The organism is Tumidithrix elongata BACA0141, from assembly GCF_036349135.1.
In the GTDB taxonomy this organism is placed as follows: Bacteria; Cyanobacteriota; Cyanobacteriia; order Pseudanabaenales; family Pseudanabaenaceae; genus Tumidithrix; species Tumidithrix elongata.
In genome coordinates, this window is sequence record NZ_JAZBJZ010000028.1 from 1 (window position 1) to 49,131 (window position 49,131).

The following is a 49,131-nucleotide window of genomic DNA, read 5'->3' on the forward strand; positions in this document are numbered from 1 at the left end:
CTTCTCTCTTTTTATTTTCGTTTTTCGTCTCTGACTGATTTTTAGAGGTGCCCTCTAGTCGAGATATCGCAGAAATATCGATCTTAGAAAATTTTGAGGTTGTAAAATTTAAGGATATCGAATTTGCAGGTGAAAACTGTACTATTAAAGAATTTATAGAAAAAAGAATGAAAATCGTTCTAGGCAAAGAAAGCTTAAGAATTCAATCAACTGTAGAGGAAATTTTAAAAGATTTGAAAAATGAGGAAAACCAGTTAAACGCACTTGCTACTAACCCACTGATGCTTGCGATGATTTGTATCGAATACGCTGCGTATTCGGAAAATCAGAGTAGAAAATCAAAGGGGTTATCATCTACTTGGCATATCGTTCAAAGGGCTGTAAAAATCTGGATAGAAGAATGGAATCGAGAATTTTGGAAAAGTCAGAAGGAAAATGATAATAATCCTATTTCCATAATTTTTATATATGAATTATTGGAATATATTGCATGTCAAACCATAGAGGAAGAAGTCTTGAATATATCAAGAAGTAGATTAATTAAGTATATCCGCAATTTCGTAAAAAAATATTACGAGTGGAGTGACAACATGAGAATTGATAGACTTGCACAACTGATTTTTCAATTCTTAAAGGATACTTACGGATTTACTCTAATTAGTGAAGATGATATTTACTCTTTCCCACACACCATCTTCAGAGATTTTTTTGCTATTCGATACATTTACAATAATTCCCAAGATTTAGATGAATTCAAAAAAGATGTTGCTAAAAATATTTCTAAATGGCAAACTATTATCAATAAAGCAGATAACTTCCCAAAAGAATTTTGTTAATGAAGATAAACGATAGCGTTTTGAGTTTGTGAAGGTTGAGAGTGTGATCGGGTGTTGAGTTTGTGTGAGGTGATCGCTGTTTTGGTGTTGAGGGAATAAGCGATTGGGGTTATGAGTGAAGAGGGAGCGCTCGCTGTTTGATGTTGAGATTTAGGTGATCGCGCTTTAGGTTTGGCGACTAACAACTTTATTGCTGCAATCCTAAAATTTGTCTCAATCCCTCAATAATTGGCATATATTCAACAGAAGATAAACTACCTAAATAGCCTATAACCCTCTGCATATCTACAGCACGTATTTGATCGCATAAAGCTACTGACGTTTGAGTTAATCCCGCCGTTCCAGCCTGAATATTCGGATATAGCGTAGGATTTTTTCTTGCCCAAACTCCAAACTGTGTAGTTAATGGAACTACGATCGCAACTAGATAGCGCACATCACCTGATGGCACACCAATAATAACAGCAGGTCTTTTTCCCTCCTGTTCGTGACCTCTAGGATTATGAGATGGAAGATTAATCAGAATAACATCACCACATTTGAGAGGTTGATTAGCCAAAATCCTCTATCCTTCCTTTATCACTAAACCAACACCAGACAAATATTCCACAGGTTTTACGCTCGGAATTCCTCCTTCTCCCCAATCATACTCAGGTAGATCGCTTACCAAATCAGTTTCTAACCAAGATTGAGATTCCAAATCACTAACAGGAAAATTTTGTCCCTTTGATAATTCTGTCGCCAAAAACTGAATAGCTTTAAGCTTATCGTAGGGGTGGAGTTTTTGAAGTGCAGGCAGTAACTCAGTTAATGACATAGCCATAAATTTTGAATAACTACTTTTTCTTTATTTTACCTGCGATCGCGCTTTAGGTGTGGTGCGAGGCGATCAGGTTGAGGTAGGGCGAGAGGCGATCGCATTGATCGAGAACATCGTCTAGTTTAACCTAAGTTCGGATTAAGGATTTCGGAACAAAGCAAGCCAACTTACTGGAACCGAAGGGTTTGATCCCCCTGCCCTATCGGGCATCCCCCTTGAAAAAGGGGGACAAGTGAATTCTCCCCCCTTTTTTTAAGGGGGGCTGGGGGGGATCCTTGGGATATATAGCGTTTCAGGTTTTCTTATCCCGAACTGACGTTAGTTTATGAAGTTCTAGAGGATAAAATTAGGATTTTTGCTTGTCGTTATCACTACTAAAAAATGACAGCTATTTTTTTAGTAGTGATTTGGCATAAATATCATTCTCGGTATTCATTCCAAACAGAATGGAGCCAATGCTAACAGCAATGACTAGCTGGGTTTAATTCCTTCCATTTCTTCCATTACCTGAAGGTATTGACCTGTAATCAAACGAGCGCCGCTCTTACGGGTGAAATAGTTGTATCCCCATTGCAAGAGCACGATCAGTTGATTATCAAACTCGACAAGATAGAGAACGTGTAGGAACGTCCAGATTAACCAAGCAAAGATGCCTGTAACGCGAATAAATCCCCAATTGACAACGGCTTTATTGCGACCGATTACCGCTAAACTACCGAGATCGCGGTAGCGAAACTTGGGTGCGGGTTTTCCTTTGACCCGCGATTCGATCAAACGGGCGACAAATTCACCTTGCTGCATGGCAACAGGCGCGACACCGGGTAAGGGCTTATCGCCTTGGTGGGCGTAGTTCGCCAAATCCCCAATCACAAAGATATTAGGATATCCTGCGATCGCCATATCTGCCTCTACGGTAACGCGACCGACGCGATCTAAAGTTACCCCCGTGCGATCGGCAAGGGTTTTGCCCATTGCTGAGGCTTTGACACCCGCTGCCCAGAGAATTGTTTTAGCTTCCACATGCTCGACGCGATCGCCGCAACGATAAGTCACTACATGGTTTTCAATATTCGTTACAAGGGTGCGGGTCTTTACCTCTACGCCTAGGGCAGTTAGGGATTTCTCGGCAGCAGCGGACAACTCAGGCGGGTAGGACGGAAGAATGCGATCAAAGCCTTCAAGCAACAGAATCTTTGCTTCTGTCGTGTCAATACCTGTGAATTCGTCCTTTAAGGTGTGGTTTGCAAGATCGGCCATTGCCCCTGCCAGTTCTACCCCTGTAGGCCCACCACCAATCACCACAAAGGTTAGTAACGCCTTCCGCTTTTCGGGATCGGGTTCTTTTTCGGCAACTTCAAATGCTCCCAGAATGCGGCGGCGCATATTGATCGCATCTTCTACAGTTTTGAGTCCGGGGGCTAAATCTGCCCATTGTTCGTTGCCAAAATAGTGATGGCTGACGCCCGTTGCCACAATTAAAGAGTCGTAACTTAACTCTTCTTTGCTGGCGAGGATGACTTTTTGAGCTTGGGGATCGATGTCTGCGACTTCAGCCATCAAAACCGTTGTGTTTTTTTTGTTAGCCAAAACTGCCCGCAGTGGTGAGGCAATGTCGGCAGGCGAGAGCGTACCCGTTGCGACTTGATAGAGGAGGGGCTGAAACAAATGGAAGTTACGCTTATCGATCAGGGTAACTTTGATCGGTAGTTTTGCTAGCTCTTTGGCGGCATAGAGTCCCCCAAACCCGCCACCCACGACGATCGTATGATGTTTGCGATCTACTGAGGTTTCATGGATAGTTGCTTTTGTGCTTTCTTTCTGGATTGTGAGCATCATTTACCTGCTAAATACGAGTCTTGTAAGCACGAATTCCCTGCTGCCGTTTGTACCTGAGACCAATGCCTGTGAAAAATTACAAACAGATATTACAAATTATGATCAATTCCTTTGAAAACATTGGTATTCAGGGAAACTTTTTTTGATTTGGTGCTGTTTGGGATCGAAAGCTTTACCTGCTCAATAGCTGCTCTTAACCTCGTCTTAAGTCAAGGCAATTAGTATGGGTATGTGTACTAGGATACCTATGACCTACCTTTTAAACTCCGAAGCAGCTTTCCGATTTGACTGGCGGCGATCGCTAGAAGAAATCTACCGAGGCAGAAATTTATCTTTCTTTGAGAGCAGCCAATCGATTCCCATGCATAGCCATGAGGTCTGGGTTGTCTGTCGGGGAGTGGTTCAACTGAGTACATTACATCCCAGTGGGGATGAGGTTTTAGTGGGTCTGGCTTTTCAGTCGATGCCTTTTGGTTTGCCCCTCACGATGCTAGAGCCTTATCAAGCGATCGCCTTATCAGATGTCGATTTAATGCGCTTCACCATGACTGAAATTGAGGAATCACCCGAACTCTCCCTCAGTATTTTTCGCCACCTCAATCGTCGCCTGCAACAGGCTGAGTCAATGCTAGCTTTGGTTAGCAACAAACGGGTAGAAGATCGATTGCGAGAAATCTTGCTATTTCTAAAGAAAGAAGTCGGGCAACCTACTGATGGCGGTATGAGGCTCAGCATTCGATTAACCCATCAACACCTCGCCAATGCGATTAGTAGCACTCGCGTCACCGTAACTAGAGCGCTAGGTCAACTACAGGCAGACGGCTGGTTATGGATCGATCGCGATCGCCATATCGTCATTGCTGAAGAGGCTGTCTAGCGATCGCTTGGAAAAATTCCACTATAGAAAAGACGGCTACCAATCTTAAGATTAGTAGCCGTCTTTTTATTACTTATATTCCCGAAACTTTTTGGGTAATCAAATCTACCCAAAAGCCGAACTTGGTTCCCCTCTCCTAACAGGAGAGGGGTTAGGGGAGAGGTGATTTCTATTTCTTGAGGATAGTCACAACCAAAGGAGTGGTATCGGTAATGGGCACAACGCCCTCTGGGAAAACGAGGTCGCTAATGTGAATCCCTTCGCCTACATTGAGGTTTGTGATGTCTACTTCAATGGTTTCAGGTACGCTGTTGGGGGGGCAAGAAACGCGAACGGCTTTCATCGTCACATCCACAGAGCCACCACCGACTTTTACGCCCACGGGAACACCCACAAAGTGTAGGGGAATTTCTACTTCTACGCTGGTTTGGGCAGCGATCGAAAAGAAGCTAAGGTGATAGACCTCATTTTTGTAAGGGTGGTGCTGTACTTCTCTTAATAGGGTATTGCCCTTAAAGTCACCATCCGCAATGTTGAGTTCGACTAAGGTGTTGTTAATTACTGCGGTACGTAGCAAGGTAAACACATCTTTAGCATCTAGGGAAATGGCTGTAGATTCAGAGCCTTTATGACCGTAGACGGTTCCGGGGATTTTGCCCGAACGACGCAGGGCACGAGGGGTATCTTTGGGAGAACGGGTTTGGGATTCGATAGTAAGTTGCATATCAGTAGTCAGGTATCAGGTATCAGTTATGGGCAAGTCAGTTAGCAGTTTCTTGGTGACTGTTGGCTGATTTTTTAGACATTTGTCGTTTAGACATTTAGTGTCTGTTTAGACATTTAGCAGCCCACGTTTGGGCCCATGAATGGGGTCTTCTACGATAATCGTCTGTCCTCGACTTGCACCAAGGGAAACGATCGCGATCGGAATCTCCATTAATTCTGCTAAAAACTTCAGGTAAGCTCTTGCTTCTGTGGGTAATTCGGCAAGGGTTTTGCACGCATTGGTTGGTTTGCGCCAACCAGGGAGCGTTTCGTAGATGGGTAAAGCACGGGCAAAAGCACGAGAGTTACTAGGAAAATCGCGTACGACTTGACCATCAAGCTCGTAGGCAATACATACTTTGATTTCGTCTAGTTCATCTAGTACATCCATCTTGGTGATTGCCAAACAGTCCAAACCGTTGATTCTGACTGCATACCGCCCAATTACGCCATCAAACCAGCCGCAACGACGTTGCCGACCGGTCGTCGTGCCAAACTCTGCACCGCGATCGCAGAGCAAAGCCCCAGTCTCATCATTTAACTCAGTTGGGAAAGGTCCCTCACCCACTCTGGTTGTGTAAGCTTTCGCTACGCCAATGATGCGATCGATCATCGTAGGCCCAACCCCAGCGCCGATGCAAGCACCCCCTGCTACGGGATTAGAGGATGTGACATAGGGATAGGTTCCGTGATCTAGGTCTAGGAGCGTACCCTGTGCGCCCTCAAACAGAATATTGCGCCGTTTTTTGATCGCCTCGTCAATTTTAAGCGAAGCATCCACCACATGGGGACGTAATTGCTCGGCGTATCCTTGATATTGCTCGATCACTTCCTTGGGATCGAGTGGTGGCAGGTCATACAGCCTGTCTAGAATAATATTTTTTTGCTCTACTGCCCAGCGCAGTCGTTTTGGCAAAACTTCAGGATCCATCAGATCGAGTACGCGGATACCAATGCGATCGGCTTTGTCTGCATAGGTTGGGCCAATGCCTCGTCCTGTTGTGCCGATCTTATGCTCTGCTCGTTGCTTTTCGGATGCTTGATCGATGAGGCGATGGTAGGGCATCGTCACATGAGCAGTTTCAGCAATAAACAGGTTGTCTGTCGTCACCCCAAGCTGCTTAAGCTGTGCCAGCTCCTCTAAAAGGATCTTGGGATCGATTACCGTACCGCTAGCAATGATGCAGTCGGTCTCAGGATATAAAATCCCAGATGGGATCAGATGCAATTTAAAGGTTTGGTCGTTAACAACTACGGTATGCCCGGCATTAATACCACCTTGATAGCGCACTACAACATTTGCAGAACGACTCAGCAAGTCTGTGATTTTGCCCTTACCTTCGTCGCCCCACTGCGCCCCAATAACAATTACGTTAGCCAAGAGTTTAAATTAAGTTCTTAATAAAGAAAGATCTCACAAATATCTAGTATTGCCAGATAAGGGATCTCTTGTCAATCACGATTTTAAGTACTCTTAACTTAGATCGCCGATCGCTTTCAGCCACTTCATAATATCTTCACCATCTCCATCTGGTTCGGGTGTACAGATTCGGCGCGACTCCAATAAGCCCAGTTCTTGGCCTTCTTTTCCTACGGTCAAATAATGCGGTGCCAGATCGTCAACGTACCACCAGTCTTCAGAGAAGTCGATGCGATCGCATCGATGTTCTGGGTCTTGCACTAAGGTGGTGACTGACCGAAACCATTCTAGATCGGCAAAAGCACCTCGGCAAAGCTTAAATAGTGCAGCGATCGCTTCGTAGGGAATACCTGCCTCTTTGAGCGTACGAGCGTTCTGCGCGAAGTTGCCGACGCATACCAACTTCTCAAATCCTAAGCTACGAATCGCTACTTCCAATTGTCCGTTAGCAAGACGTTCTTTCACTGCTTCGCCTGACTGAAGTAGCACAGTTCCATCAATTATCGAAGTAAAGCGATCGCATACAATCCTGTACTGGTTTCGCTCGATTGTAATATTCTTTTAGGTGAGCTGCCGATCTTGATGAGGAGTTTCAGACTGCGATCGAGCAGGGAAATGTGATTATTTTAGGGAAGTCAAAGCAGGCGATCGCTGACATTCCTAGCGAAGCTTCAACCATGCCTCCAAGTCGGAAGTATGCTCAAAATCTAGTAAGGCTTCAGCCAGTTTCTCTAATCGCGCCGAGGTGAGCTTCTCAATCTTTGCAGCGATCGATGGTGACACTACTCCAAACTTTTTGGTCAATAATCTTAAGATAATCGTTACTTGACCGCGTTTTTCACCAAGCTTTTCGCCCTCTTGTCTGCCTTCTTGCCTGCCTTCTTGCCTGCCTTCTTGCCGACCTTCTTCTAGAGCCTCCTGATAAACTCTTGTTTTCTTTAAGTCGCTTAGCGTAAACATTGCTTGCACCTCATCTCGACTCATTTGCGGAAACTTATACACCAGAACAGTGTCATGATGTTTTAGGGAAGTAAATCCTCTGGTTTTATCTGTTCGTAACGTCCAAAGGGTTGATGAATCCAAGGACTATCAGAGAGATAATCGACATAAAAATCTGGCGCAATTACCGAACATGCCTTATACCAAAGCACAGCGGTTTTGACATCCGCGATCGCATATTCAGGATGTTGCTTTAGCCACACCAAAGTTTCCTTTAACGTCACGCCCGAATCCACCAGATCGTCCACGAGCAGGACGCGATCGCCCAATTGCTTGGTTGACATCGTAATACTTCGGGCAAAATGTAATTCCCCCCTAACGTTCCCCTCTTCTCCACTGTAAGAAGACACCGAGAGAATCGCTAACGGACGGTTGTAAATGCGAGAGAGAATATCCCCGATTCTGAGTCCTCCCCTTGCCAGACAGAGAATTTGGTTAAATTCCCATTGCGATTGATAAACTTTGACAGCGAGTTGTTCGATTTTGGCGTGATAGTCGTCCCAAGAAATATGCAGTTCGGTCATGGTTCTATTCTGGTAAAGCAACTGCTTGCAGGGCAGTTAGATAAGGGGTGTGAAGATTGTGACATAATACGATCGCATGTTTAGTGAGTATTAATACTCATCTAAGGATAGATTCTATTCTATGCAAATTAAGATAATAATAGATTTCTGTAATGTGTACGATCGCAATTACTGATTAGACTCAGTTTGCCAGAAGCATTACACTGGAAGCATATTCATACGATATCCAAACTATTCATTCGTCCCGATTCAAACACAGGTTTAAAAATTACAGGAGGCAAAATCATGGTAGCTGCTGTGGCAAATCCAGCCAATTCTGAAGCAAAGGCACGCAGATTGACGATACAGGTCAGTGAAATTGCTCCTGATACGACCACACTGCGATCGCTTGACTGGGACAGAGATCGGTTTGATATTGAGTTTGGCTTGCAAAATGGCACGACCTACAACTCCTATATCATTCGCGGCGAAAAGATTGCGCTGGTCGATACATCCCATGCCAAGTTTCGATCGCTCTACCTCGACACGCTCAAAGCCAATATTGACCCTGCCACGATTGACTATTTGGTGATCAGCCATACCGAACCCGATCATAGCGGTCTAGTCAGCGATATCTTAGCGCTTGCGCCCAACGTCACCGTTGTCGGCACAAAAGTCGCCTTGCAATTTCTCAGCGACCTAATTCACCAACCCTTTAAGCAACAGATTCTGAAAAATGGCGACCAAATAGACCTAGGGAAGGGGCATATTTTGCAATCTGTGAGTGCGCCCAACCTGCACTGGCCCGACACGATGCTCACCTATGACTATGGTACGGGGGTGCTATTTACCTGTGACGTGTTCGGGATGCACTATTGCAACGAGCCTACCTTTGACGAAGATCTCAAGGCGATCGCCCCCGATTATCGGTTTTACTACGACTGTTTGATGGGCCCAAATGCGCGATCGGTCTTGGCTGCAATGAAACGCATGGATGAGTTGCCCAAGATCGACATCATTGCCAACGGTCACGGGCCTCTGCTGCGCTATAACGTGGTTGAGTTGACTGGCAATTATCGCAAATGGAGCCAAGACCAGACTAAGGGAGAAACCACCGCAGTGGTCTGTTACGTTTCAGATTACGGTTACAGCGATCGCCTATCACAAGCGATCGCCAAGGGCATTATCAAAACAGGCGTAGCTGTAGAAATGGTCGATCTCAAAGCCACCGATCTGCAAGAAGTGCGCGAACTGGTCAGTCAAGCTTCGGGTGTCGTCCTATGTACCTCTCCAGAATCCCATGAGACCGCGCAGACTGCCTTAAGTACGATTATGGGTGTCGCTAAAGAGAAACAAGCCTTTGGGATTTACGAAGCATTCGGCGGTGAAGATCAGTCCATCGATCTGCTCAATAATAAATTTAAAGATCTGGGCTTAACGCCTGCGTTTCCGATGATTCGCGTCCGAGAGCAGCCCCATGAGTCCACCTATCAGCTTTGCGATGAAGCGGGTACGGACTTAGGTCAGTTGCTCAAACGCAAAGAAACGATTAAGCAAATGAAAGCGATCGATGCCGAGCTCGATAAGGCATTGGGACGGATTGCAGGTGGGTTGTATATCATCACTGCCGCTAAGGGCGAGGTCAAGAGCGCCATGCTTGCCTCATGGGTTGCCCAAACCAGTTTTAAACCCCTAGGCCTATCGATCGCCGTGGCAAAGGATCGGGCGATCGAGTCTCTGATGCATGTCGGCGATCGCTTTGTGCTGAATGTTCTAGAAGAAGGCAACTATACAAAACTGATGCAGCATTTTCTCAAGCGGTTTGCCCCCGGTGCCGATCGGTTTGAAGGTGTGAAAACCCAAGCCTCCACCTCTGGTTCGCCGATTTTGACCGATGCGCTGGCGTTTATGGAATGTACGGTGGTCAGTCGTATGGAGTGCAGCGATCACTGGATCGTCTATGCCACCGCCGATGCTGGGCGCGTTTCTAAGGCAGATGCACTTTCGGCAACACACCACCGTAAGGTTGGCAATCACTACTAAGGAATGCAATCATAGGGACTGAATGTTTAGATCGATGCTTTGCTCGATCCTAAATCTAGGATTGTCAGTCACAAGTTCAGTCAAAAGGAGGATCTGATGTCAGCCGTAAATCAACAAGAAGTCTTAGCCAGCTTTAAATTACTTGTGTGTATGGCAAATGCAGACGGTAAATTACTGGATGAAGAACGCAATAGTATTACCGAAGCCTTTTCGGAAATCCAACTGCCAGAGGGTGTGACGGTCGAAAGTCTACTGTCAGAACAAGTGGAAGTCGATGAACTTCTGACCCATATCACCAGCGATACAGCTCAAGAGTTGGCTTATCAGTCGGCCTTTGCGATGGCAAATATTGACGGTGACTGTAGTCCAGAGGAACAAGAGCTGCTCGAAAAAATTGGTGCTACCTTTACGACCTCGCGTCTCTGGGGTAAGGAAGAGTGGCTCAAAAACCTTCAGCGCAAATCGAGAAAGTCGTCAATTTCGCAGCAAGTACAGCAAATCACCGATCCTGTAAAGCGAGAAATCGAAGTTGAAAATGAGATCACGGATGCCTGCTTTTTTAATGCCGTCCTCGGTGCTTTCCCATTGCCCGGAATCTCGATCGCCTTTGACGTTTATATCTATTGGAATCAATTAGATTTGGTGCAATCGATTGGCGAACGTTGGGGCTACGATCGCGCCCACCAGAGTGCAGATTTAAAAAAGGCTCTATTTGGCAGTCTGGGCATGACGGGCACGCGCATTGCCGTCAGCAACTTAGCGAAGTTGGTTCCCGTCTTCGGTATTGTCGTAGGCGCAACTACAGCCTTTGCTAGCACTTGGGCCATAGGGAAAGTCGCCAATCAATACTTTGCTAGTGGTTGCGAAATGGATGCCTTTCGCTTAAAGGAAGCCTTTAAAAACGCCAAGAAAGAAGGAGAATCTGTCTATAAAGATAAAGCCGACGCGATCGCTGCCAAGCAAAAGGAAATCGAACCCCAGGTAAAAGCCCTCAACGAAGACCTCGCCGCAGGTCGCATCACCCAAGAGGAACATCAAGCAAAACTCCGCGAGTTGGTTTGACTTCTAATCCAGTTCCCTCCCCTTGGTAAGGGGAGGGCTAGGGTGGGGTAATCCCCCTCATCAGAATTCAGTCAGTGAAAAATCATGGTCAGTACAGCCCCATCTCCAGTCGTCACAGCAACCCCACCGCTTCCTAACGCCCAAAGAGTTTATGTCCATAATCTCAGTTGGGATAGCTACCAACAGATTTTAGAAGCGATGGGCGACCACCGTTATGCTCGCTTAACCTATGACGAAGGTACATTGGAGATTAGAATGCCCTTAGAAGGACATGAGAATTCTGGAAGACTAATAGAACGCCTGATTATTATTCTAATTGTCGAACTCGGGCTAAAGGTCAAGACTATGGGATCGACTACACTCGATCGCCCAGATTTATTGAAAGGTACTGAACCCGATAACGGCTACTACATTCAGAATCAACCCAAAGTTGCTGGAAAAATCGTCGATCTGCAACAAGATCCCGCCCCTGACTTGGTTGTGGAAGTCGATATTACCCATACAGATATTAACAAACCTGCACTCTACGCCCAGTTAGGTGTTTCGGAGTTTTGGCGATACAACGGACGCTCACTTTACATCTATCAGCTTCAGGATGGCAAATATCAAGAGGTAGAAACAAGCCCCACTTTCCCATTGATTGAGAAGTCCACACTGTATGATTTTTTGTCACAATGCCAAATTGATGAAGTGGAAGCGGAAATTGCTTTCCGAGCTTGGGTTCGCGCCCAAATTCAACAACGTAAACCAAATTCTATGGAGTCTATAGAGAATGCAAACTAAACCCCGCGACGTTCAGGTGTTTTCGGTTGGTGCAGAAACCTTAGCTATTCGCTCTAGAAGCTGGAATCGCCTCCGTTTTGAGATTGAATATGCCTTAGAGCGCGGCACTACCGCCAATTCTTTTTTGATTCAAGCGGACAAAAATGCTTTAATCGATCCTCCCGGTGGCACGTTTACAGAAATCTATTTGGACGAACTCAAACGACGCATCCATTTGAAGTCGATTGATTACGTCGTGTTAGGACATGTCAACCCCAATCGGATCGAGACCATCAAGGCTCTGCTGGAGTCTAACGATCGCATTCAGTTTGTCTGTACAAATCCGGGCGCGATCGCTTTACGTAATGCCCTCACGGACTGCGAACCACAAATTAAAGTGGTGCGAGGGGAGGAAGTCTTAGATCTAGGCAAAGGTCACACGCTGCAATTTATCCCGACCTCAACACCGCGATACCCCGATAGCCTCTGTACCTACGACACCAAGACCCAGATTCTCTATACAGATAAATTGTTTGGCGCCCATATCTGTGGCGATCAGGTATTTGACGAAGGTTGGTCTTCTTTCTTAGAAGATCGGCGCTATTATTTCGATTGCTTGATGGCAAATCAGACCCGTCAAGTTGAAGCCGCACTGGATAAAATCGCAGATTTCCCAGCTAGTTTTTATGCGCCTGGCCACGGCCCAATGTTGCGCTATGGATTGCACGAACTCGTTAATCTCTATCGGCAATGGAGCGAAGTTCAAACTAAGCAAAATATCTCTGTGACGCTGCTCTATGCTTCTGCCTATGGCAATACGGCAACCCTAGCCAATGCCTTAGCAGCAGGAATTATCAAAGCAGGTGTGGCGGTTGAGTCGATCAACTGCGAACATGCCACTCCCTCTGAAATTAAAGTAGCAGTAGAGAAGTCGGCAGGTTTTCTGATTGGTTCTCCCACACTGGGCGGCCACGTTCCTACACAGGTACAGACAGCTTTAGGAATTGTCCTTGCTACAGCGACCAAGAGTTACTTAGCTGGAGTATTTGGTTCCTATGGCTGGAGTGGCGAAGCCGTAGACATTATTGCCAATAAGCTACAGGATGCTGGCTATACCTTAGCTTTCGATCCGATCCGAATTAAGTTCACGCCCACGCAGGAGACCCTTCGCTTTTGTGAAGAGACGGGAACGGATTTTGCCCAGGCATTAAAGGACTCCAAAAAAGTTCGCACGACGCTCAATCCCGGAAGTACGGTGGAACAAGCGATCGGTCGTATCGTCGGGCCTTTAAGTGTGGTTACCGTTGCCAAAGGCGATCTCTCCACAGCAATGCTGGCTTCTTGGATTTCGCAAGCCACATTCAATCCACCCGGACTGACCGTAGCAGTTGCTAAAGAACGCGCGATCGAATCTTTTATGCATGAGGGCGATCGCTTTGTGGTCAATATTTTGGAGCAGGGCAAACAGGTTCGCAAGCAGTTTATGAAAAAGTATGCCCCCGGCGAAGATCGGTTTGTGGATGTTGCCCATGAGACAGCCAGTAATGGCGCTCCCATCCTTAAAGATGCACTTGCCTATTTAGAATGTCGCGTCGATCAACGCATGGAATGCGGCGATCACTGGCTTGTGTATGGCGTGATTGAAAATGGTAAGGTCATGCAACCGAATGGGCTTGCTGCCGTTCATTATCGTAAATCTGGAAGCCACTATTAGGGATTGGCTTCGGCTCAGTTCGGCAACGCTCACCGAGCTTCTCTCAACTAATAGCTAAGGTTATTTAGAATATATGGATTTGAAAATTGCTATGTTTTGCCTAGTCACGAACTGCTTTCATGGTTAAGAATTCCACTCCCGATCTAATTGTCTCTGCGGAATGGCTGCGATCGCACCTTGACGATCCTCAAGTTGTGATTGTCGATTGTCGTTTTTCCCTTGCCGATCCTGAGTTGGGGCGGCAGCAATACCTTGCTGGGCATATTCCCAACGCCCATTATCTCGACCTCAATCGAGATTTATCCAGTCCCGTACAAAAGCATGGTGGGCGGCATCCATTACCCAATCTAGAGCAGTTGGCAGCAAAATTTTCTAAAATGGGTATTCGCTCTGGGGAGAATCCTACGTTGGTAATTGCCTATGATGATTCGCGTTTTGCTTTTGCCTCGCGCCTTTGGTGGTTGCTATCCTATCTGGGGCACGATCGCGTTGCACTTCTAGATGGTGGCTTTACGGGGTGGAGCAACGCAGCCTATCCCATTTCGACAGAATTGCCAGTTCCATTAAAAACACCCGTGGACTTCATTCCGAACCTACAAAGCGATCGCGTTGTCGATATTGAGGTTGTAAAAGCGAAAAAAGATTTGCCGAATGTGGCGTTGGTAGATTCTCGCGAAGGCGATCGCTACCGAGGTGAAAGGGAACCGATCGATCCGATCACGGGACATATTCCTGGGGCTGTAAACTATCCTTGGCAAGAGGTAACGGATAGTCAGGGCTATGTTTTGGCGGATCGGCGATCTCGTTGGCAAGCGGTAGAGGATAGGGATGAGATTATTGTCTATTGCGGTTCTGGGGTAACTGCTTGCGTGAACCTACTCTCGCTGAAATTAGCTGGACTTGAGACAGGCAAACTCTATGCGGGCAGTTGGAGCGATTGGTGTTCTTATCAAGCGTAACGATTAGCTTCAAACACTGAAGGGGCGATTTATAATCGCCCCTTAAAATATGCAAAATAGAACTTAACCGATAGCTTTAGCCTAGTGCTGCAAAGTACTCTTTGGAACCCTTAGGATCGGGCTTCATGGTTGCCTTTCCTTCTTCCCAACCAGCGGGGCATACTTCATCGGGGTGAGATTGTGTATACTGAATTGCTTTTAAAGTACGCAAGGTTTCGTCAACGCTACGACCAAAGGAGAGGTTATTGATGGTTGCATGCTGAACAATGCCTTCTTTATCAATAATGAAAAGACCGCGTAATGCGATACCTGCTTCTGGAACGAGCACGTTATAAGATGAAGCGATTGATTTTGTTAAGTCAGCTACAAGAGGGTAATTAAGGTCACCTAATCCGCCTGCGGTGCGATCGGTTTGAATCCATGCTAGGTGTGAGAATTCACTATCCACTGAAACACCAAGAACTTCTGTATTTAGCTTTTCAAAGTCGCTGTAGCGATCGCTAAAGGCAATAATTTCTGTGGGGCATACAAACGTAAAATCTAGAGGGTAGAAAAAGAGAACGACATATTTACCCTTGTAATCAGACAGCTTGATTTTTTTAAATTCTAGATCGACGACAGCTGTTGACTCAAAGTCAGGCGCAGCCTGTCCCACACGCAAAGATTCAGTCATGGTTCAAATCCTTAAAAAATTACAAAATGAAATGCTTACGTAGGTTAACACTATTTAACAATAACATAAGCTCACTCGTAATCATAATGACTTTGTTTAATACCACAATCCTTCTCGCGGTATATTCTCCAGCTTAAAAGCTACTGAAAATACCAAAACTTAAACTCAAAAATTAGTCGTCAGGAAACTGCCAACACAGAATATATTCGACTTTAGAACTGCCGCAACGACAGGTAGTTTTACTCGAGGCAACCCACTCATAACCACAACTATGACAGTGAGAAAAAACATTGTGTTGATTGGCAATTTCGATTTTGGTGCGCCACTCGTTTAGCTCTGCTTGAGAGATATGTTCTGAGCCTCCAGATTCTAGATTTTGGGCTTCAGGGTTTTGAGAAAATGAAAATGATTCTGTCATAGACTAATCAATGAATGTAAGAGAGGTTTGCTCGAATGCTTGGTGGGTTGAGTAAAGCTGAAGCCTAATGCTACGGAAAATTTGCAATTAAAACTTTTGACTAAACTAAGGTCATCAAGGCTTTTCAGGTGTTTTATCTGGACAAGTAGATGACTGATTTGCCGACCTTAATATCGTATCAAGCAGATCTGGGAAAAGCGCATCTAGTTCCGATCGCCGTAAAGAGTTGATATGTTGCGTTCCTTCTTTACGGTAATAAAGCACGCCTGACTCGCGCAGGACGCGAAAGTGATGAGACATAGTTGACTTAGCGATTTGGCAATCTAAAGCAGCACAAGGTTGCTCTCCTTTTTCGGCAAGTCGTTTGACAATTTCTAGCCGTATCGGATCGCCTAGGGCATAGAGAACCCCTGCCAAGGAAATATCTTTTCTGTCTGGATGATATACCAATCTCATACTTGACATTATTGCATAAAATCTTCTATAGTTTAATAGTTCGATAAAATCGAATAACTAGGCAGTCAAAATAACATCCTTAAATCAGGAGACTAACAATGTCATCCGTCATACAGGTTACAGATTCTACATTCAAACAAGAAGTTTTGGATAACGAACTTCCAGTATTGGTAGATTTTTGGGCGCAATGGTGTGGACCTTGCAAGATGGTTGCTCCCATTGTTGACGAACTTGCTACCCAATATGAAGGTCAGGTAAAAGTGGTCAAACTGGATACAGACCAAAACTCAGCGATCGCGAAGGAATATGGTATTCGCAGTATTCCCACTTTGATGATTTTCAAACAAGGTCAGAAGGTAGATACCGTTGTGGGTGCTGTACCAAAAACAACGCTGATCAATGCGATCGATAAACATCTATAAATCGATCCCTATCTTCCGTGAGAGTAGAGCATTCGTGTAGATGTGTCTTGATGAAAGAGTAACTCTTGACACGAATGCTTCGCATATTCCTCTTGCAATCACACTTCGCTTTTCGCTTTCGTTTTTAGTGTAAGCCTGTATCGTCATGGAGCCTGCTTATGGTTCAACCAATTAGGGAATCAATTCTGGCAAATGTTTGATAGTTTCTCAATGGAGCAGGTATACCAGTTTTGCAAATGTTGTAATTCGCGATCTAAAGGATAAGTGGAAGGAAAATCGGGGCAAGGATAGCCCAGTTGTCGTAGGGCTGACACAATGGTGCAGGGAGCCACCCACCACTGCTGCGCCAGATCTAATAAGTTGAGCCGGCAGTATGCATCCCGTAGGGAATCGCTTCCCACGACCAAAGCAGCTCGCTCTAAGATTGACTCGGATGTAGGGATTTGAGGAATTTGCGAGCCGACATAAATGGCTTCGGGTTTTGCCAACGCAATCAGCCAACGTAAATGGGTGGCTGAAGGGGGTAAGCTCCACAGCACAAGGGAAGTGTACCGACGACGCGGGCGATCGCAATCGACATCCCCTTGAAATAGATGGGCAGGGCGATCGTAGCCATAGAGCAAGATCGGTCGAGCGAGGGGTTTACTTGCCTCCGCCAAGGTTTGCCATTTGGGAACTACTTCCAAATTTGGTGCAGGTTTATAGTCTAGAATCGGTTGCCAATCCTTGCGAGCGAATTCCATCCGCGTGGAATTCACAGCATAGTCATTATCTTGACTGGTATCTTGACTGGCAGTACGAATTCCAATGACTTCCAATTCCACAGAAGTCGTATCTTGCCACTGATTAGCCCGTAGTTTGTAAGCCAGATCGACGCGATCGGGAATTGGACAGTATTCTCCCCAACGCCAAGCGATCGCTTTAATTTTCTCCCCATTTCCTTTATCGAGTTCGAGGGCGAGGTGTTTGGTTTTGTCTTTGCCGCGACGTTGCTGAGCCAGCACCCGCACATCACGACTGTAGAATACGGGATCGGAGTTGCCAATACCGCAGGGTTGAAGGCGATCGATTTCTTGTAACAGGGTTATGGAAATATGACCGAGATCGGCAAGCACATCCACTTCGATCAGTGGTTGAATATGTTCGGCTGTGACCGCTTCGCGATCGGCAAATTCTCTTAACGCTTGACGCAACAGATCTAGATTGGCAGTGGAAATCGAGAAACCGCCCGCTGCTTTATGTCCACCCCCCTTGTCGCGAATGGATTTGATGAATTCCAAAGATTTGAATACGTGAAATTCGGGAATGCCGCGTACAGAGAAGCGAGTTTTGCTGTGGTTCTCCTCTTGGTTCAATTCCGAATCTTCACCAAATTCCAACGCCTCATCTTCCACACTGCCGATAAATACAGGTGCGCCATATCTTTCCACCAAACGCGAGGCAACAATACCAATTACCCCATGATGCCAACCTGCTTCAGCGGAAAGAGATTCCGTTTTGGTATTCTTTTTGGTTCCCTTAGGCTTGGCTCGATCTGCCAAGAATTTTTTGACTTCGCGATCGACGACAACTAAAACCTTTTCTTGTTTTAAATCGAGTTCTTTACTTTGAATTTTGGCAGTGATGTAAGCGATCGCTTCCTGTTCGATTTCAGCGCACTTAATTTGTCGTTCCCGATTGGTGGCTTCGCATTCTTGCGCCAAGACGATCGCCTGCCCCATTTCTTCGGCAGTTAGCAGATCGATCACGGTTCTAGGATCGCCAATCCGCCCCACTGCATTGATGCGCGGGCCTAAGCCGAATCCGATCGCTTCGGGTTTTAACCCCGTTTGTTTCTCTTTGACAATACCAGACTCATTAATTAAAGCCGTAACGCCCAGCAATTTCGACTGTGCCAAGAGGCGCAACCCTTTTTGGACGAGGCGGCGATTAATTCCTGTCAGCGAGGCAAGATCGGCGATCGTGCCCAGTGTAAAAAGTTCTAGTAAGGGATCGGCGAGTTCGGCTCGCTTGCCGAAGCGATCTGCCAATTCTAACGCCAAGACATAGGCAACCCCTACCCCTGCGATTGTGGCGTAGGGCGAACTGGGATTGACTTTATATTTCGGATTTAAAATTGCTGTGGCGGGGGGTAATTCAATCGGAATATCGTGGTGATCGGTGACGATTACCGATGTACCCAGACTTTCTGCCAAAGCGATCGCATCGTAGGCGGCGATGCCGTTATCGACCGTAATCAGTAAAGTCACCCCTTTGCTATTTAGCTCTCTGACAATGCGATCGTTAATCCCGTAGCCCTCGGTCATACGGCTCGGAATGGCGTAGTCAGCCTGTGCCCCCAATGCCCTGAATGTCCGAATTAACAAGGCTGTGCTGGTCATGCCATCGACATCATAATCCCCACAGATGGCGATGCTTTCTTGGCTGCGAATAGCTTTCTCAATGCGATCGAGGCTGGGAATTAAGTCCTGAAATTCGTCTTTGGGGTCGGGTAAAAGCTCGCTGTCTGGCTCTAAAAAACGCTGGGCTAATTCGACCGTATCCATGCCCCGATTGATCAATACCTGTGCCAGCATTGGCGATAAGCCCGTTGAAGTGGCGATGAACTCGGCTAAATAAGGCTGAGGTGAGAAAATCTGCCAACGCTGATTAGGTAAAGTCATGCAAGCAACTATATAATTGTTAAACTAAGCTTAAGTTCTTTAGGTCGGGAATTCAGTGCGTGCAACTCCATCTAAGTCAACTCTTCAGCTACTGCTCTTTATTGATGAGCGCCCCAGTGCTAATGAGTTAGTCAGGGAGATGGAGCAATTTTTGCAAAGAGATGAAAGCTGCATCTCCGATCTGCAAGTTATTAATGTAACAGGACAGCCTCAACTTGCTGAACTGTTTAAAGTAGTCATGACACCTGCTCTTGTCAAGATTACGCCACCACCACGTCAAACCATTGCTGGCAAAAATCTAATTAGCCAGTTAGAAACCTGTTGGCTCACTTGGCAAACACAAGCGCAAAGCCTCGATCTGTCAAATCAAACCAAGGATCTAAGTAATAGTCTTGCTTACTCAACTGAGGTGATTCGGTTAGCCGATGAAGTATTTTTGCTAGCCCAAGACAAGTCCGATCTAGAGGAACAACTCCGCTTTAAAGATCGGGTGATTGCCATGCTGGCACACGATCTGCGCAATCCTCTCACTGCCGTATCGCTTGCCTTAGAAACGATCGAAATCAGTGGGGACAAGCTCGATCCCAAGATGACTAAGCATCTATTTAAACATGCACGCAGTCAGATCAAGGTCGCCGATGCCATGATCACCGATATTTTAGAGGCAGGACGCAGCTCAAGTTCTGAGTTTCAGATTCAAAGACAAAAACTCCGTCTCGACCAGCTATGCACCAGCGTATCGAATGATTTTTACTTGATCAATAGCCTTGAGGCAAAGCAGCAAACCTTTATTACAGATATTCCCAACGATCTACCGCTTGTTTACGCCGATGAGGAGAGAATTCGCCAAGTTTTAATGAACTTACTGGGGAATGCAATCAAATACACGCCCTCTGGTGGGAAAATCGAGTTAAACGTGCTGCACCGCACTGCTCAAAAAATCGAAGTTTCAGTTGTAGACAATGGTCCTGGCATTCCGACCGAGAAACGCGATCGCGTGTTTGACGATCGCTATCGGTTAGAGCGTGACGATCAAGCCGATGGATATGGCATTGGTCTGTCGCTATGTCGCCGCATTATTCGCGCCCATTACGGTCAGATTTGGGTAGATGATGCAGGCATTCAAGGCAGCAGTTTTCACTTCACCTTGCCTGTGTATTAACGGTAGTTTGACTTTGGTGCCTGCGCGGAGTCGAGCCACCAAAGCCAAAGCCTAACCTTTATCTGAACGAATGGCAGCAAAATCTGCCAAGATGCGGCTGTAGTTGCGAATTACGCCAAGTAGATTCAAGCGATCGCTTTGCACCTGCGGATCTTCAACCATGACCATGACATCATCAAAAAACTTCGCCAAAATCGGGGAGATCGCTTTAATCGATGCGATCAACTGCTCGTAGCTGGGATTGCTGGGTAGGGCTGCGATCGCTTCATACAAAGCTTTTTCTGAGGGTTCAGTCAGGCGTTTGGGATCGACGACAGCGCGAATGTCCACGACATCGGATGCTAATTTCCCTTGTGTTGCTAGACGGGTAGCGCGATTGACGACCTCGTAGATTTCTCCCAGTACGGTATCTTGTCTGGTTTTCTGAAGAAATAAGGCGCGATCGCGGAGTTTGGCAAGATTATCTAAGGCAGCGATCGCATAGTCAGGATCATCTACACCAAATACGGCATCGACCAGATCGTAATCAATGCCATCTAAAGTGCGATCGAGCAACAGGGTCTCGCAGCGCTGTTTAAACCACTTATAGAGATTGTCCAAAACGGTCTCGGGGGGATGCGATAGTAGTTTATGCTCGCTATATATATAGATAACTGCCTTTAACAATTGTGGCAAATTTAAAGCGTAACCGTTATCCCAAGCAATTTGGACGATCGCAGCGGCAGAGCGACGCAATGCAAAGGGATCGGACGATCCTGTGGGAATGACGCCTAAACCAAAAATGCCAACTAGGGTATCGAGGCGATCGGCGATCGCGATGATTTTGCCCGTAAGAGACTGCGGTAAGCGATCGCCTGCCCCACGCGGTTGATAGTGTTCTAAAATCCCTTGCGCCACGGTTGCAGGTTCCCCACTGGACTGGGCATAATACTGCCCCATAATTCCCTGCAACTCTGGGAATTCCTTCACCATTTGCGTGACCAAATCGGCTTTGCAAAGTTGCGCTGTGCGATCGATCTCTGCCCGTTCTGTTTCGCTAGTTTCTAGGTTGGGGATGGCATGGATGACTGCTGAGGCAATTTCTCGAATTCTTGCGACTTTATTTGCCACCGAACCCAACTGCTCTTGAAAAGTGACTTTCTCTAAAAGCGGCAAAAAGGTCTCTAGTGCCACAGCGCGATCGGCATCGTAAAAGAACTTGCCATCTGCCAGTCTTGCCCGAATGACGCGACCGTTACCCGCCGCAATTAGCCTTGATTTTTCAGGATCGCCGTTAGAAATTGTGATGAAATAGGGCAGCAGGCGATCGGGTTCGCTATTTGAGTAGAGCGGAAAATAACGTTGATGGCTCACCATCTCTGTTTTGATCACTGGGGTGGGAAGTTGCAAAAACTCGCGATCGAATTCCCCTACAACGGCGGTAGGATACTCAACTAAATAGGTAACTTCTTCGAGTAGGGCATCTGAAATTTCGGCCTTTGCCCCAATCAGTTCTCCTAAGCCAGCAATTTGATCGAGGATTCGGCGTTGCCGTTCTTGCCCATCTACCGTGATAAAGGCTTCTCTTAGCGTGGCAACGTAATCACCAGCCGTATCGATCACGACGGCGCGAGGATGTAACACCCGATGTCCTCGACTGAGCCGATCTGCTTCAATGTTTTCGAGTTTGAGCGGTAAAACTTCTTGATCTAGGAGTGCTACCAACCAGCGAATGGGGCGGGGAAACTTCAATTCTCCAGTTCCCCATCGCATCAGGCGTTTGCCTTCCAGACCTGTAATCCATTCACTGGCGAGTTCGGTCAAAATTTCGGCACTGGGGCGACCAAAAATCTTTTGGGTGGCAAATACAAATGTGCCTTTGTCGGTTTCTTTTACGGTTAGATCGGTGACATCAACCCCTTTGGAACGGGCAAATCCGATCGCAGCTTTTGTAGGTTCGCCTTTGGGATCGCCCTTGGCAAAAGCGGCAGCGATCGCGGGCCCTTTAACTTCTAAAACTTGGTCGGGCTGATGCAGGGGTAACCCTGCGATCGTGACTGCAAGGCGGCGCGGCGTGCCATAGACTTGAATTTTACTCGTTGTCAGTTGGCGATCGCTTAGGCTTTTAGGAATTCGCTCTTGCCATTGTGTTAATGCATCAACCACAAAACTGGCAGGCAGTTCCTCTGTGCCAACTTCTAACAAAAAAATTGCCATAACTCGAAATAATTGAACTAACTGATTGTATCGCTCTCAGTTTAACGCTTAGAGGTGTATGTCGGGAGGCTGGCAAGATCGTTCGATAACATCTACATCTGCTAATCTGATCTGATTGAGTGTCATTTACTTGCAAGAGTGTCGATTTTGCCGACTGCCGATCAAGGTATTACCTGTATAACACTATGCCAATCCCTAACGAATACTTTTATGCCTATCTTCATGGTTCGGCTTGATGAGCGAACAGGCAATGTTTTCATTCTGGCTGGCGATAACATAGAGATAGAGATCTACCCCAATGGTCGTTGGAGGTTTTTGTGATGAAGCCTGATTTTAATAACATGACTAAAGCTGAATTGCGAGCCTATGTCATTGCTCATCCTGGCGATAAAGTTGCATTCCGTATCTTTGTCGATCGCTTTACAGCCAATGCATCTCCAGAAACTTTTGGTGTACCCCAATCAAAATCTGAGATTGTAGAGGTTGAAAATTTAATTCAACAAAGAGTTCAGCAATTAAAATTTTAAGCACAAATGCAGCGCCCAATCTATCTTGATTGCCACGCGACAACACCAGTGGATGAGAGGGTGTTAGAGGTGATGCTGCCTTACTTTCGGGAGTCATTTGGGAATCCTGCTAGTAGCGGACACTTTTATGGCTGGGAAGCCGAGGCAGCCGTCAAGCAGTCTAGAGCAGTTTTAGCGGAGGCAATTCATGCTGCCCCTGAAGAAATTATCTTTACGAGTGGTGCGACAGAGGCAAACAATCTCGCTATTAAGGGAGTTGCTGAAGCTTATTTTCAAAAAGGGCGGCATTTGATTACGGTGCGAACGGAGCATAATGCCATCCTCGATCCTTGTGCATATCTGGAATCTCTTGGGTTTGAGGTGACTTATCTCCCCGTGCAACCTGATGGATTGCTCGATCTGGGGCTTTTAGAGCAGGCAATCCGCCCTGATACGGTATTGGTGTCGGTGATGGCAGCCAATAATGAAATTGGTGTACTTCAGCCCCTAGCAGAGATTGGCAAGATTTGCCGATCGCATCAAGTTCTATTTCATACTGATGCTGCCCAAGCGATCGCGAAAATTCCGCTAGATGTGGAAGCAATGCAGATTGACTTGATGTCGATCACTGCACATAAGGTGTATGGGCCCAAGGGGATTGGGGCTTTATACGTGCGACGACGTAACCCGAGGGTGCAACTTGCACCGCAATTACATGGAGGGGGGCACGAGCGCGGTATGCGTTCTGGAACGCTGTATACGCCGCAGATTGTTGGTTTTGCCCAAGCCGTCGCGATCGCGTTAGAATCGCAAGTCGCAGGAGAAATGCAACTCACCCAATTACGCCAACGTTTGTGGCAACAGCTTTCTCAACTAGAGCGGATTTATCTAAACGGTCACCCCACCCTACGATTGGCGGGAAATCTCAATGTTAGTTTTGAGGGCGTAGATGGTCAAGCCTTACTTTTGGGTTTGCAGCCTGTCATGGCAGTTTCGTCTGGCTCTGCTTGTACTTCGTTTAAGAATTCGCCATCCCATGTTTTGATGGCATTAGGACATTCTGAAGCGCTTGCCTATGCGTCGATTCGGTTTGGCATCGGTCGCTTTAACACCGAGGCAGAGATCGATCGCGCTGCGGACTGTGTAATTCAGACCGTAAAATCCTTGCGAATGGCTAAGGGTGCGATCGCGTACTAAATCAAAACTAAATCTAATCGTCTAAGCGAGTACGGTTAAATTTTGAAGATAGTCTTTAAGCTGCTGTTCGTGATCGTGGGCTAGATTACCAAACGGTATTGCTGAAAGCTCAAAAGCCTTAATATCACTAAGCTCGTACCGATCGTTGATGTGGAGATCGCCACGCACCTCGGCTTCTAAAGCAATACATATTGAGTGAATTCTGGGATCTCGTTCTGGGGAAGAATAAACCCCTACCAATCGTAATACTTTGATTAGCTCTAACCCAGTTTCTTCGGCAAGCTCTCGTTTCGCAGTTGTGTGAACATCCTCGCCCCACTGCACCATGCCACCAGGTAATCCCCACTTTCCACAGTCGCGCCTGCGCACAAGCACAATGCGTCCGTCAGCCAGCACAGGAATTACACTTGTGCCAAGAACTGGGTGACGGAACAGAATTCCCAAAACTGCCTGGGCGAAATACCATAGTCTTCCCATAGAAGAAACCGTTCCCCGTTATCACTATTGATGGAGGTAGTTTACCGAATCTTTGCTTAGAACGTGCGATCGCTTCCTGACTTGCAACGAAATTTTAAGAAATGCCGATCGCTTCCTAATCAATGGGAATGATTGCACATTCAGTTAAAATCAACACAAAGATTAATTTAAAGGCACTCACCAAAGGCAGCTCAATCAATGCGTCTATCTCAAATGCTATGGGTAACTCTGCGCGAAGATCCTTCTGAGGCAGAAATACCCAGTCACAAACTATTACTCAGGGCAGGCTATATTCGCCGCATTGCGGGTGGGGTATATGCTTACCTTCCCTTGATGTGGCGCGTTTTGCAAAAGATATCGCAAATTGTGCGAACTGAGATGAATGCAACTGGGGCACAAGAGTGTCTATTGCCTCAATTGCAGCCAGCCGAACTTTGGCAAGAGTCTGGTCGTTGGGATACCTACACCAAAGCTGAAGGGATCATGTTTTCCCTTAACGATCGCAGCGATCGGCAATTAGGGCTAGGTCCGACTCACGAGGAAGTGATTACAGCGATCGCGCGGGAGATGATTCGTTCTTACCGTCAGCTTCCTTTGCATCTTTACCAAATGCAAACCAAGTTTCGCGATGAAATTCGTCCCAGATTCGGTCTGATGCGGGGGCGCGAATTCATTATGAAAGATGGCTATTCCTTTCACACAAACACTGATAGCCTCAAAGAAACCTATAACGACATGCACACTGCCTACAGCAATATCTTTCGGCGCTGTGGCTTAAAATTTCGAGCAGTAGAAGCAGATTCTGGGGCGATCGGGGGGTCTGGCTCTCAAGAGTTTATGGTGCTTGCCGAGGCAGGCGAAGATGAGGTGCTGTTTACGCCCGATGGTAACTATGCGGCAAATGTGGAGAAAGCGATCTCCTTACCCTTTCCAGCAAAGCCCAGTGCATTCACTACGCTAGAGAAACATCACACCCCCAACACCACAACGATCGAGACGATGTGCAAATCTCTGAAATGCACTCCCAGTCAAGCGGTGAAACAGGTGTTGTTTCAGGCTACCTATGACAATGGCATGACTGTGTTGGTTCTGGTTAGTATTCGAGCTGACCAAGAAGTGAATGAAGTTAAGCTGCAAAACGAGCTTGTGAAATTGGCAGGGAATTATGGTGGTAAAGCCTTACTAGCCTTACAGATTCCCGATGCTGAAATGATGCAAAAATGGGCGGCAAAACCTCTGCCTGTGGGATATATTTCTCCCGATTTAGCGGATGACTATATCTCTAATCAAAAAAATTTAGCACCAAAGTTTCTGCGTTTAGCCGATCGCACTGTAGAGGAATTGCAGAATTTTGCAACTGGGGCAAATGAAACCGACTATCACGTGGTCGGGGCAAACTGGGGCAAAGAATTCACGCTACCCGCTGTTGTGGATATTCGCAAAGCTAGACCGGGCGATCGCGCCGTTCACGATCATACCCAGATCCTTCAAACGGCTAGAGGGATTGAAGTCGGTCACATTTTTCAGTTGGGCACAAAATATTCTCAGGCAATGAATGCCACCTTTACCAACGAGCAAGGCGAGGAAGTGCCACTGGTGATGGGTTGCTATGGTTTAGGGGTGTCCCGTCTAGCCCAATCGGCGGTCGAACAGTCCCACGATAAGGACGGCATCATCTGGCCCACGGCGATCGCGCCCTATCATGCCATCATCGTTGTTCCCAATGTCAGCAGCCCCGAGCAGATGGCGATCGCAGAGCAACTTTATACCGATTTAAACCAAGCAGGCATTGAAACCTTATTTGACGATCGCGACGAACGGGCAGGCGTAAAGTTCAAAGATGCCGATCTTGTTGGCATTCCTTATCGCATCGTTACGGGACGCAGTATCTCAGAGGGCAAGGTCGAAATCGTCGAACGCGCCACAAAAGCCACGGTCAATATTTCGATCGAGTCTGTGGTGGAGCACCTTAAGCAAGCTGTAAGTTGAGAAGGATTGCGAAGAATCCATGTAGGTCAGGCATCTTGCCTGACTGTAAAACAACTTATCCCTAAAATTTACAAGTTATTCCCGATCGCGAGCGTAGCTGAATGCTACTCGCCTCTTGATAACTGGTATATTTGCTTATAGAAATCCTAAATAAATAATTATTAAACTCATTTCTAAACCCTTTACGAAACTCGGTGTAATTCATGCACATAGCATGGCTAGGTAAAAAAACGCCAGTGTGTGGCAATGTCACATACGGTCGTGAAATCACAAATGCTTTGCTCGACAGAGGTCATCGCGTTAGCTTTTTGCATTTTGCCGCAGAGCCAGAGGTAGATGAAGCGCAAGATCCGCCTCTCTTTTCATCGCTTCAAGAGCCTCAGGAAGTCTCTCTGCCATTTCTTTACAAGTCCACAATTTATACTGTGCCCTCCTTTAGTGCCAGTAAGATTTTGGTCGATGCTCTGCGCAGCCTCAAGCCCGATCTCGTTCACGCTTCCCTCGCCTTATCGCCGCTTGATTTTCGCTTGCCAGAAATTTGTGCCGATCTAAATTTGCCTTTAGTGGCGACCTTTCACCTGCCGTTTGATGTCAATCGGCGTAACTTCACCTCTAGCACACAACAACTCACCTATCAGATCTATGCCCCCTCTTTAGCTGACTACGATCAGGTGATCATTTTTTCTCAAGTGCAGCGAGATTTGCTTAATAGGTTAGGTGTGCCCAGTGGTCGTATCGCCGTGATCCCTAACGGTGTGGATACCGAGAAATTTTCCCCTGGTTACTCCAATATTAAGGAAGAACTCAAAGCCGAGCGCTTGTTTGTCTATCAAGGCAGACTCGCACCCGAAAAAAACGTGGAGGCTCTCTTAAAGGCTTGGCGTAAGTTGAAAATGCCTCAAGGTTGTAAGTTGGCGATCGTCGGTAGTGGCCCTTTAGCCAATAGCTTTAAAGCAACCTATGGCAACGATCCGAGTATTATCTGGATGGGCTTTATTGCGTCCGAAGCGCGTCGTATTGAAATTTTGCGGGGCACGGATGTATTTATTTTGCCTTCCTTTGTGGAGGGGCTATCTTTGTCACTTCTAGAGGCAATGTCCTGTGGAGTTGCTTGCCTAGCCACGAATGTGGGTGCTGATGGCGAGGTTATTGCCGATGGCGCTGGTATGGTGCTGGACTCTCAAAAAGTTTATTCCCAGCTCTGTATGTTGCTGCCCTTGTTTGTCACGCACCCCGAACTGATCGGTATCTTGGGGCATAAAGCCAGACAAAGAGTTCTGACAAAATACACGCTCAACAGCAATATCAGCCAACTAGAAAAACTATATGCTCAAGTTTTAAGCCACCAACGGGTGAGAGTCAGCTTGTTCTAGGTTTAGGGTGAGCTAAAATTCTTCAGTATCGTTTTCCCTTGAAAGTTGCAATCACCTGCGCCTGCTGGTGAATCAATGCCTGTATCTTTACAAACTATCTATAAACAAATTGGTAAAGCTTAGATAATGCAGTTTCCTAGAAGAAAATTTGTCCAACTATCCACACTCTTTCTGCTAGGGGCTTGTGGTGCTCAAACGGCAACCAACACGGGTTCATCAACGGGGCAACCGACTGTAAGCGGTAAGAGCAAAATCGTCTTTTGGACAATGCAACTAAAGCCGCAATTTGATGCCTATATGGCGGGCTTAATTTCAGCATTTGTCAAACAAAACCCCAATGCTGAAGTCGAATGGGTAGATGTGCCTTGGGGCGAGATGGAAAATAAGATCCTGAGTTCCTTTGCTGCCCGTACAACGCCAGATGTGGTTAACCTCAATCCGCAATTTGCCACGAAGTTAGCTGAGAAAAAAGCCCTTGTAGACATGGCGATCGCTGCTTCAGCCGAAGAACAGGCTAGTTACTTTCCGAATATCTGGAAGGCGAACCAACTGGAAGGGGTGACCTTTGGACTGCCTTGGTACGTGGCTACGGACATTACAATTTACAACCGCGACTTGTTCCAGAAGTCAGGTTTAGACCCTAACAAGCCACCCAAGACCTTTGCCGAACTCGCACTAGCCTCCGAGCAAATTAAGGCAAAGACAGGTAAGTATGCGTTTTTACTGACGATGGATGGCGGTCAGGTGTTGGAATCAATGGTACAGATGGGGATGAACCTATTTAGTAACGGCTCAAAAGCAGGCTTTAATGACGCTGCGGGTAAGGCAGCATTTGAATATTGGGTCAATTTATTTGATAAGCAACTCATACCCCGTGAAATCTTGACCGAAGGGCATCGCAAAGCTGTCGAACTATATCAGGCAGGGGAAATAGCTATACTCCTTACGGGGCCCCAGTTTTTGCAGATGGTTTCTCAAAACGCGCCTGACATTTACAAAGTTACGGATGTCTCGACCCAAATTACAGGGGTTACAGGCAAAAAGAGTGCTGCAGTGATGAACGTGGTTGTACCCAATAGTTCATCTAACCCAGTGAATAAAGACTTGGCAATTAAATTTGCCCTCTTTCTGACGAACAGTCAAAACCAACTTGAGTTTTCTAAGGTGGATAACTCCCTGCCTTCGACCATTAAGACGGCCGCCGATCCCTATTTTGCTAAGTTAGGCGATAAAGCGAACGTATTAGACCGAGCCAGGGTAATTAGTGCGTCTCAACTGCCCCAGTCTGAGGTATTGATCCCGCCTGTTAAGGATTTAGAAAAATTACGCAAGATTATTTACGAAGAGCTACAACTTGCCATGCTTAAAGAAAAGCCAACCGACCAAGCGATCGCTTCTGCGGCCGAACGTTGGAATAGTCTGAGTTAATTTAGGTGTAAATTTTTTGATGCCTTATGCTCAAGATACAAGGGGGCGATCCCTAAATTTCAGAACTCTTGTAAAAAGTGGCAGTGTCCCAAAGTTTTCTCCTCTTGACAGCGATTGGAGAGGGCTCGAAGCTCTGTGCAAAGATTTGTAAATAGGAATGATTAAGATTTATTTCGAGTTGTTTCTTAACGATCCTTGACGATCTCCCTCAATTGTTCATGCAAGCTAGGTTCAGGGATTCTAAAAATTTGTTAAGCCGCTTCGAGCTTGGTACAAACGTGAACCTATAATTACGACTAGCGCAGACGACCTCCCCTATAGCCGTTCTTATCACATTTATTGATTCAGCCCTAGGGGAGTAAGAAAGCAAAACCGTTTGAATCCTTGTCTTTAAGATTGAGAGGAACACTCAATGACGATTACTCCTCAAAAGCCAGAGGCAAAGGTGAAGGTATCTGTCGATCGTGATGTGGTAGCTACTTCTTTTGAGAAGTGGGGCAAGCCAGGTCACTTTGACCGTACCTTAGCGAAGGGCCCCAAGACTACAACTTGGATCTGGAACCTTCACGCCAATGTCCATGATTTTGATAGCTTTACTACTGAAGAAGACACAGCCCGTAAGATCTTCTCTGCTCACTTTGGGCATTTGGGCGTTATTTTTATCTGGCTCAGTGGTATGTACTACCACGGCGCAAAATTCTCTAACTATGAAGCTTGGCTATCAAATCCAGTAGGGATTAAGCCCAGCGCCCAAGTCGTTTGGAACGTAGTTGGACAAGATATTTTAAATGGCGATGTCGGTGGCGGTTTCCAGGGGATTCAAATTACCTCTGGTCTTTTCCATCTTTGGAGAGCATCGGGAATTGTCAACGAATATCAACTACTTTGCACCGCGATTGGCGGTCTAGTAATGGCTGGTTTGATGTTCTTTGCAGGCTGGTTCCACTATCACAAAGCTGCTCCTAAGTTGGAGTGGTTCCAAAATGTGGAATCTGTAATGAACCATCACCTAGCTGGACTGTTAGGTTTGGGTTCATTGGCATGGGCAGGTCACCAAATCCACGTTTCTATCCCAATTAACTACTATTTGGATAAGGGCGTTCCTGCTAGTCAAATCCCATTGCCTCATGAGTTTATTCTCAACTCTAGCTTGATGTCAGAAATCTTCCCTAGCTTTGCTCAGGGTGTTACTCCTTTCTTCACACTGAACTGGGGAGCCTATTCTGATTTCTTGACCTTTAAGGGTGGACTAAATCCTCAAACAGGTGCTTTGTGGTTGACTGACCAAGCTCATCATCACCTTGCGATCGCCGTATTGTTTATTGTTGCTGGTCACATGTACCGCACCAATTGGGGTATCGGTCACAGCATGAAGGAAATCCTTGAAGCTCATAAGGGTCCTTTGACTGGCGAAGGTCACAAGGGCTTGTATGAAATCTTCACAACCTCTTGGCACGCTCAACTGTCTTGGAACTTAGCTTTGTTGGGTTCTTTGAGCATCATCGTCGCACAACATATGTATGCGATGCCTGCTTACCCCTACATTGCGGTTGACTACGCAACTCAAGTTTCGCTGTTCACCCACCACATGTGGATTGGCGGCTTCATGATTTGCGGTGGCGCTGCTCACGCTGGCATCTTTATGGTGCGCGATTACGATCCTGCTAAGAATGTTAATAACTTGCTCGATCGCGTTTTGAAGCACAGAGATGCAATTATCTCTCACCTCAACTGGGTATGTATTTTCCTTGGCTTCCATAGCTTTGGTCTCTATATTCATAATGACACCATGAGAGCTTGGGGTCGTCCTCAAGATATGTTCTCAGACTCAGCAATTCAACTAAAACCAATCTTTGCTCAGTGGGTTCAAGGAATTCACGCAGCAGCGGCTGGTGCTACAGCTCCTCATGCTTCTGCTTCCGTTAGCCCCATCTTTGGTGGTGACGTTTTAGCCATTGGCGGTAAGGTTGCTGCTGCGCCTATGGTGTTGGGTACGGCTGACTTCTTGGTGCATCATATCCATGCTTTCACCATTCACGTTACAGTGCTCATCTTGCTGAAAGGTGTGCTATTTGCTCGTAACTCTCGCTTAGTTCCAGATAAGTCTGAACTAGGTTTCCGCTTCCCTTGCGATGGTCCTGGTCGTGGCGGCACTTGCCAAGTTTCGGCTTGGGATCACGTTTTCCTCGGCTTGTTCTGGATGTACAACTGTATCTCTGTTGTGATTTTCCACTTTAGCTGGAGAATGCAGTCAGATATCTTCGGTACTGTGGGTGCTGATGGCTCAATCACCAACATGGCAGGCAATAACTTTGCACAAAGTGCCTTAACCATTAACGGTTGGTTGCGCGATTTTCTGTGGGCACAGGCTTCACAGGTCATCCAATCCTACGGTTCGGCGTTGTCTGCCTATGGCTTGATTTTCTTGGGCGCTCACTTTATCTGGGCATTTAGCCTCATGTTCTTATTCAGTGGTCGCGGCTACTGGCAAGAACTGATTGAGTCGATCGTTTGGGCACACAACAAGCTTAATGTTGCTCCAGCCATTCAGCCCCGTGCTTTGAGTATTATTCAAGGTCGTGCTGTTGGTTTGGCTCATTACCTCTTAGGCGGAATTGCGACAACTTGGGCATTCTTCCTAGCCCGATACGGAGCACTAGGATAATAGCGAGGAGAAATAATAAAAACTATGGCAACTAAATTCCCTAAATTTAGCCAGGACCTCGCTAACGATCCGACTACACGCCGGATCTGGTATGCGATCGCTACAGCCAATGATTTTGAAAGTCACGATGGCATGACAGAAGAAAATCTTTACCAAAAGATTTTTGCTTCTCACTTTGGCCACTTGGCAATCATTTTCCTGTGGACGTCTGGCAACCTATTCCATGTCGCTTGGCAAGGTAACTTTGAACAGTGGATCAAAGATCCGCTAAACACTCGCCCAATTGCTCACGCAATCTGGGATCCTCAATTTGGTCAAGCTGCGGTTGAAGCTTATACACAAGCTGGCGCAACTAGCCCCGTTGACATTAGCTATTCAGGTGTCTACCACTGGTGGTACACCATCGGTATGCATACCAATTCTGAACTCTTTACAGGTTCACTTTGGTTGCTTATTTTGGCAGGTGTACTTTTGTTTGCTGGTTGGTTACATCTCCAACCAAGCTTCCGTCCTAGCTTGTCTTGGTTCAAGAATGCAGAATCTCGCATGAACCACCACTTGGCTGGCTTGTTTGGCGTAAGCTCTTTGGCTTGGACAGGTCACCTAGTCCACGTGGCAATTCCTGAAGCACGCGGTCAGCATGTTGGTTGGGATAACTTCTTAAGTGTTGCTCCCCACCCTGCTGGTCTGCAGCCTTTCTTTACAGGTAACTGGGGCGTTTACGCTCAAAACCCAGATACTGCGGGTCACATCTTTGGTACATCTCAAGGTGCTGGTACTGCAATTCTGACGTTCTTGGGTGGTTTTCATCCTCAAACCGAAGCGCTGTGGCTTACAGATATTGCCCATCACCACTTGGCGATCGCGGTTCTGTTCATCATTGCTGGTCACATGTACCGTACCAACTTTGGTATTGGTCATAGCATGAAGACCATTCTAGAAGCTCACAACCCTCCTGCTGGAACTCCTTTTGGTGGTCTGCTTGGCGCTGGTCACAAGGGTATCTATGATACCTACAACGAATCACTTCACTTCCAATTAGGTTGGCACCTTGCAACCTTGGGTGTTTTGACCTCGTTGGTCGCTCAGCACATGTACTCCATGCCATCCTATGCGTTTATCGCTAAGGACTACACCACAATGGCAGCGCTCTACACCCATCACCAGTATATTGCTGGATTCTTGATGGTTGGTGCTTTTGCTCATGGTGCGATCTTCTTGGTACGTGACTACGATCCCGAAGCGAATAAGAACAACGTTCTTGCCCGTGTTTTGGATCACAAGGAAGCGATCATCTCTCACTTGAGCTGGGTTTCCCTATTCTTAGGTTTCCACACGCTGGGCATTTACGTTCACAATGACGTCATGCAAGCCTTTGGTACTCCTGAGAAGCAAATCTTGATCGAGCCAGTGTTTGCTCAATGGATTCAAGCTGCTCACGGTAAGGCTTTGTACGGATTTGATGTATTGCTATCAAATTCCAACAGCTTAGCTGCAACGGCTTGGCCTAATCACGGTGACGTTTGGCTACCTGGTTGGTTGGCTGCGATCAACAGCGACAGCAACTCTCTCTTCTTGACTGTTGGTCCTGGCGACTTCTTGGTTCACCATGCGATCGCACTAGGTCTGCACACCACAACCTTAATCTTGGTTAAGGGTGCTCTAGATGCTCGTGGTTCTAAGCTAATGCCCGACAAGAAAGACTTTGGCTACAGCTTCCCTTGCGACGGTCCTGGTCGTGGCGGTACTTGCGATATCTCAGCTTGGGATTCCTTCTACCTTGCTATGTTCTGGATGCTGAACACGATCGGCTGGGTCACATTCTACTGGCACTGGAAACATCTGGGTGTTTGGCAAGGTAACGTTTCACAATTTAACGAAACCTCTGTCACGATTATGGGATGGCTCCGCGATTATCTGTGGCTCAACTCTGCCCAGTTGATCAACGGCTATAACCCCTATGGCATGAACAACATCTCTGTCTGGTCTTGGATCTTCCTGTTCGGACACCTAGTTTGGGCAACTGGATTCATGTTCTTGATCTCTTGGCGTGGTTACTGGCAAGAATTGATTGAAACCTTGGTTTGGGCGCACCAACGCACACCATTGGCTCAATTGGTTCAATGGAAAGATAAGCCAGTTGCACTGTCAATCGTTCAAGCTCGCTTGGTTGGTTTAACCCACTTCACGGTTGGTTATATCTTTACCTACGCGGCGTTTGTAATTGCCTCAACAACTACGGCATTTGGTTAACGAGATTAAAGAGAATGAATTTTGGTTCTACAGATCCTCTGTTTAATCTAACTCAGTTCTAAAATCTCAAATAAATTTGATGACAGTCCCCTTACTTTTAAAAGTAAGGGGACTTTTTCGTTATGCTGATTTTGTATGCAAAAAACGCATCGATCCAATGTGCTATTTGCATGTAAAGTAAATTTTTGTAAACTTGGATACCTATTGCAATCTTGTATCTCAGTAACGTAGATGCCATGGAGATTTTTCTTAATATTTTCTCTGTGCTGAACTCTCTGCCAAGGAAACTGAAATGGCAAACAAGATTGAAGACCTAAAAGCGAAGAAAGATGGTCTTGCTCTCAAAGCTGAGATCGATCGCTTTGCCGAAATTGGTTGGGAAGCGATCGATGATGATGATTTACAGCATCGGCTTAAATGGCTAGGAGTATTTTTTCGTAAGACTACACCTGGGAAGTTTATGATTCGGATGAGAATTCCTCACGGTATTCTCACGAGCGATCAAATGCGTGTTTTGGCTAAAGTTGTTGAAGAATGTGGAGATGACGGCGTGGCAGATATCACCACGCGCCAAAACATACAAATGCGAGGAATTCGGATTGAAAATCTGCCTAGTATCTTTGAGCGTTTCCAATCCGTTGGACTAACTAGCGTTCAATCTGGGATGGATAATGTCCGTAATATTACAGGTTCGCCAGTTGCTGGCATTGATGCCAATGAACTCTATGACACTCGCGAGCTTGCCAAGCAGGTACAAGACCTAATTACCAAAAATGGTGAGGGAAATCCCGACTTCACCAATTTGCCTCGGAAGTTTAACATTGCGATCGGTGGTTGTCGAGATAACTCGATTCATGCGGAAATTAATGATATTGCTTTTATTCCTGCATTTAAAGACGGAAATGAAGGTAGTACTTTCGGATTCAACGTTCTTGTAGGTGGATTCTTTTCTTCTAAACGCATTGCAGAGGCAGTACCTTTGAACGTTTGGGCTCCACCTGAGGATGTTGTTGCCCTTTGCGAAGCGATTCTGATCGTATATCGTGAGAATGGATTGAGAGAAAATCGCCAGAAATCTCGCCTTATGTACCTCATCGACCTTTGGGGTATTGATAAATTTCGCTCTGAGGTCGAGACCCAATTTGGGAAAGTTCTTATCCCTGCTGCACCTAAGGATGAGATCGCATGGGAGAAACGCGATCATATCGGTGTTTGCAAACAGAAACAAGCAGGTTTAAACTACGTAGGATTGCAAATTCCAGTCGGTCGAGCCTATGCATCTGACTTGTTTGAACTTGCTAGGTTAGCTGACACCTATGGAAGTAAAGAACTACGACTCACCGTTGAGCAAAACCTGATCCTTCCTAATATTCCCGACGATCGCATTGAAGCTTTACTTAAAGATCCATTGCTTGAGAAGTTTTCTGCCAGTCCCACAAACCTGAGGCGTTCGCTGGTTTCTTGTACGGGAAGTCAATTCTGTCCTGTTGCGATCATCGAAACCAAGAACCGCGCGCTCGAATTAATCGAGCAACTGGAAGCAGACTTGAAAGTTCCTCAACCTGTTCGCATCCATTGGAGTGGTTGTCCTAACTCCTGCGGACAGCCTCAGGTGGCGGATATTGGTTTTGCGGGCTGTAAAGCACGTAAAGATGGAAAAGTCGTTGATGGCGTCGATATTTACATGGGCGGTAAGGTTGGCAAAGATGCTCACCTTGGCACCTGTGTGATGGAAAAGGTTCCCTGCGAAGATCTAAGAGATGTAGTAGGGAAGTTACTGATCGAGCATTTTGGTGCAACGCCAAAATATTTGGTCGCAAGTCAGCCAGTAGCGGTAGTCTAATTCCCAATGCAGGAATATCGAATCAATAATTCATAATCAAAAAAAACAGAAACATGAGTAACATTTCACGTCGTAAATTTATGCTTACTGCCAGTGCGACAACACTGGGAACTTTTCTGGTTCATGGTTGCGGTTCAGAAGCACCGCCCAGCGCTACATCAACCACTGCTTCTACATCAACTTCCTCTTCGGCAACTCCTGCTGTGAATGTTAGTGCTGCTGATGCGCCAGAAGTAAAGACAGCTAAGCTTGGATTTATTGCCCTCAGTGATTTTGCGCCCTTAGCGATCGCCAAAGAGAAAGGAATGTTTGCCAAGTATGGCATGCCTGACGTGGAAGTGATCAAACAGAAGTCTTGGGGAGCCACCCGTGACAACTTAGAGCTAGGCGCGGAAAATGGGGGGATTGATGGTGCTCACATCCTAACACCCATGCCCTATTTGATTTCCTTAGGTAAAATCACCAAAGGGAACAAGCCCATTCCGATGAATATCCTGTTGCGGTTAAATGTGAACGGTCAAGGAATTTCTGTTGCCAATACCTATAAAGATTTAAAACTCCGCCTTGACACCTCTGTAATTAAAGAGAGAGTGATGAAAGCGAAAGCGGCAGGAACGCCGATGACCTTTGCTGAGACCTTTCCTGGAGGCACGCACTGGGGGTGGATTCGGTACTGGCTGGCTGCTGGTGGCATCGATCCTGACAATGATGTAAAAACAATCACAGTTCCACCTCCCCAAATGGTAGCCAACATGAAGTTAGGGAATATGGATGGTTTCTGTGTGGGCGAACCTTGGAACTTGCAATTGGTCAACCAAGATATTGGCTATACTGCCTTAACTACAGGCGAGATATGGAATCGTCACCCTGAAAAGTCATTTGCGATGCGAGCTGATTTTGTGGAGAAGAATCCCAAAGCTACGAAGGCACTTGTGAAAGCAATCATGGAAGCACAAATGTGGTGTGACAAACCTGAGAACAAACAGGAAATGTGCCAGATTATGTCCAAGCCAGACTGGATTAAAGTACCCGTGACAGACATCATCGATCGCTCTAAGGGCAGCTTTAAGTATGGCGACGATCGGCCTGTGGTTGATAGCAGTCCTCATGTGATGCAATACTGGACAGATGGTGCTTCTTTCCCCTATAAGAGCCATGACAAGTGGTTCCTAACCGAGAATATCCGTTGGGGTGTTCTATCGGGTGATACAGACTATAAGATTATCGACAAGGTAAATCGCTCTGATATTTGGAAGGAATGTGCCAAAGCGATCGGGCAAGAGGCAGCAATTCCCAAGTCTGACTCGCGCGGCGTTGAGAAGTTCTTTGATGGCATTGAGTTCGATCCTGAAAAACCAGAGGCATATCTCAAATCTCTCAAAATCAAAAAGGTTTAGAGCTTGATTGAGAATAGTTGAAGTCGCTCTGAATCCCTTATATGCAAGCGTTAACAGCTATCCTTAATCGCTTCAAAATCAATCACCTTTCTTTCCTATGTTAAAAGCATTCAGGAAGTAATTCCCGAATGCTTTAACCCTTCGACCCCTTAAAGATTCGAACACTTGCTCCCCAATCCTTATTTCACGAATATTCAAAACCTATGACCGCACAATCCTCGTCAGCTAAGTCAGCTTCTTCGGAATCTGCTTTTTCAAAATGGATGGGTCAACTGTTTAAAGACCCAAGCTATATAGTTCTTCCCATTATTGGTTTAGTTGCCTGCCTGATGATATGGCATATATTTAGCTTGACGCAGGGTAAAAATGGTCTGCCCAGTCCGTTTAAGGTAATCACCGATACCAAGCACCTAATTTTTAACCCTTGGTATATTAAGAGTGCTAACGATCAAGGTTTAGGTTGGCACATTTTCACCAGTTTGAAACGAGTTGGCATTGGTTATTCTTTAGCTGCAAGTATTGGCACGGCAATCGGGATTTTGATTGGCACAAATGTTCTGATCTTTCGGATGCTTGATCCGATTTTTCAGGTTTTACGCACAGTTGCACCTTTGGCTTGGTTGCCAATTTCACAACTAGTATTTGGTAAGGCAGAACCTTCAGCAATCTTCTTAATCTTTATTACTGCAATCTGGCCGATCATTATTAATACTGCAGTGGGAGTACAACAGGTTCCCCAAGATTATCGAAATGTAGCTAGAGTTTTACAATTAGGAAAAGCAGAATACTTTTTCACGATTTTACTCCCTTCCGCAGCACCATATATCTTCACAGGTTTAAGAATTGCCGTTGGTCTATCGTGGCTAGCAATTGTGGCTGCCGAAATGATCACGGGTGGCATTGGTATTGGTTCTTTCATTTGGGATAGCTATAATGCTGGCAACATTAGTGAAGTAATTCTCTGCATGGTGTATATCGGCATCGTGGGCTTGCTACTGGACAAGATTATCTTCTATATTGGCAAATTTGCAGTTCAATCAGAAAGCTGATTTTAGCCATAGTTGATGATTTGTAGGCTTCACCAAAAATCTGTGAAACCTAACTCATTCAACAACACCATCAATGCGAACAAAAAATTCAAATTCTTCAAACTTGCAATTCTCTATGCAGACCCTTAACAGTACAAACCCAAACTCCGCGATCGCGCGCGATCCTTTTCTTACGTTTGAATCTGTTTCCAAAATTTACAACACGCCCAGAGGTGATTTCACAGTTTTAGAAGGAATTGACCTCACTGTGTATGAATCTGAGTTTGTTTGTGTAATTGGTCACTCAGGGTGCGGTAAATCAACACTGTTGAATATGGTGTCTGGTTTCACAAAACCCACTCATGGCGAAGTTCGACTACAGTCAAAGCTGATCTCCAAGCCAGGTCCCGATCGCATGGTCGTCTTTCAAAACTATTCGCTGTTACCTTGGAAGACTGCCTATGAAAATATTTACTTGGCAGTCAAGACGGTCTACCCTGACAAGAGCAAGGCAGAAAAGCATCGCATTGTGATGGAAAACCTAGAAATGGTGGGATTGCTAGAAGCAGCGAATAAGAAGCCAAAACAGCTATCAGGTGGTATGAGGCAAAGGGTTTCGATCGCCCGCGCTTTATCCATTCGTCCTCAGGTTTTGATTTTGGACGAACCATTCGGCGCATTGGATGTGATGACGCGGGAGGAATTGCAAGAGGAACTACTCACGATTTGGCGGGAGCATCGCGTCACGGTAATGATGATTACCCATGATATTGATGAAGCGATTTTCTTGTCCGATCGGATTGTGATGATGACCAATGGGCCTGCTGCCCAAATTGGAGAAATTGTCGAGGTGCCATTTGAGCGTCCTCGCGATCGCGCCAAAATCATGGAGGATCCAAGGTTCTTTACCCTGCGCAATCATGCTTTGGAATTTCTGTTTAATCGCTATGCGCTTACAGAAGATCATTAGAGAAGTTGTCTAAAAAAATGACTAGAGCCGCTTTATTCTCGCCTCACATTAAAATCACTCGCTAAAGATTGAATCATGTCAAACTTTCTAGAAATTGACCACGTCGATCGGGTCTTTCATTCCAGACAAGGCGATTATGTTGCCATCAAAGACGCGCATCTCAAAATTAACGAAGGGGAGTTTGTCACCATTGTGGGTCACTCTGGTTGTGGCAAATCCACCTTGCTTAACATTCTTGCGGGGTTAGATCGAGCTTCTGCGGGTGGTGTGGTTTTGGAAGGAAGAGAGGTCAGAGATCCAGGTCCCGATCGGATGCTTGTATTTCAAAATCATTCGCTTTTACCCTGGTTGAATGTCAGACAAAATATTGCCTTAGGCGTAAATCGAGTACTGCGGCATTTGCCTAAGTCAGAACGGCATCGAATTATTGAAGAACATATCGACCTTGTCGGTTTGCGGGCGGCAGCAGATAAACTTCCCAGAGAGATTTCAGGGGGAATGAAGCAACGGGTTGGAATTGCCCGTGCCTTAGCAATTCGCCCTAAGGTTCTCTTACTTGACGAGCCGTTTGGAGCCTTAGATGCCTTGACCAGAGGTCGCCTGCAAGAACAGTTGATGGAAATTTGCAACCAAAATCGCATTTCTGCGGTAATGATTACCCACGATGTCGATGAGGCGTTGCTATTGTCCGATCGCGTCGTGATGATGACCAATGGTCCTGCAGCGCATGTCGGACAGATTTTGCAAGTGGATTTACCCCGTCCGCGCAAGCGCTTAGAGGTGATCAACAATCCCAGCTACTATCGGATGCGGGGAGAAATTGTGGAATTCCTCAACATCCAGAAGAAGATTAAAACAGAAAAAGGTCAGCGGCAGGTTGCGGCGGCGATCAGTCGGGGCAATATCGAAAAAATCAATCTCAATATTGGTTTTATCCCGCTTACAGACTGCGCTCCCTTTGTGATCGCGCAGGAAAAAGGATTCTTCACCAAGCATGGTTTGGAAGTTAACTTATCGAGAGAAAGTAGCTGGAATGGTCTGGCAGAAGGCATTCGCGATGGTCGTCTAGATGCTGCACAGATGGTTACGGGCATGCCTCTCGCCTTGACGTTGGGGATGGGGAATAAACCACCCATGCCCATAGCGACTGCCCTCACGCTCAATCGCAACGGCAATGCCATTACGATTAGCAAAACCTTGCAAGAAGCAGGTGTTCGCGATCTAGCCACGCTCAAGCAATATATCGATAGCTTTAAGGATGCTGGCACGAAGTATGTCCCATCTTTTGGCACTGTGCATCTCGCTTCCATGCATAACTTCTTGCTGCGACAATGGCTCGCCAGTGGAGGCATCGATCCCGATCGTGATGTAGATATCGTGGTAATTCCCCCGCCACAAATGATCTCCAACTTGATGGCAGGAAATATTATCGGGTTTTGTTCGGGAGAACCTTGGAATTCACGCGCGGCATTAGACCGAGTAGGATTTGCGATCGCGACAGATTTAGATATTTGGAACGGACATCCTGAGAAGGTCTTGGGCGTAAGCCAAGCATGGGCAGAGAAATATCCCAATACTCATCTGGCTTTAGTGAAAGCCCTCTTGGAGGCTTGTCAGTTTTGCCAACCATTTGAAAACCGCGATGAAGTCGTTCTCACCTTAGCGAGACCGAGCTTCCTGAATATGGAACCCGTATGTATTCGATCTGGTTTTGCGGGACCCTATCGCGTCGGTACGGGCGAATCTCGCTACTACAAGGATTTTTGCGAGTTCTTGGTTGACAATGCCCCCAGTCGTCGAGAGCAACTTTGGGTTCTGACCCAAATGGCAAGATGGGGACTCACACCTTTTCCCAGCAATTACGACCAGATTCTCGATCGCATGTTATGTATGAATGTCTATCACCGAGCTGCCAGCGAACTGGAAATTGATACGGGTGCTGACTCCATGGCTAGTTTTGCGCTCACAGATGGCTCTACCTTCGATCCGACGAATCCTTTGGCATCCCTGCAACAGTTTTCCTATGCTCGCGCTGTCGAAGCGATCGCCTTTGACCTTGAGCGAGGCTTTACGGCTACACAAGAGGTTGCGGTTTGACGCATACAGGATCTATGTCTGCGATTACCAAAACACTCTGTCCATACTGTGGCGTTGGTTGCGGGTTAGAAGCGGTAGACGAGCGCTCAAAAGAACCAGAAGGATTTAAGGTGCGAGGCGATCGCTCCCATCCTTCCAGTCAGGGTATGGTCTGTATCAAGGGGGCTTCCATTGCCGAGTCGATCGCACGCGATCGCTTGCTATATCCCCAGTTTCGAGCATCCTTAGACGATCCGTTTCGGCGGATCTCGTGGGATGAGGCTTTCGGGCTGATTGTCGATAAAATTCAATCCACGATCGCAACCATAGGTTGCGATGCTTTATGCGTCTATGGTTCGGGTCAATTCCAAACGGAAGATTACTATGTGGCGCAGAAACTGTTCAAGGGATGCCTAGGCACCAATAATTTTGATGCCAATTCGCGTCTCTGCATGTCTTCGGCGGTGTCAGGATATATCAAGAGCTTTGGATCCGATGGGCCTCCCTGTTGCTATGACGACCTAGACTTGACGGACTGTGCTTTTATTATTGGCAGCAATATGGCTGAATGCCATCCGATTCTGTTTAATCGCCTGCGCAAACGTCATAAGAAAGATGCCAATGTCAAGCTGATCGTTGTCGATCCGCGTTGCACGCAAACAGCTGCTGTTGCCGATCTGCACCTGCCGATTCTTCCCGGAACCGATATTCACTTGCTGAATGGAATTGCCTATCTATTGTGGCAATGGGGGAAGTGCGATCGCGCCTTCATCGATCGCTATACCAATGGCTTTGCAGTTTTTCAATCGGTGATTCAGGACTATCCCCCTGAAGTTGTGGCGAAGCATTGCGGCATTACCACAGAGGCATTAGAGATAGCGGCAAGATATTGGGCAAATGCGACGAACGTATTGTCTCTGTGGTCGATGGGTGTGAATCAGTCTACGCAGGGTACGGCGAAGGTGGAATCGATCGTCAATTTACATCTGATGACTGGACAGATTGGCAAGCCTGGAGCTGGGCCTTTTTCGCTTACAGGGCAACCGAATGCCATGGGAGGACGGGAAGCTGGCGGATTAGCTCATCTACTACCTGGCTATCGCTCTGTCCTGAATCCCGACCATCGTGCAGAATTGGAAGCATTCTGGCAATTGCCATCAGGAAGGATTTCTCCCCATGTTGGGCGCGTTGCAGGGGATATCGTGAGGGGCTTAGAAACGGGCGAGGTGCAACTTCTTTGGATTGCCGCAACCAATCCTGCCGTGAGTTTGCCTGACTTGGTGCGGCTCAAAAAAGCCCTGCGCCGATCGCCTTTCACAATCTATCAAGATGCCTACGATCCCACTGAGACCTCAGCCTACGCACATTTATTGCTGCCTGCGACGCAATGGAGCGAAAAGACAGGGATTATGACCAACTCTGAGCGCCGCGTTACCCTTTGTCGCAGCTTTCAACCGCCCAAGGGGGAAGCGAAACATGATTGGGAAATCTTTGCCGAAGTCGGTCGCCGTTTGGGTTTTGCCGCACAGTTCCCCTTCCAAAACTCCAGTGAAGTCTATGCTGAGTTTGTGCAGATTACCCGCGATCGCCCCTGCGATCATTCTGGTTTGAGTCACGAGCTGTTAGACAAGGAAGGCCCCCTCCAGTGGCCCTACCCTGCCGATCGCGAACATCATGCGAACGTGCAAGAATCTCAAAGACTCTATAGCGATTTGCAGTTTCACACCCCCGATCGGAAAGCTAGATTTGGGGCGTATCACGGTCATGGCTTGGCGGAACCGCCCGATGAGAACTATCCCTATATTCTCACCAACGGCAGGCTATACGGTCACTGGCATACCCAAACCCGTACAGGGCGTACCGATAAGATTTGTCAAATGTACCCCAATCCTTTCCTAGAAATCCACCCTAAGGATGCTAATAAGTTGGGTTTGCAACCAGAGGATTTTGTACTGATTAAGTCCGTGCGCGGTTCTGCTAAATTGCCAATCCTAATTACGGAGGCGATCGCTCCAGGAGTCGTGTTTATGCCAATGCACTGGGGAGCCTTGTGGGCAGAAGATGCTGAGATCAATGCCCTGACACATTCCCATGCCGATCCTGACTCTAAGCAGCCTGAACTCAAGGCTTGCGCGGTATCTCTAGAGGTAATTCCCAAAGTCACGAACTAATGTAGCATCCAGTAGTGAGATAGTCAGAAGGGCACAAGAGCAAGTGTTTGACTAGTCGTAGAGCTTTTCATATTACTGCTTCTGAATTTCTTTAATTCTATCTAAAGGGCACCTCTAAAAATTCAAAATAATTGAGAATACAGACGAAGCATCAAGGCTTTCAGGTTCTTTTTATTGAGAATAAGCCAATTAATAGAGGTGCCCTAAAGTAACTTGATAAGCTTCCATCCTATTGTCACTCAAACATATGTCTGCTGCTTTCTGACTATCCTCAATTGCACCTTGTTTATCACCCATGCTCAAACGGACAGATCCTCTATAGATGTAATTGAGCGCTTTATAGTAATAGGAAAGGGTTTTATAGGAACTGAATGACATCGCTTTAGTGAAGTCATCAATTGCTTCTTGATAATTGCCTAACTCAAAGTGAGCAAGACCTCGATGATGATAAGCATCAGAATAATTTGGATCGAGCTCGATTACCTTTGAGAAGTCTTCGAGAGCTGATTGACACTGAAAGGAGCTATTGAAACAAAGACCCCGATTGTAGTAAACTGTAATATGACTAGGATCGAGTTCTATCGATTTACTATAGTCTTCGATTGCTCCATCTGTATCATCGCAATATTTTGCATCACCTCTGCTCTTAAAAGCAATGGCAGAATTAGGATCGAGTTCTATCGCTTGAGTGAAGTCATCAATTGCTCCTTGATTATCACCTTTCTGTGACTTGTCAAGTCCTCGAGTAACCAGTTCTTCCGCTGTTAAATAATCAGTAGACATAAGTTCTTTAGCAAAGCTTGTATTGCTAATTAAAATTTCAGGATTGAGATAATTATATTTTATTTGAGAGATCTTTCTAAATTAGATTGAAAACTTGGTTGGTGCTATACATACTTACCGAAATAGTTGGAAAATGCTAAGCTAGCCTCGATCGCTTTATAGGAAGTGGGCATGGAGCCTTTATATTTGATTATTGTGCTAACAGGAGCATTGCTGATCTTCTTGTCTGGCAGAGGCGATCGGCGTAGTAGCATTTCGCGGCGATCGCAAAACTGGCGCATCGAACAACTAGAGCGAAAGGTCGATCTGCTGCTCAAGCATTCCGAACTTGAAATAGAGACAAATCATCTCACCTTGATCGAAGTTCCTCCCGTACAAAAGATTGCTGCGATCAAAGTGGTGAGGGAACTAACAGGATTAGGGCTAAAAGATGCTAAAGATCTGGTTGAATCTGCGCCAGTCTCGTTGGAGCACTTGGTCATCGATCCCATCTTTGCCAAACAGAAGTTGGAAGAGGCTGGCGCGATCGTGATTTTGCGAAGATTACCTTAAGCTGACATAAATTCGGAATAAGCAATAAGGACAAAAAGTGGAATGGGCTTTACCTTCCTCTCCTTAATCCGAACTCTAAATTACCTTGCCGATCGCAACTTTGCCCAAACAGGGTGTGTTGTGAGATAGAGAAGCGATCGCGCTTGCCGTCACCGTCCAACTTTGATTGGGATCGAATAGGGTTTGCAGAGATAACTGGTCGGAATTCAAATTTAAACACTGAGCGGGTCGGGCACTCATGGCTTGCCAGAGTTCCAACCCAGTCAAAAGACCAGTCTCAACCAACTGCTGCCAGAGCATCGGGAGTGCTAGTTCTAGGCCGATCGCCCCCGCAGGCGCAACTTCAAAGGCTACGGTCTTTTCTTCGTAGGTATAGGGCGTGTGATCGATCGCGATCGCATCGATCGCGCCAGACTTAACCCCAGCAATCAAGGCCCTGCGATCGGCTTCGCTGCCCAGTGCAGGAATTAAGCGTAAATTTGGATCGTAGGAATGCAGGTCTTTATCTTCCAACCAAAGATTGAGCCAAGGCACACTTGCGGTGACAGGAAGACCGTCAGCTTTGGCTTGGACAATTAGTTCCACGCTGCGAGCTGAAGAGATTCGCATAAAGTGCGTCGGTGTATGGGTGAGACGAACCAACTCCAATAAAGCCGCCAGTGCCGAAGTTTCCGCTATATCTGGAATTCCAGACAAACCATATTGCAGCGACCACTTGCCTTCGCGCATGACACCACTGGCAACCAAACTGAGATCCTGTGGCATCAGTACGATCGGTTTGCCTAGTGGCTTGATATATTCCATCGCCCGTCGCACCAGAGCCAAATTTGCTATGGGTTTGGCATCGGTGAAGCCCACCACAAATTCCGCTAATTCAGCTAAGTCAGCGATCTGTTTGCCTTCACAGCCTTTGGTGATCGCACCCCAAGGCATAAAGGGCAGGTGCTTTTGACTGCGCCAAAATTCCAATGCCGCAATATCATCGATCGCAGGTTGCGTGTGGGGTAAGATGCCAACCTTAGCAAAGCCGCCACGACGAGCAGCCTCTGCTAAAGAAGCGAGGGTTTCGCGTTGCTCAAAGCCCGGTTCGCCACTGGTGCTATAGAGATCGACCAGCCCAGTACCTAAAACTAAGCCCGTGAGATCGCTTATCTCAGTACCTTCAGGAATCTGTGCCCGATCCACACCAACATGGAACTTTCCATCGGTCGCGAGTAGAACCTCCGCTAGGTAATCGGTTTGAGCAACAGCATCAAGGATGCGAGTTTGTCTAAATAAGGTAGGGCATTGCATACCTGCTCTAAGCGCGAAATTCGGCGGTGATGGCATCTAAAATTGCCTGTGCGCCTTTACCCTTGAGTTGATGCGCCAATTCAATGCCGATCGCGTCGGGTTGGGTAATATCGCCCGTCACATCGCCTTTTATGAGGGTTTGACCGTCAAGGCTAGCTACAATTCCCTTGAGCGTGAGGCGATCGCCATCAATGGTGGTGTTCACACCAATCGGAACTTGACAGCCACCTTCTAACTCGCGCAAAAAGGAGCGCTCTGCCAGACATCTTTGCGTGGTGGGGTAGTGAATAATCGGTGCAAATAGTTCTAGCACTTCTGGATCGTCGGTGCGGCACTCAATCCCTAATGCGCCTTGACCGACCGCATGGAGCGAAATTTCGGGATCGATGATTTGGTGGACGCGATCGCCCATGCCCAAACGCTGTAGACCTGCTACGGCAAGAATAATGGCATCAAACTCGCCTGCATCTAGTTTTTGCAAACGGGTATTGAGGTTTCCGCGAATATCCTTAAAGGTTAAATGGGGATAGTAGTGACGCAGTTGTGCCAAACGACGTAGGGATGATGTCCCCACCACCGTGCCTTCGGGCAGGGTATCTAACTGCTTATCTTTGTGCTTTTCGTGAACCACTAAGGCATCCGCAGGATCTTCGCGTTCGGTGACTGCACCAAGCATCAAACCTTCAGGAAGATTGGTGGGTAAATCCTTTAAGCTATGCACGGCTAAGTCAACCTCACGTTCGATCATGGCTAGCTCTAGCTCTTTGGTAAATAAGCCCTTATCGCCAATTTTGGCTAATGCCACATCGAGAATTTTGTCGCCTTGGGTACTCATGGTCTGTACCTCAAAGGTGCGATCGCTATGTGCTTTTTGCAACTCTGCCTGAACCCAGTAAGTTTGTACAAGTGCAAGTTGACTTTTACGAGAACCGATTTGGATTGTGCGAGTTGTGGTAGGCATAGGAAGGTTATGGAGTATGAGACTTTAAGATAGATATGAGATTTATATGGTTTGGCTTTTCAGTTTTCAATGAAAAAACGTTTTTGGGGTTTTAACGATCTGAGATTCAGAAACCCATCTAATATTCAAACAGTTTTCGACCCCTTATCTCAAAATCTTTACAAAAACTTGTTAAGAAACTTAACTATAGCCCTATAAGCCTTTGTTTCTGGGATGCACCTCAAAGGCTAAGCCAAACCCATAAAAAAGTCCTAACCCAAACCATGACAGAAGCAGGAAGCAAAAGCAGAAGCTTAACCTATCGACAAGTCAAAATCAAATGTCTTCTTCAATGACGATATTTCTCTTTTCAATTTCCTCGATAAAGATTTTGAGGCTGGGATTCTGTTTATACGAACTCAATAGAGTCTTTTGTTTGCAGTATTTGCTGGAAATATTCTGATAATAATGTGGATTTTTATTGTTAGGATCGATCGTAAAGCCCTCTTTACTTTGAAGGGCTTGGTTTAATGTGGATAAACAACTTTTGATTTTTGATTTTTTGTTATCGGCGTAATACAAGGGAAGAAGCCAGCATTCTGTGGAGTGAACAGCAATCGCAAAGATGATTTTATCCTCGCATTGACCGTAAAAGTCCTCACCGATCGCACTTTTAAACTTTTCAATTACCTTCTCAATGAGCTGTTCGGGAGGAATTTCTCCATTTTCATCTTGATGAGGGACGCCATAATACTCATCAGAGACATCCGTAACGATATGAACAATCACATATTCGTTGAATTGAAACGATTCTCTGAAATTAGGCGATCGACAGTACTCAAAAACCTGACTCCAGCCACCAAAATTCCTAGATCTATTTGCATCCGTCGTATCTCTTAAGGGTTGCAGCCAGTTCACATCAAGATTGCGAGACTCGAAATATCCAGCTAAAATATTCTCAATAATTTTTTGGTCGGTGATTCCTTCCGTAACTCCTGCGAAAGTGTTCTTCATAACTAAAAACCTTTAGGAAGTCCACCAATATAGCCCCTCATAAACGCTTCGGACAATTTCACGGGTTGTTGTCCTTCCAATGGTTCAGGTTTGAGAATGCGTTTGGCTTTGGTATGTCCGTCTTTATTGCGATAAATCGCTAAAAGCCTTTGCTCGTCATCATCTAAATTTAAACCATCCAAAATTGCTGGATTGTGGGTTGTCAAGATAACTTGCTTGTCATATTTTATTGCAAGCTCGACTAACTCTTTAACCAATCTACTGCACAATTTGGGGTTAAGAGAAGCATCAATGTTGTCAATCGCGAAGAATTTAGGAGTTTTCTTACTGATAAACAGCGTAAAATAAAATACTAAGAACAAAAAGCCTTCGTTAGAGCTCTTTTGATAGAAGTAAGGTAGGCTTTCATCTAAATACTTATCTTTGATTTGAATGCTTCTTTCTTCACCAAATGAATCTTCAGGTATTTTAAAATCTTCAAACCAATCTATCAGCTTAAGCTTTTCCTTGATTTCGCTAACCTTATCAGAGTTTTTATCTAAGAGCGTGTTTGAGAAGTTTAGGGTAGAAAAAAAGCCCCCAAAGTTATA

42 protein-coding genes and 1 pseudogene are annotated in these 49,131 nt (G+C 46.2%); 24 read left to right on the forward strand and 19 right to left on the reverse strand.

Translation table 11 applies throughout. The annotated features are described in order from the left end of the window. Nucleotides 1-47: 47 nt before the first annotated feature. A complete protein-coding gene (locus V2H45_RS09070) occupies nucleotides 48-836 on the forward strand; it encodes an NACHT domain-containing protein (RefSeq protein ID WP_330483313.1) in 789 nt (262 codons plus the stop codon). A 187-nt stretch (nucleotides 837-1,023) separates the two neighbouring features. Here V2H45_RS09070 and V2H45_RS09075 read toward each other — a convergent pair whose 3' ends face one another. From V2H45_RS09075 to V2H45_RS09085, 3 genes are all read right to left on the reverse strand, one after another. Beyond that, nucleotides 1,024-1,395, reverse strand: a complete 372-nt coding sequence (locus V2H45_RS09075) for a type II toxin-antitoxin system PemK/MazF family toxin (RefSeq protein ID WP_330483314.1) — start codon at nucleotides 1,393-1,395, stop codon at nucleotides 1,024-1,026. A gap of 6 nt (nucleotides 1,396-1,401) precedes the next feature. After that, on the reverse strand, nucleotides 1,402-1,653 hold the full coding sequence (locus V2H45_RS09080) for a hypothetical protein (RefSeq protein ID WP_330483315.1): 252 nt from the start codon (nucleotides 1,651-1,653) through the stop codon (nucleotides 1,402-1,404). 474 nt (nucleotides 1,654-2,127) lie between these two features. Beyond that, nucleotides 2,128-3,489: an NAD(P)/FAD-dependent oxidoreductase gene (locus tag V2H45_RS09085; RefSeq protein WP_330483316.1), complete on the reverse strand. Its 1,362-nt coding sequence runs from the start codon at nucleotides 3,487-3,489 to the stop codon at nucleotides 2,128-2,130. 250 nt (nucleotides 3,490-3,739) lie between these two features. Between V2H45_RS09085 and V2H45_RS09090 the strand changes: the two genes are divergently transcribed. Then, entirely contained in the window at nucleotides 3,740-4,369 is a 630-nt protein-coding gene (locus V2H45_RS09090; protein WP_330483317.1) for a Crp/Fnr family transcriptional regulator, read from the forward strand. A 169-nt stretch (nucleotides 4,370-4,538) separates the two neighbouring features. Here the strand turns inward: V2H45_RS09090 and V2H45_RS09095 are convergent, their stop codons facing one another. The 5 genes from V2H45_RS09095 to V2H45_RS09115 form a co-directional block, all read right to left on the reverse strand. Continuing rightward, nucleotides 4,539-5,093 (reverse strand): 50S ribosomal protein L25/general stress protein Ctc, encoded by a 555-nt coding sequence (locus V2H45_RS09095; protein ID WP_330483318.1) that lies wholly within the window; start codon nucleotides 5,091-5,093, stop codon nucleotides 4,539-4,541. Nucleotides 5,094-5,201: 108 nt separating this feature from the next. Further along, nucleotides 5,202-6,515 (reverse strand): adenylosuccinate synthase, encoded by a 1,314-nt coding sequence (locus V2H45_RS09100; protein ID WP_330483319.1) that lies wholly within the window; start codon nucleotides 6,513-6,515, stop codon nucleotides 5,202-5,204. Nucleotides 6,516-6,608: 93 nt separating this feature from the next. Then, a complete protein-coding gene (locus V2H45_RS09105; RefSeq protein ID WP_330483320.1) occupies nucleotides 6,609-7,043 on the reverse strand; it encodes a hypothetical protein in 435 nt (144 codons plus the stop codon). Between the two features lie 171 nt (nucleotides 7,044-7,214). Continuing rightward, nucleotides 7,215-7,514, reverse strand: a complete 300-nt coding sequence (locus V2H45_RS09110; RefSeq protein ID WP_330483321.1) for a DUF4351 domain-containing protein — start codon at nucleotides 7,512-7,514, stop codon at nucleotides 7,215-7,217. Nucleotides 7,515-7,576: 62 nt separating this feature from the next. Beyond that, nucleotides 7,577-8,077: a phosphoribosyltransferase gene (locus V2H45_RS09115; protein WP_330483322.1), complete on the reverse strand. Its 501-nt coding sequence runs from the start codon at nucleotides 8,075-8,077 to the stop codon at nucleotides 7,577-7,579. A 285-nt stretch (nucleotides 8,078-8,362) separates the two neighbouring features. Here V2H45_RS09115 and V2H45_RS09120 point away from each other — a divergent pair, with 285 nt between their 5' ends. The 5 genes from V2H45_RS09120 to V2H45_RS09140 all read left to right on the forward strand — a co-directional run bounded on the left by V2H45_RS09120 (nucleotide 8,363) and on the right by V2H45_RS09140 (nucleotide 14,596). Further along, nucleotides 8,363-10,099 carry a diflavin flavoprotein gene (locus V2H45_RS09120; protein WP_330483353.1) on the forward strand — a complete coding sequence of 579 codons (1,737 nt, stop codon included), beginning with the start codon at nucleotides 8,363-8,365 and terminating at the stop codon, nucleotides 10,097-10,099. Between the two features lie 96 nt (nucleotides 10,100-10,195). After that, nucleotides 10,196-11,161: a hypothetical protein gene (locus V2H45_RS09125; protein ID WP_330483323.1), complete on the forward strand. Its 966-nt coding sequence runs from the start codon at nucleotides 10,196-10,198 to the stop codon at nucleotides 11,159-11,161. An 84-nt stretch (nucleotides 11,162-11,245) separates the two neighbouring features. After that, nucleotides 11,246-11,944: a Uma2 family endonuclease gene (locus V2H45_RS09130; protein ID WP_330483324.1), complete on the forward strand. Its 699-nt coding sequence runs from the start codon at nucleotides 11,246-11,248 to the stop codon at nucleotides 11,942-11,944. Next, complete coding sequence (locus tag V2H45_RS09135; RefSeq protein WP_330483325.1) at nucleotides 11,934-13,637, forward strand: diflavin flavoprotein; 1,704 nt, start codon at nucleotides 11,934-11,936, stop codon at nucleotides 13,635-13,637. Before V2H45_RS09130 ends, V2H45_RS09135 begins: the two co-directional genes overlap by 11 nt. 119 nt (nucleotides 13,638-13,756) lie before the next feature. After that, nucleotides 13,757-14,596, forward strand: coding sequence for a sulfurtransferase (locus tag V2H45_RS09140; protein ID WP_330483326.1), 840 nt, complete (start codon nucleotides 13,757-13,759; stop codon nucleotides 14,594-14,596). A gap of 76 nt (nucleotides 14,597-14,672) precedes the next feature. Here V2H45_RS09140 and V2H45_RS09145 read toward each other — a convergent pair whose 3' ends face one another. From V2H45_RS09145 to V2H45_RS09155, 3 genes are all read right to left on the reverse strand, one after another. Then, nucleotides 14,673-15,269: a peroxiredoxin gene (locus V2H45_RS09145; protein ID WP_330483327.1), complete on the reverse strand. Its 597-nt coding sequence runs from the start codon at nucleotides 15,267-15,269 to the stop codon at nucleotides 14,673-14,675. Nucleotides 15,270-15,441: 172 nt separating this feature from the next. Continuing rightward, nucleotides 15,442-15,687, reverse strand: a complete 246-nt coding sequence (locus V2H45_RS09150; protein WP_330483328.1) for a hypothetical protein — start codon at nucleotides 15,685-15,687, stop codon at nucleotides 15,442-15,444. 114 nt (nucleotides 15,688-15,801) lie between these two features. Next, entirely contained in the window at nucleotides 15,802-16,143 is a 342-nt protein-coding gene (locus tag V2H45_RS09155; protein ID WP_330483329.1) for an ArsR/SmtB family transcription factor, read from the reverse strand. 98 nt (nucleotides 16,144-16,241) lie between these two features. Here V2H45_RS09155 and trxA point away from each other — a divergent pair, with 98 nt between their 5' ends. Then, entirely contained in the window at nucleotides 16,242-16,565 is a 324-nt protein-coding gene (trxA, locus tag V2H45_RS09160) for a thioredoxin (protein ID WP_330483330.1), read from the forward strand. A 179-nt stretch (nucleotides 16,566-16,744) separates the two neighbouring features. On the opposite strand, the gene recJ is transcribed toward trxA, so the two are convergent. Further along, complete coding sequence (gene recJ, locus V2H45_RS09165; RefSeq protein ID WP_330483331.1) at nucleotides 16,745-19,228, reverse strand: single-stranded-DNA-specific exonuclease RecJ; 2,484 nt, start codon at nucleotides 19,226-19,228, stop codon at nucleotides 16,745-16,747. A 55-nt stretch (nucleotides 19,229-19,283) separates the two neighbouring features. Between recJ and V2H45_RS09170 the strand changes: the two genes are divergently transcribed. Continuing rightward, nucleotides 19,284-20,390, forward strand: coding sequence for a histidine kinase (locus tag V2H45_RS09170; RefSeq protein ID WP_330483332.1), 1,107 nt, complete (start codon nucleotides 19,284-19,286; stop codon nucleotides 20,388-20,390). A 51-nt stretch (nucleotides 20,391-20,441) separates the two neighbouring features. Here V2H45_RS09170 and glyS read toward each other — a convergent pair whose 3' ends face one another. Then, nucleotides 20,442-22,586, reverse strand: a complete 2,145-nt coding sequence (glyS, locus tag V2H45_RS09175) for a glycine--tRNA ligase subunit beta (RefSeq protein ID WP_330483333.1) — start codon at nucleotides 22,584-22,586, stop codon at nucleotides 20,442-20,444. Between the two features lie 147 nt (nucleotides 22,587-22,733). On the opposite strand from glyS, the gene V2H45_RS25580 reads away from it, so the two are divergent. The 3 genes from V2H45_RS25580 to V2H45_RS09185 are packed head-to-tail and all read left to right on the forward strand — an operon-like array spanning nucleotide 22,734 to nucleotide 24,289. Then, entirely contained in the window at nucleotides 22,734-22,907 is a 174-nt protein-coding gene (locus V2H45_RS25580; RefSeq protein WP_408648759.1) for a DUF6888 family protein, read from the forward strand. Beyond that, nucleotides 22,907-23,113 (forward strand): DUF6887 family protein, encoded by a 207-nt coding sequence (locus tag V2H45_RS09180; RefSeq protein WP_330483334.1) that lies wholly within the window; start codon nucleotides 22,907-22,909, stop codon nucleotides 23,111-23,113. Before V2H45_RS25580 ends, V2H45_RS09180 begins: the two co-directional genes overlap by 1 nt. Nucleotides 23,114-23,119: 6 nt before the next feature. After that, on the forward strand, nucleotides 23,120-24,289 hold the full coding sequence (locus tag V2H45_RS09185) for a cysteine desulfurase family protein (protein WP_330483335.1): 1,170 nt from the start codon (nucleotides 23,120-23,122) through the stop codon (nucleotides 24,287-24,289). A 21-nt stretch (nucleotides 24,290-24,310) separates the two neighbouring features. Here the strand turns inward: V2H45_RS09185 and V2H45_RS09190 are convergent, their stop codons facing one another. After that, on the reverse strand, nucleotides 24,311-24,766 hold the full coding sequence (locus V2H45_RS09190) for an NUDIX hydrolase (RefSeq protein ID WP_330483336.1): 456 nt from the start codon (nucleotides 24,764-24,766) through the stop codon (nucleotides 24,311-24,313). Nucleotides 24,767-24,964: 198 nt separating this feature from the next. Here V2H45_RS09190 and V2H45_RS09195 point away from each other — a divergent pair, with 198 nt between their 5' ends. From V2H45_RS09195 to V2H45_RS09245, 11 genes and pseudogenes are all read left to right on the forward strand, one after another. Continuing rightward, the gene (locus V2H45_RS09195) at nucleotides 24,965-26,755 is read left to right on the forward strand and encodes a proline--tRNA ligase (protein WP_330483337.1); all 1,791 of its coding nucleotides are present in this window, start codon (nucleotides 24,965-24,967) and stop codon (nucleotides 26,753-26,755) included. Between the two features lie 203 nt (nucleotides 26,756-26,958). Further along, nucleotides 26,959-28,128, forward strand: coding sequence for a glycosyltransferase family 4 protein (locus V2H45_RS09200; protein WP_330483338.1), 1,170 nt, complete (start codon nucleotides 26,959-26,961; stop codon nucleotides 28,126-28,128). Nucleotides 28,129-28,254: 126 nt separating this feature from the next. Next, nucleotides 28,255-29,556, forward strand: a complete 1,302-nt coding sequence (locus V2H45_RS09205; protein ID WP_330483339.1) for an ABC transporter substrate-binding protein — start codon at nucleotides 28,255-28,257, stop codon at nucleotides 29,554-29,556. A gap of 412 nt (nucleotides 29,557-29,968) precedes the next feature. Beyond that, on the forward strand, nucleotides 29,969-32,221 hold the full coding sequence (gene psaA / locus V2H45_RS09210; RefSeq protein WP_330483340.1) for a photosystem I core protein PsaA: 2,253 nt from the start codon (nucleotides 29,969-29,971) through the stop codon (nucleotides 32,219-32,221). 24 nt (nucleotides 32,222-32,245) lie between these two features. Next, nucleotides 32,246-34,474 (forward strand): photosystem I core protein PsaB, encoded by a 2,229-nt coding sequence (psaB, locus tag V2H45_RS09215; protein WP_330483341.1) that lies wholly within the window; start codon nucleotides 32,246-32,248, stop codon nucleotides 34,472-34,474. A 286-nt stretch (nucleotides 34,475-34,760) separates the two neighbouring features. Further along, a pseudogene (locus V2H45_RS09220) lies at nucleotides 34,761-36,317 on the forward strand (ferredoxin--nitrite reductase); the annotation flags it as partial. A gap of 53 nt (nucleotides 36,318-36,370) precedes the next feature. After that, nucleotides 36,371-37,714: a CmpA/NrtA family ABC transporter substrate-binding protein gene (locus tag V2H45_RS09225; RefSeq protein WP_330483342.1), complete on the forward strand. Its 1,344-nt coding sequence runs from the start codon at nucleotides 36,371-36,373 to the stop codon at nucleotides 37,712-37,714. A gap of 203 nt (nucleotides 37,715-37,917) precedes the next feature. Then, a complete protein-coding gene (gene ntrB, locus V2H45_RS09230) occupies nucleotides 37,918-38,763 on the forward strand; it encodes a nitrate ABC transporter permease (protein WP_330483343.1) in 846 nt (281 codons plus the stop codon). Nucleotides 38,764-38,878: 115 nt separating this feature from the next. Continuing rightward, nucleotides 38,879-39,712, forward strand: a complete 834-nt coding sequence (locus V2H45_RS09235; RefSeq protein WP_330483344.1) for an ABC transporter ATP-binding protein — start codon at nucleotides 38,879-38,881, stop codon at nucleotides 39,710-39,712. Nucleotides 39,713-39,787: 75 nt separating this feature from the next. Then, nucleotides 39,788-41,809, forward strand: coding sequence for an ABC transporter ATP-binding/substrate-binding protein (locus V2H45_RS09240; protein WP_330483345.1), 2,022 nt, complete (start codon nucleotides 39,788-39,790; stop codon nucleotides 41,807-41,809). A 14-nt stretch (nucleotides 41,810-41,823) separates the two neighbouring features. Then, nucleotides 41,824-43,959: a molybdopterin oxidoreductase family protein gene (locus tag V2H45_RS09245; RefSeq protein ID WP_330483346.1), complete on the forward strand. Its 2,136-nt coding sequence runs from the start codon at nucleotides 41,824-41,826 to the stop codon at nucleotides 43,957-43,959. A 189-nt stretch (nucleotides 43,960-44,148) separates the two neighbouring features. On the opposite strand, the gene V2H45_RS09250 is transcribed toward V2H45_RS09245, so the two are convergent. After that, on the reverse strand, nucleotides 44,149-44,742 hold the full coding sequence (locus V2H45_RS09250) for a tetratricopeptide repeat protein (RefSeq protein ID WP_330483347.1): 594 nt from the start codon (nucleotides 44,740-44,742) through the stop codon (nucleotides 44,149-44,151). A gap of 171 nt (nucleotides 44,743-44,913) precedes the next feature. Here V2H45_RS09250 and V2H45_RS09255 point away from each other — a divergent pair, with 171 nt between their 5' ends. Then, nucleotides 44,914-45,294, forward strand: coding sequence for a ribosomal protein L7/L12 (locus tag V2H45_RS09255; RefSeq protein WP_330483348.1), 381 nt, complete (start codon nucleotides 44,914-44,916; stop codon nucleotides 45,292-45,294). A gap of 75 nt (nucleotides 45,295-45,369) precedes the next feature. Here the strand turns inward: V2H45_RS09255 and V2H45_RS09260 are convergent, their stop codons facing one another. The 4 genes from V2H45_RS09260 to V2H45_RS09275 all read right to left on the reverse strand — a co-directional run. Continuing rightward, on the reverse strand, nucleotides 45,370-46,587 hold the full coding sequence (locus V2H45_RS09260; RefSeq protein ID WP_330483349.1) for a dihydroorotase: 1,218 nt from the start codon (nucleotides 46,585-46,587) through the stop codon (nucleotides 45,370-45,372). A 7-nt stretch (nucleotides 46,588-46,594) separates the two neighbouring features. Then, complete coding sequence (gene hemC / locus V2H45_RS09265; RefSeq protein ID WP_330483350.1) at nucleotides 46,595-47,548, reverse strand: hydroxymethylbilane synthase; 954 nt, start codon at nucleotides 47,546-47,548, stop codon at nucleotides 46,595-46,597. Between the two features lie 315 nt (nucleotides 47,549-47,863). After that, complete coding sequence (locus V2H45_RS09270) at nucleotides 47,864-48,541, reverse strand: phage tail protein (protein WP_330483351.1); 678 nt, start codon at nucleotides 48,539-48,541, stop codon at nucleotides 47,864-47,866. Between the two features lie 2 nt (nucleotides 48,542-48,543). Further along, on the reverse strand, nucleotides 48,544-49,131 hold a 588-nt coding region (locus tag V2H45_RS09275), incomplete at its 5' end, for an AAA family ATPase (RefSeq protein WP_330483352.1).

What these genes read in the sequence shown, in the direction of transcription:
- V2H45_RS09080 (WP_330483315.1), bottom strand. Translation starts at nt 1,653, where the DNA reads ATGTCATTAACTGAGTTACTGCCTGCACTTCAAAAACTCCACCCCTAC.
- V2H45_RS09085 (WP_330483316.1), bottom strand. Translation starts at nt 3,489, where the DNA reads ATGCTCACAATCCAGAAAGAAAGCACAAAAGCAACTATCCATGAAACC.
- V2H45_RS09090 (WP_330483317.1), top strand. Translation starts at nt 3,740, where the DNA reads ATGACCTACCTTTTAAACTCCGAAGCAGCTTTCCGATTTGACTGGCGG.
- V2H45_RS09095 (WP_330483318.1), bottom strand. Translation starts at nt 5,093, where the DNA reads ATGCAACTTACTATCGAATCCCAAACCCGTTCTCCCAAAGATACCCCT.
- V2H45_RS09110 (WP_330483321.1), bottom strand. Translation starts at nt 7,514, where the DNA reads ATGTTTACGCTAAGCGACTTAAAGAAAACAAGAGTTTATCAGGAGGCT.
- V2H45_RS09115 (WP_330483322.1), bottom strand. Translation starts at nt 8,077, where the DNA reads ATGACCGAACTGCATATTTCTTGGGACGACTATCACGCCAAAATCGAA.
- V2H45_RS09120 (WP_330483353.1), top strand. Translation starts at nt 8,363, where the DNA reads ATGGTAGCTGCTGTGGCAAATCCAGCCAATTCTGAAGCAAAGGCACGC.
- V2H45_RS09125 (WP_330483323.1), top strand. Translation starts at nt 10,196, where the DNA reads ATGTCAGCCGTAAATCAACAAGAAGTCTTAGCCAGCTTTAAATTACTT.
- V2H45_RS09130 (WP_330483324.1), top strand. Translation starts at nt 11,246, where the DNA reads ATGGTCAGTACAGCCCCATCTCCAGTCGTCACAGCAACCCCACCGCTT.
- V2H45_RS09135 (WP_330483325.1), top strand. Translation starts at nt 11,934, where the DNA reads ATGCAAACTAAACCCCGCGACGTTCAGGTGTTTTCGGTTGGTGCAGAA.
- V2H45_RS09140 (WP_330483326.1), top strand. Translation starts at nt 13,757, where the DNA reads ATGGTTAAGAATTCCACTCCCGATCTAATTGTCTCTGCGGAATGGCTG.
- V2H45_RS09145 (WP_330483327.1), bottom strand. Translation starts at nt 15,269, where the DNA reads ATGACTGAATCTTTGCGTGTGGGACAGGCTGCGCCTGACTTTGAGTCA.
- V2H45_RS09150 (WP_330483328.1), bottom strand. Translation starts at nt 15,687, where the DNA reads ATGACAGAATCATTTTCATTTTCTCAAAACCCTGAAGCCCAAAATCTA.
- V2H45_RS09155 (WP_330483329.1), bottom strand. Translation starts at nt 16,143, where the DNA reads ATGAGATTGGTATATCATCCAGACAGAAAAGATATTTCCTTGGCAGGG.
- trxA (WP_330483330.1), top strand. Translation starts at nt 16,242, where the DNA reads ATGTCATCCGTCATACAGGTTACAGATTCTACATTCAAACAAGAAGTT.
- recJ (WP_330483331.1), bottom strand. Translation starts at nt 19,228, where the DNA reads ATGACTTTACCTAATCAGCGTTGGCAGATTTTCTCACCTCAGCCTTAT.
- glyS (WP_330483333.1), bottom strand. Translation starts at nt 22,586, where the DNA reads ATGGCAATTTTTTTGTTAGAAGTTGGCACAGAGGAACTGCCTGCCAGT.
- V2H45_RS09180 (WP_330483334.1), top strand. Translation starts at nt 22,907, where the DNA reads ATGAAGCCTGATTTTAATAACATGACTAAAGCTGAATTGCGAGCCTAT.
- V2H45_RS09185 (WP_330483335.1), top strand. Translation starts at nt 23,120, where the DNA reads ATGCAGCGCCCAATCTATCTTGATTGCCACGCGACAACACCAGTGGAT.
- V2H45_RS09190 (WP_330483336.1), bottom strand. Translation starts at nt 24,766, where the DNA reads ATGGGAAGACTATGGTATTTCGCCCAGGCAGTTTTGGGAATTCTGTTC.
- V2H45_RS09195 (WP_330483337.1), top strand. Translation starts at nt 24,965, where the DNA reads ATGCGTCTATCTCAAATGCTATGGGTAACTCTGCGCGAAGATCCTTCT.
- V2H45_RS09200 (WP_330483338.1), top strand. Translation starts at nt 26,959, where the DNA reads ATGCACATAGCATGGCTAGGTAAAAAAACGCCAGTGTGTGGCAATGTC.
- V2H45_RS09205 (WP_330483339.1), top strand. Translation starts at nt 28,255, where the DNA reads ATGCAGTTTCCTAGAAGAAAATTTGTCCAACTATCCACACTCTTTCTG.
- psaA (WP_330483340.1), top strand. Translation starts at nt 29,969, where the DNA reads ATGACGATTACTCCTCAAAAGCCAGAGGCAAAGGTGAAGGTATCTGTC.
- psaB (WP_330483341.1), top strand. Translation starts at nt 32,246, where the DNA reads ATGGCAACTAAATTCCCTAAATTTAGCCAGGACCTCGCTAACGATCCG.
- V2H45_RS09225 (WP_330483342.1), top strand. Translation starts at nt 36,371, where the DNA reads ATGAGTAACATTTCACGTCGTAAATTTATGCTTACTGCCAGTGCGACA.
- ntrB (WP_330483343.1), top strand. Translation starts at nt 37,918, where the DNA reads ATGACCGCACAATCCTCGTCAGCTAAGTCAGCTTCTTCGGAATCTGCT.
- V2H45_RS09235 (WP_330483344.1), top strand. Translation starts at nt 38,879, where the DNA reads ATGCAGACCCTTAACAGTACAAACCCAAACTCCGCGATCGCGCGCGAT.
- V2H45_RS09240 (WP_330483345.1), top strand. Translation starts at nt 39,788, where the DNA reads ATGTCAAACTTTCTAGAAATTGACCACGTCGATCGGGTCTTTCATTCC.
- V2H45_RS09245 (WP_330483346.1), top strand. Translation starts at nt 41,824, where the DNA reads ATGTCTGCGATTACCAAAACACTCTGTCCATACTGTGGCGTTGGTTGC.
- V2H45_RS09250 (WP_330483347.1), bottom strand. Translation starts at nt 44,742, where the DNA reads ATGTCTACTGATTATTTAACAGCGGAAGAACTGGTTACTCGAGGACTT.
- V2H45_RS09255 (WP_330483348.1), top strand. Translation starts at nt 44,914, where the DNA reads ATGGAGCCTTTATATTTGATTATTGTGCTAACAGGAGCATTGCTGATC.
- V2H45_RS09260 (WP_330483349.1), bottom strand. Translation starts at nt 46,587, where the DNA reads ATGCAATGCCCTACCTTATTTAGACAAACTCGCATCCTTGATGCTGTT.
- hemC (WP_330483350.1), bottom strand. Translation starts at nt 47,548, where the DNA reads ATGCCTACCACAACTCGCACAATCCAAATCGGTTCTCGTAAAAGTCAA.
- V2H45_RS09270 (WP_330483351.1), bottom strand. Translation starts at nt 48,541, where the DNA reads ATGAAGAACACTTTCGCAGGAGTTACGGAAGGAATCACCGACCAAAAA.